50 protein-coding genes and 1 tRNA gene (1 of these 51 cut by a window edge) are annotated in these 56,476 nt (G+C 63.5%); 26 read left to right on the top strand and 25 right to left on the bottom strand.

Annotated elements, in window-relative coordinates; genetic code table 11:
* A partial coding sequence (locus PRZ01_RS18625) for a tyrosine-type recombinase/integrase (protein WP_273598400.1) occupies positions 1-146 on the top strand: 146 nt, incomplete at its 5' end.
* A gap of 190 nt (positions 147-336) precedes the next feature.
* Here PRZ01_RS18625 and PRZ01_RS18630 read toward each other — a convergent pair.
* Positions 337-903, bottom strand: coding sequence for a hypothetical protein (locus tag PRZ01_RS18630; RefSeq protein WP_273598349.1), 567 nt, complete (start codon positions 901-903; stop codon positions 337-339).
* Between the two features lie 263 nt (positions 904-1,166).
* Here PRZ01_RS18630 and PRZ01_RS18635 point away from each other — a divergent pair, with 263 nt between their 5' ends.
* A complete protein-coding gene (locus tag PRZ01_RS18635) occupies positions 1,167-1,907 on the top strand; it encodes an acetoacetate decarboxylase (RefSeq protein ID WP_273598350.1) in 741 nt (246 codons plus the stop codon).
* Positions 1,908-1,949: 42 nt separating this feature from the next.
* Positions 1,950-2,732 carry a 3-hydroxybutyrate dehydrogenase gene (locus PRZ01_RS18640; RefSeq protein ID WP_273598351.1) on the top strand — a complete coding sequence of 261 codons (783 nt, stop codon included), beginning with the start codon at positions 1,950-1,952 and terminating at the stop codon, positions 2,730-2,732.
* Positions 2,733-2,801: 69 nt separating this feature from the next.
* On the opposite strand, the gene PRZ01_RS18645 is transcribed toward PRZ01_RS18640, so the two are convergent.
* From PRZ01_RS18645 to glnE, 4 genes are all read right to left on the bottom strand, one after another.
* Positions 2,802-2,957, bottom strand: a complete 156-nt coding sequence (locus PRZ01_RS18645) for a hypothetical protein (RefSeq protein WP_273598352.1) — start codon at positions 2,955-2,957, stop codon at positions 2,802-2,804.
* 41 nt (positions 2,958-2,998) lie between these two features.
* Positions 2,999-3,676: a glutathione S-transferase family protein gene (locus PRZ01_RS18650; RefSeq protein ID WP_273598353.1), complete on the bottom strand. Its 678-nt coding sequence runs from the start codon at positions 3,674-3,676 to the stop codon at positions 2,999-3,001.
* Positions 3,677-3,775: 99 nt separating this feature from the next.
* Entirely contained in the window at positions 3,776-4,420 is a 645-nt protein-coding gene (gene rrtA, locus PRZ01_RS18655; protein ID WP_273598354.1) for a rhombosortase, read from the bottom strand.
* Positions 4,417-7,167, bottom strand: a complete 2,751-nt coding sequence (gene glnE, locus PRZ01_RS18660) for a bifunctional [glutamate--ammonia ligase]-adenylyl-L-tyrosine phosphorylase/[glutamate--ammonia-ligase] adenylyltransferase (RefSeq protein ID WP_273598355.1) — start codon at positions 7,165-7,167, stop codon at positions 4,417-4,419. The genes rrtA and glnE overlap by 4 nt, the downstream gene beginning before the upstream one ends.
* A gap of 180 nt (positions 7,168-7,347) precedes the next feature.
* Here glnE and PRZ01_RS18665 point away from each other — a divergent pair, with 180 nt between their 5' ends.
* From PRZ01_RS18665 to PRZ01_RS18675, 3 genes are all read left to right on the top strand, one after another.
* Complete coding sequence (locus PRZ01_RS18665; RefSeq protein ID WP_273598356.1) at positions 7,348-11,544, top strand: YhdP family protein; 4,197 nt, start codon at positions 7,348-7,350, stop codon at positions 11,542-11,544.
* Between the two features lie 62 nt (positions 11,545-11,606).
* On the top strand, positions 11,607-12,455 hold the full coding sequence (locus tag PRZ01_RS18670) for a carbon-nitrogen hydrolase family protein (protein ID WP_273598357.1): 849 nt from the start codon (positions 11,607-11,609) through the stop codon (positions 12,453-12,455).
* A 37-nt stretch (positions 12,456-12,492) separates the two neighbouring features.
* Positions 12,493-13,059, top strand: a complete 567-nt coding sequence (locus PRZ01_RS18675; protein WP_273598358.1) for a hypothetical protein — start codon at positions 12,493-12,495, stop codon at positions 13,057-13,059.
* Here PRZ01_RS18675 and PRZ01_RS18680 read toward each other — a convergent pair whose 3' ends face one another.
* Complete coding sequence (locus PRZ01_RS18680; protein WP_273598359.1) at positions 13,060-14,352, bottom strand: Rossmann-fold NAD(P)-binding domain-containing protein; 1,293 nt, start codon at positions 14,350-14,352, stop codon at positions 13,060-13,062.
* 148 nt (positions 14,353-14,500) lie between these two features.
* Between PRZ01_RS18680 and PRZ01_RS18685 the strand changes: the two genes are divergently transcribed.
* A complete protein-coding gene (locus PRZ01_RS18685; protein ID WP_273598360.1) occupies positions 14,501-15,484 on the top strand; it encodes a potassium channel beta subunit family protein in 984 nt (327 codons plus the stop codon).
* A gap of 15 nt (positions 15,485-15,499) precedes the next feature.
* Here PRZ01_RS18685 and PRZ01_RS18690 read toward each other — a convergent pair whose 3' ends face one another.
* A complete protein-coding gene (locus PRZ01_RS18690) occupies positions 15,500-16,210 on the bottom strand; it encodes a nucleotidyltransferase family protein (RefSeq protein WP_273598361.1) in 711 nt (236 codons plus the stop codon).
* Positions 16,211-16,278: 68 nt separating this feature from the next.
* Entirely contained in the window at positions 16,279-16,887 is a 609-nt protein-coding gene (locus PRZ01_RS18695; RefSeq protein WP_273598362.1) for a hemerythrin domain-containing protein, read from the bottom strand.
* Between the two features lie 238 nt (positions 16,888-17,125).
* Between PRZ01_RS18695 and tkt the strand changes: the two genes are divergently transcribed.
* From tkt to PRZ01_RS18710, 3 genes are all read left to right on the top strand, one after another.
* Positions 17,126-19,177: a transketolase gene (gene tkt, locus PRZ01_RS18700; RefSeq protein ID WP_273598363.1), complete on the top strand. Its 2,052-nt coding sequence runs from the start codon at positions 17,126-17,128 to the stop codon at positions 19,175-19,177.
* Positions 19,178-19,282: 105 nt separating this feature from the next.
* Positions 19,283-20,281, top strand: coding sequence for a type I glyceraldehyde-3-phosphate dehydrogenase (gene gap, locus PRZ01_RS18705; RefSeq protein ID WP_273598364.1), 999 nt, complete (start codon positions 19,283-19,285; stop codon positions 20,279-20,281).
* A 317-nt stretch (positions 20,282-20,598) separates the two neighbouring features.
* On the top strand, positions 20,599-22,923 hold the full coding sequence (locus tag PRZ01_RS18710; RefSeq protein WP_273598365.1) for a S8 family serine peptidase: 2,325 nt from the start codon (positions 20,599-20,601) through the stop codon (positions 22,921-22,923).
* A 62-nt stretch (positions 22,924-22,985) separates the two neighbouring features.
* Here PRZ01_RS18710 and PRZ01_RS18715 read toward each other — a convergent pair whose 3' ends face one another.
* From PRZ01_RS18715 to PRZ01_RS18725, 3 genes are all read right to left on the bottom strand, one after another.
* Positions 22,986-23,750, bottom strand: coding sequence for a hypothetical protein (locus PRZ01_RS18715; RefSeq protein ID WP_273598366.1), 765 nt, complete (start codon positions 23,748-23,750; stop codon positions 22,986-22,988).
* An 80-nt stretch (positions 23,751-23,830) separates the two neighbouring features.
* Positions 23,831-24,703 carry a biotin--[acetyl-CoA-carboxylase] ligase gene (locus tag PRZ01_RS18720; protein ID WP_273598367.1) on the bottom strand — a complete coding sequence of 291 codons (873 nt, stop codon included), beginning with the start codon at positions 24,701-24,703 and terminating at the stop codon, positions 23,831-23,833.
* Positions 24,704-24,737: 34 nt separating this feature from the next.
* The gene (locus PRZ01_RS18725) at positions 24,738-25,280 is read right to left on the bottom strand and encodes an SET domain-containing protein (protein WP_273598368.1); all 543 of its coding nucleotides are present in this window, start codon (positions 25,278-25,280) and stop codon (positions 24,738-24,740) included.
* 156 nt (positions 25,281-25,436) lie between these two features.
* On the opposite strand from PRZ01_RS18725, the gene PRZ01_RS18730 reads away from it, so the two are divergent.
* The 5 genes from PRZ01_RS18730 to PRZ01_RS18750 all read left to right on the top strand — a co-directional run bounded on the left by PRZ01_RS18730 (position 25,437) and on the right by PRZ01_RS18750 (position 35,224).
* On the top strand, positions 25,437-28,181 hold the full coding sequence (locus PRZ01_RS18730; RefSeq protein ID WP_273598369.1) for a DNA topoisomerase III: 2,745 nt from the start codon (positions 25,437-25,439) through the stop codon (positions 28,179-28,181).
* Positions 28,182-28,284: 103 nt separating this feature from the next.
* On the top strand, positions 28,285-30,189 hold the full coding sequence (locus PRZ01_RS18735; RefSeq protein ID WP_273598370.1) for an ATP-binding protein: 1,905 nt from the start codon (positions 28,285-28,287) through the stop codon (positions 30,187-30,189).
* Positions 30,190-30,282: 93 nt separating this feature from the next.
* Entirely contained in the window at positions 30,283-33,189 is a 2,907-nt protein-coding gene (locus PRZ01_RS18740) for a M16 family metallopeptidase (protein ID WP_273598371.1), read from the top strand.
* Between the two features lie 139 nt (positions 33,190-33,328).
* A complete protein-coding gene (locus PRZ01_RS18745) occupies positions 33,329-33,781 on the top strand; it encodes a hypothetical protein (RefSeq protein ID WP_273598372.1) in 453 nt (150 codons plus the stop codon).
* Between the two features lie 168 nt (positions 33,782-33,949).
* A complete protein-coding gene (locus PRZ01_RS18750; RefSeq protein WP_273598373.1) occupies positions 33,950-35,224 on the top strand; it encodes a glutamate-5-semialdehyde dehydrogenase in 1,275 nt (424 codons plus the stop codon).
* Between the two features lie 52 nt (positions 35,225-35,276).
* Here the strand turns inward: PRZ01_RS18750 and PRZ01_RS18755 are convergent, their stop codons facing one another.
* On the bottom strand, positions 35,277-35,987 hold the full coding sequence (locus PRZ01_RS18755) for a hypothetical protein (protein ID WP_273598374.1): 711 nt from the start codon (positions 35,985-35,987) through the stop codon (positions 35,277-35,279).
* Positions 35,988-36,297: 310 nt separating this feature from the next.
* Here PRZ01_RS18755 and queC point away from each other — a divergent pair, with 310 nt between their 5' ends.
* Both queC and PRZ01_RS18765 read left to right on the top strand, forming a co-directional pair.
* Positions 36,298-37,029 carry a 7-cyano-7-deazaguanine synthase QueC gene (gene queC, locus PRZ01_RS18760; protein ID WP_273598375.1) on the top strand — a complete coding sequence of 244 codons (732 nt, stop codon included), beginning with the start codon at positions 36,298-36,300 and terminating at the stop codon, positions 37,027-37,029.
* Entirely contained in the window at positions 37,026-37,571 is a 546-nt protein-coding gene (locus PRZ01_RS18765; RefSeq protein WP_273598376.1) for a LemA family protein, read from the top strand. Before queC ends, PRZ01_RS18765 begins: the two co-directional genes overlap by 4 nt.
* A 32-nt stretch (positions 37,572-37,603) precedes the next feature.
* Here PRZ01_RS18765 and PRZ01_RS18770 read toward each other — a convergent pair whose 3' ends face one another.
* Positions 37,604-38,026, bottom strand: a complete 423-nt coding sequence (locus tag PRZ01_RS18770) for a BLUF domain-containing protein (RefSeq protein WP_273598377.1) — start codon at positions 38,024-38,026, stop codon at positions 37,604-37,606.
* Positions 38,027-38,072: 46 nt separating this feature from the next.
* Positions 38,073-38,798 (bottom strand): GTP cyclohydrolase I, encoded by a 726-nt coding sequence (folE, locus tag PRZ01_RS18775; protein ID WP_273598401.1) that lies wholly within the window; start codon positions 38,796-38,798, stop codon positions 38,073-38,075.
* A gap of 115 nt (positions 38,799-38,913) precedes the next feature.
* Here folE and rsmB point away from each other — a divergent pair, with 115 nt between their 5' ends.
* The 7 genes from rsmB (at position 38,914) to PRZ01_RS18810 (ending at position 44,844) form a co-directional block, all read left to right on the top strand.
* Positions 38,914-40,305, top strand: coding sequence for a 16S rRNA (cytosine(967)-C(5))-methyltransferase RsmB (gene rsmB, locus PRZ01_RS18780; RefSeq protein ID WP_273598402.1), 1,392 nt, complete (start codon positions 38,914-38,916; stop codon positions 40,303-40,305).
* 35 nt (positions 40,306-40,340) lie between these two features.
* Positions 40,341-40,973, top strand: coding sequence for a DUF4390 domain-containing protein (locus PRZ01_RS18785; RefSeq protein ID WP_273598378.1), 633 nt, complete (start codon positions 40,341-40,343; stop codon positions 40,971-40,973).
* Positions 40,974-40,976: 3 nt separating this feature from the next.
* A complete protein-coding gene (locus PRZ01_RS18790) occupies positions 40,977-43,247 on the top strand; it encodes a sensor histidine kinase (protein ID WP_273598379.1) in 2,271 nt (756 codons plus the stop codon).
* A gap of 11 nt (positions 43,248-43,258) precedes the next feature.
* Positions 43,259-43,972, top strand: a complete 714-nt coding sequence (locus tag PRZ01_RS18795; RefSeq protein ID WP_273598380.1) for a response regulator — start codon at positions 43,259-43,261, stop codon at positions 43,970-43,972.
* An 81-nt stretch (positions 43,973-44,053) separates the two neighbouring features.
* Positions 44,054-44,129 (top strand) — tRNA-Phe (locus tag PRZ01_RS18800).
* Between the two features lie 201 nt (positions 44,130-44,330).
* Positions 44,331-44,549, top strand: coding sequence for a hypothetical protein (locus PRZ01_RS18805; protein WP_273598381.1), 219 nt, complete (start codon positions 44,331-44,333; stop codon positions 44,547-44,549).
* Positions 44,542-44,844, top strand: a complete 303-nt coding sequence (locus tag PRZ01_RS18810; protein ID WP_273598382.1) for a hypothetical protein — start codon at positions 44,542-44,544, stop codon at positions 44,842-44,844. The genes PRZ01_RS18805 and PRZ01_RS18810 overlap by 8 nt, the downstream gene beginning before the upstream one ends.
* A gap of 29 nt (positions 44,845-44,873) precedes the next feature.
* Here the strand turns inward: PRZ01_RS18810 and PRZ01_RS18815 are convergent, their stop codons facing one another.
* Positions 44,874-45,764, bottom strand: a complete 891-nt coding sequence (locus PRZ01_RS18815; RefSeq protein WP_273598383.1) for a helix-turn-helix domain-containing protein — start codon at positions 45,762-45,764, stop codon at positions 44,874-44,876.
* A 132-nt stretch (positions 45,765-45,896) separates the two neighbouring features.
* Between PRZ01_RS18815 and pobA the strand changes: the two genes are divergently transcribed.
* Entirely contained in the window at positions 45,897-47,063 is a 1,167-nt protein-coding gene (pobA, locus tag PRZ01_RS18820; protein WP_273598384.1) for a 4-hydroxybenzoate 3-monooxygenase, read from the top strand.
* 62 nt (positions 47,064-47,125) lie between these two features.
* On the opposite strand, the gene PRZ01_RS18825 is transcribed toward pobA, so the two are convergent.
* Genes PRZ01_RS18825 through PRZ01_RS18865 form a run of 9 tightly spaced genes read right to left on the bottom strand, consistent with a single transcriptional unit; the run spans position 47,126 to position 55,290 of the window.
* The gene (locus PRZ01_RS18825) at positions 47,126-48,112 is read right to left on the bottom strand and encodes an aldo/keto reductase (protein WP_273598385.1); all 987 of its coding nucleotides are present in this window, start codon (positions 48,110-48,112) and stop codon (positions 47,126-47,128) included.
* Entirely contained in the window at positions 48,109-49,077 is a 969-nt protein-coding gene (locus PRZ01_RS18830) for a Gfo/Idh/MocA family oxidoreductase (protein WP_273598386.1), read from the bottom strand. The genes PRZ01_RS18825 and PRZ01_RS18830 overlap by 4 nt, the downstream gene beginning before the upstream one ends.
* On the bottom strand, positions 49,074-49,928 hold the full coding sequence (locus PRZ01_RS18835) for a class III extradiol dioxygenase subunit beta (RefSeq protein WP_273598387.1): 855 nt from the start codon (positions 49,926-49,928) through the stop codon (positions 49,074-49,076). Before PRZ01_RS18835 ends, PRZ01_RS18830 begins: the two co-directional genes overlap by 4 nt.
* Positions 49,929-49,930: 2 nt before the next feature.
* On the bottom strand, positions 49,931-50,392 hold the full coding sequence (ligA, locus tag PRZ01_RS18840) for a protocatechuate 4,5-dioxygenase subunit alpha (protein WP_273598388.1): 462 nt from the start codon (positions 50,390-50,392) through the stop codon (positions 49,931-49,933).
* 27 nt (positions 50,393-50,419) lie between these two features.
* Complete coding sequence (locus tag PRZ01_RS18845) at positions 50,420-51,334, bottom strand: amidohydrolase family protein (RefSeq protein ID WP_273598389.1); 915 nt, start codon at positions 51,332-51,334, stop codon at positions 50,420-50,422.
* Between the two features lie 31 nt (positions 51,335-51,365).
* Positions 51,366-52,049, bottom strand: coding sequence for a 4-carboxy-4-hydroxy-2-oxoadipate aldolase/oxaloacetate decarboxylase (gene ligK, locus PRZ01_RS18850; protein WP_273598390.1), 684 nt, complete (start codon positions 52,047-52,049; stop codon positions 51,366-51,368).
* 20 nt (positions 52,050-52,069) lie between these two features.
* A complete protein-coding gene (locus PRZ01_RS18855; RefSeq protein ID WP_273598391.1) occupies positions 52,070-53,098 on the bottom strand; it encodes an amidohydrolase family protein in 1,029 nt (342 codons plus the stop codon).
* Between the two features lie 52 nt (positions 53,099-53,150).
* Positions 53,151-54,545 carry an MFS transporter gene (locus tag PRZ01_RS18860; protein WP_273598392.1) on the bottom strand — a complete coding sequence of 465 codons (1,395 nt, stop codon included), beginning with the start codon at positions 54,543-54,545 and terminating at the stop codon, positions 53,151-53,153.
* Between the two features lie 37 nt (positions 54,546-54,582).
* Positions 54,583-55,290: a substrate-binding domain-containing protein gene (locus tag PRZ01_RS18865; RefSeq protein ID WP_273598393.1), complete on the bottom strand. Its 708-nt coding sequence runs from the start codon at positions 55,288-55,290 to the stop codon at positions 54,583-54,585.
* A 114-nt stretch (positions 55,291-55,404) separates the two neighbouring features.
* Between PRZ01_RS18865 and PRZ01_RS18870 the strand changes: the two genes are divergently transcribed.
* Complete coding sequence (locus PRZ01_RS18870; protein WP_273598394.1) at positions 55,405-56,298, top strand: LysR family transcriptional regulator; 894 nt, start codon at positions 55,405-55,407, stop codon at positions 56,296-56,298.
* Positions 56,299-56,327: 29 nt separating this feature from the next.
* On the opposite strand, the gene PRZ01_RS18875 is transcribed toward PRZ01_RS18870, so the two are convergent.
* A protein-coding gene (locus PRZ01_RS18875) for a MarR family winged helix-turn-helix transcriptional regulator (protein ID WP_273598395.1) crosses the window boundary here: on the bottom strand, positions 56,328-56,476 show its end. Its footprint extends 322 nt past the window's final position; 149 of the gene's 471 nt are visible here — the last part of the coding sequence; the start codon falls outside the window, past its right edge; the stop codon is at positions 56,328-56,330.

Genomic DNA, 56,476 nt, shown 5'->3' on the forward strand with positions numbered 1-56,476 from the left:
AGTCGGGCTACGACATCCGGACGGTGCAGGAGTTGTTGGGCCATGCCGACGTCGCTACCACCATGATCTATACCCATGTCCTGAAGGTGGGCGGCGGGGGCGTGCGCAGTCCGATGGATGTGCTGGCTGCCCGATCAAGCGCCTGAACGCTGCTGTACCAGCCCGCCACAGAGTTGCCCCTCGTTGATGTCGGCTTTGGGCACCTTGCAGTCGGACGCCAATGCCCGGATCGTGCCCAAAGCAGTCGTCGGCCCTGCCGAAACAAGTTGCCGGAAAGCTGTCGCACAACGTTGGAATTGAGGTGCCATGCTGCGGTGAGTCAGCTCGAATTACGGGTTAGGCGGCAACTTCCTTGAACCGAGACACAATGTATTTGACGAACGTTTCATTCCCAGCATACGCGACAAGAGGAATCAATTCTGGGCGCACTTGAGGCCAAAGTACCTCACCTTGTGCCAAGGAGTCTGAGTGACCACGGGAGCAAACCCAACCCGCCATTGGAATGCGGCGGTTTGCGCACATAGATGCCACCTTCTCTGCCACGAGGATGCCGCCGCCGCTGCCCTCAAAGGATAATTCCCCTTTACTTGAGACGTACCACTCGCCCGTGACTCTTGATTCCACTACGAGAACTGCGAGGTGGTAGAAGGTTGTAGGCTGGTCTTCAAGGACGATGTGCACTACGGGATCAATGGTCGCGTTGAGTACAGCCTCAAGCCCAGACTTGATGTGAAACGTTTGAAATAGACGCCTAGCCTCAGCCGGGGCCACCTGCTCCCGATGTATTTGCTCCGAATACTCTGGCAGTTGTTGGTCCGGGAGATTCGGCCACAAGGCGTCGATGAGGCGTGTGATGAAGTTGCCTGCAACGCCCTGCGCTGCACCGTAAAGAAAGTCGAGCATGAATGCCTCCGAATCTGTTGTCGCCCGCCGTAACGGGTCAGGTTGACCAAGGGGTTAGGCAACACCGCGGCTCCAGTTAGGACAACTGCTCCAGGTCTTCCAAAGAACGCAGAGTGGCAGCGTCAACTCGCCGAACGAAGTGAAGCGCAATTCACAAGCCCCCACATTTTTGTCTTCACACCATGCTAGTCTGCCCCTGAACTGAGCCGTTGATGTGGCCGCTTTTGCCGCCGCATGTCAGCCCACCCGCCAGGAGCCATGTCATGACAGAAGACGAAGTGCGTGAGCGTGCATTTGCCATGCCCATCCAGAGTCCGGCATACCCGCCCGGCCCTTACCGTTTCGTCAACCGTGAATACCTGATCATCACGTACCGGACCGACCCCGAGGCTTTGCGCCGCTTGATCCCTGCGCCGCTGGAGTTGGCCGAGCCGGTGGTGAAGTTCGAGTTCATCCGCATGCCGGACTCCACGGGTTTTGGTGATTACACCGAGTCCGGCCAGGTCATCCCGGTGACGCTGAACGGCGAACATGGCGGCTTTGTGTTGTCTATGTTTTTGAATGACCACCCGCCCATTGCGGCTGGGCGCGAGTTGTGGGGGTTCCCGAAAAAACTGGGGAATCCCGAACTGCGAGTTCATACGGACACCTTGATGGGCACGCTGGATTACAGCGACTTCCGCGTTGCCACCGGCACCATGGGCTACAAGCACCAGGCCATGGACCCGGCCAAGGCGCATGCTGCTCTGGCGGCGCCGGCATTCCTGCTCAAAATCATCCCTCATGTGGACGGCACCCCGCGCATCTGCGAGTTGGTGCGCTACAACCTGACCGACATCATCGTCAAGGGTGCCTGGAGCGGCCCCGGCGCCCTCGACCTGCGCGACCACGCGCTAGCCCCCGTGGCTGATTTGCCTGTGTTGGAGGTGCTCTCCACCGTCCACATTCTGGCTGACCTGACCCTGCCGCTGGGCACCGTCGCCCACGACTATCTCACCCGCTAACATCCCATTCACTTTCCTCCTCAAGCCAAGGACTCACGCCAAATGCAACTTAAAGACAAAGTCGCCATCATCACCGGCTCGGCCAGCGGCATCGGCCGGGAAATCGCCCTGGAGTACGCCCGCGAGGGTGCCAAGGTTGTCATCGCCGATCTGTCACTGGAGGCCGCTGCGGCCACCGCGAAAGAGATCACCGAAGCGGGCGGCACGGCCATGCCGGTGGCCATGAATGTGACCGACGAAGCCCAGGTCGATGCCGGCGTGGCCGCCGTCGTTGCGGCCTATGGCGGGGTGGATATCCTGATCAGTAACGCGGGGATCCAGATCATCAGCCCCATCGTGGACTTTAAGCTTGACGACTGGAAGAAGCTGCTGGCCATCCATCTGGACGGGGCTTTCCTGACCACCCGCGCCTGTATGCGCGCCATGATTCAGGGCGGCCGTGGCGGCACCGTGCTGTACATGGGCTCGGTGCATTCCCACGAAGCCTCACCTTTGAAAGCGCCCTATGTGGCGGCCAAGCATGGCCTGATCGGCCTTGCCAAGGTGGTGGCCAAGGAAGGTGCCAAAGACAAGATCCGCGCCAACGTCATCTGCCCCGGCTTTGTACGCACACCCCTGGTGGACAAGCAAATCCCCGAGCAGGCCAAGGCATTTGGCATCAGCGAGGCTGAGGTGATCAAGAACGTGATGCTCAAGGACACCGTGGACGGCGAATTCACCACCACGCAAGATGTGGCCCAAACAGCGATCTTCCTGGCCGCCTTCCCCAGCAATGCCTTGACCGGACAGTCCATCACGGTCAGCCATGGTTGGCATATGCAGTGAACTCAGCACCCAGGTCGTTTGTCTGGGTGCGGTGATGCGGCGCTTCCCAGTGCCGCATCACCGCCTGTTTCAAGACGGGTTGACGTGGTCCTTCATCTTGGGCATGGCGATGGCCAAAGCCGCGCCGCCCAAGGTTTTGATCAGGCCTGAATGCTGGGCGTAAAAGCTCGCCAGTTCATCGGCAATGCCGGGCTGTGCCTGGCGCGTTCTGATCGATGAACCCATGGCATGGATATAAATCAAGGCTGATCTCCCAACGTGCGGGTTCAGCGGCTGGCTGCGGCTTGCGCTTTGATGGCCGCGATGCGCTGCTGGTCTGCTTCCCGACTGGCGCTTACTTTTTGCGCGGCGGGGCGGGCACCGATCATTTGCGCATAGGGCTTCCAATCGATGCCGCCAGCGGTGAGCAGGTCTTCGCCGAGCACGGCTTTGCTGGCCATGGCCACCAGGGGCAGGCTGACCCAGGCGGCGCAATCGGCTTGGGTGAAAGTGTCGCCCCCCACATAAGGCGCAAATTTGGCCAGACGTTTGAACCCGGCGATGTTCTTGGTCAGCAGGGCGCGTACCCGGTCTTGCGTGCCTTGGCTGACCGTTGCGCCGAAAAAGGCCTGCGGATACAGCTCGCGCGCCACCAGTTCAAGGTGCAGTTCAATGAAGGTGACGATCTCCTTCAGCTTGGCGGCCTGGAAGGGATCGGCGGGCACCAGGGCCGGTTGGGGGTAGGCGGCCTCCAGATAGTCGGCGATGACTTGGCTTTCACACAACGACCCTGCATCCGTGTGAATGAAGGGCACTTTGCCCAAAGGGCTGGCGTTCAGTACCGCCTCGTCGCTGGACTTGGTCATCACCAGTTCTTCTTCGAAGGGGATGCCTTTTTCCAGCAAGATCAGCTTGACCTTGTTGTAGTAGTTGGAAAGGGCAAAGCCGCAGAGTTTGATCGTCATAAGGGGGCTCCAAGTAGGGTGGGGGAAGTCTAAGCGTGAGTGCTGACGAGGGGGTTCACCAAGGCGACAGTGCCGGGCGCTGGCGTGCTGGTTCGGCCGTCAGCGGGCCGTGCTGCGTCGCTGAAGCATCAGCAGCAGGCCGGCACACAGGCCCCCCGCCACCGCGCCGCTCAGGTGCGCGAAGGGCGCCACCGGAATATCCCAGCCGGCGACGGTGCGCATGGGCGTGCCCAGCGGCACCTCGCTCCACAACTTGATGGCGAGCCCCAGCGTCACTGCGAGGCCAATGCGCCGCTGGCGGGCAGAGTGAGTGGTTTGGACAGCCGGGCCAAACACCAATTCCACCAGCACCACGGCCACGCCAGCATGCAGGTAGCCCGACAGCCCGCCGTAGTGCAGCAGATCGGGTTTGAGCAGCAAGCCCCATTGGGTGAGCGGCCAAGCCAGCAGATAGGCCCCCACGGCGCGCAGCGGCACGCGTGCCGCCCAGCCAAACCAAGCCACTACGGCGCAGGCGCCCAGATTGGCCTGCAGGTGTTGCCGGCTCCAGTGCACGAAGACGGCGCTCCAGGCCCGCCAGGGTTCGGCGCCGGCCAGCGCAGGTTGCCAATCCCAGCGTGAGGAGGGTTGCAGCCACACCAGCAGCGTGCCCGCAATCAGCAGCGCGCCCAGGCCGAGCCAAGCCCATCCGCCATAGGGATGGCCGAGCCGGTGTGCGGGGCGCGGGCGGGCAGCGCCGCTCAAGGAAATACGGCCCGCCACAAGGCCAGCACGGCGTCACGGTGCGGGATCAGCCCAAGCCGGGCAAGCGTCTCGGGGTCGACCGCGGTGGGTTCTTCATTCAAGCGTGCGCGGTGTTGGGCGCGGCGCAACTCGCGGTAGGCATCCGCCGCGTGACGGCCCACCTCAGCGGGCAGCAGGCCCGCCTCTTCAGCGCGTTGTAGCAAGGCGATGACGCCCAAATTTGGCGTTAACGCCGGATGTGCGCCCGCATGTGCCAAGATCAGGTATTGCAGCGCAAATTCGGCGTCCATCATGCCGCCCGGGCTGTGCTTCAGGTCGAACTGGCCGGCCCGTTGCGGATGGGCGCTGCGCACTTTGTCGCGCATGGTCTGCACTTCAAGGCGCAGGGCGGCTTGATCGCGCTCGGCGGTCAGCACTTGCCGGCGTACCTCGTCGAAGCCCGCAATCAACCCGGCGTCGCCTGCGCACCAGCGTGCCCGCGTGATGGCCTGATGCTCCCAGGTCCAGGCGGTGTTGCTGCCCCGGCCGGTCTGGTATTTTTGAAAACTGGCCAGCGAGGTGACCAGCAGGCCGGAGTTGCCATTGGGCCGCAGCGCCGTGTCAATGTCGAAGAGCCCGCCGGCCGAGGTGCGCACCGTCAGCCACATGATCAGTTTGCGCACAAAGGCGCCGTAGATGTCGGGTGCGTTGTCGTCGTCGTCATCGAACAAGAACACCACGTCCAGGTCGCCGCCGTAGCCCAGCTCTTTGCCGCCGAGCTTGCCGTAGGCAATCACTGCAAATCGCGGGCTGGGGCGGTGCGCCTGCTTCAGCCGTGCCCAGGCCCAGCGTATGGTGCATTGCAAGATAGCGTCGGCCAGCGCGGAGAGATCGTCCGCCACCTGCTCCACGGTGATCTTTTGTTCCACATCGCGTACCAGGGTGCGAAAAACTTCGGACTGATGCGCGCGCCGCAGGCTGTCCAGCAGCGCCTCTTCATGGGCCTCGCCACTGCGCTCCCAGGCCTCGAAACGGTCTTGCATGTCCTGCACAAAGGCGGGGCCGTCGAAGCGCTCGTTCAGCAGCCGCGTGTCAGCCAATTCGTCAATCACCCCGGGGTGTTGCATCAGGTAGCGCATGGGCCAGCGCGCCAGGCCCAAGAGGCGCAACAGACGGGTTTGTACGGCGGGCCGCTCCACCAGCAGGGCGAGGTAGCTTTCGCGCCGCAGCAGGGGTTCCACCCAGTCGATGAAGCGCTGGGCTGCGTCCATGGTGCAGGCCTCGTCGCGCACTGCCAGTGCCGCACGGCCTATCAATTTGGCCAAGCGCAGACGCGATTCTTCGCGCAGGTTTTGCACCTTTTCCTGCGCGGCCCAGCGGCGCACCACGCTGGCCAGCTCGGGCTGCAGCTTGGCCAAAAATTCTTCGCTGTCCACGCTCAGGGGTGGGCCACCGCAACCTTTGCAGCCGCCCTTGTTGCCGGGGCTGTTGCCGTCGTGCAGCAGGGCGTCGAACTCGTTGGCGACGATCTCGCGCACTTCGCACAATTTGTCGAGCAGCTCGCAGGCCTCGCGTTGGCAGCGCAGGCCCATGCTGAGGGCGATCCAGCGCAGATCGTCGTCGCCGGCGGGCAGGCAGTGGGTTTGCTGGTCGTCCAGGAACTGGATGCGGTGCTCCACCCGGCGCAAAAAGACATAGGCGTCGGCGAGTTGCGTGGCGGTGTCGCGCTTCATCAGGCCGCCGGTGGCCAGCCGGTCGAGCGCCTTGAGTGTGGAGCGGGTGCGGATCTCTGGAAACTGGCCGCCGCGCACCACTTGCAGCAGTTGTACCGTGAATTCAATTTCGCGGATGCCGCCACGCGAGAGCTTGACGTCGTTAGCGCGCTCGGGCCGGCCGGCGGCGCGGCGCTGGGCTTCGTCGCGAATCTTGCGGTGCAATTGCCGCAGGCCTTCGAACACGCCGTAATCCAGATACTTGCGGTAAACGAACGGTGCCACCAAAGCGCGCAGGGCGAGCGCACGCTGGTTGGTGAGCGTCGGCTGCGGCGCCACTACCCGGCTCTTGAGCCAGGCAAAGCGCTCCCATTCTCGGCCCTGCACCAGAAAATACTCCTCCAGCATGGCCAGGCTGACCGCCGCCGGGCCAGAGTTGCCATTGGGACGTAACGCCAGATCAACACGAAACACTTGGCCGTCGTCCGTGATTTCGCCAATCAACGCATAGAGGCGCTTGGCCACGCTGGCGAAGTACTCGTGCGCGCTCACGGCGTTGCGACCGCCCTCCACGCCGTCGGTCTGGCCTTCATCCTCATAGACATAGATCAGGTCGATGTCAGAGGAGACATTGAGTTCGCGGGCACCCAGCTTGCCCATGCCCAACACCCAGAACTCGATCACCTCGCCCTGCGCATTGCGGGGGGCGCCGTTCACGGCGTCTTGCTCGGCGCGGGCGGCGGCCAGCGCCAAGCAAAGCGTCACTTCGGCCAAATGCGTCATGGCGACGGTGACGTGCTCCATCGGTGCGCCGGCTTCGATGTCGAGCACCGCCAAGCGCTCCAGCACCAGATGGCGGGCAATCCGCATGGCGCAGGCCAAAGGCCGCCCCTGGGCTTGCAGCGCGAGGATCAGCTGCTCAATGCCGGCCCGCTCGGGCAAACCGGCTGCCAGCAGGCCTAACTCGTCGGCATAGCGGCGGCGCACGCGTTGCACAAAGCGGCTGTGCGAGGCCTGGGCAAGGGGGGTGGTGGCGTGGGGCAGGGCGTCTGTCATGATGTGAAGCAGGGTGGCGAGCAGGCAAAGAGTGGGTAAATGTCATGCCCGGTGCAGGTTCGGGCTCCATGGGCTGTGCTAGATTCCCCCCGGCATGGCTTTGGCCTGCGCGCGGCAGCTCCAGCTCAGCGGATTCATGACAATTACGACCCCAGTCTCCACGGTGAGCGCTTCCCTTCGATGTCTCTTCTTGCCAAGCTGAACGCCAGTGCCGCCCGTTGGTGCAGAACACCCATGCGGCTGGCCCTGCGCGTGGCGCGTTGGGCGCTGGGGCTTACCCTGCTGCTTTGGGCCTTGTTGCTGGCGGCTTGGCTGGTCTTGCATTGGGCAATTCTGCCGCACATCGATGATTGGCGCGGCACGCTCGAAAGAAGGGCCTCCGAACGGCTGGGTGTTCAATTGCGCATTGGGCAAATCAGTGTCAGTTCAGGGGGCTGGATTCCCGCCGTCGAGATGCGGCAGGTGGTGTTTCTCGACCCGCAGGGGCGGGAGGCTTTGCGGCTGCCCCGGGTGGCTGCGGCCTTGTCGGCGCGCTCGCTGCTGGCGATGGAGTTGCGCTTTGAGCAATTGCTGATCGATGCGCCGCAGCTGGTGGTGCGCCGCGATGCGCAGGGCCGCATCTTCCTGGCGGGGCTGAGCATGGAGTCGGCCAACACGCCGGAAACCGCCGACCTGGCCGGTGCCTGGGCCGACTGGTTGCTGGTGCAGCATGAATTTGTCATTTTGAATGGCCGGGTCCGCTGGATCGATGAGCGCCGCGCCGCGCCGCCGCTGGAGCTGTCTTCTCTCAATTTGGTGCTGCGCAACAGCCTGCATAGCCATGCCATGCGGCTGGATGCCACCCCGCCTCCCGAGTGGGGGCAACGCTTCTCCTTGCAGGGGCGATTCACGCAGCCCTTGCTAAAAAGGGCGGGCGAGTTCAAGTCTTGGAGCGGCCAGCTTTATATGGATTTGCCCCAGGCCGATTTGCGCCACCTGCGCCGCCATGTCAATCTGCCCTTTGAGTTGAGCGACGGCGACGGCGCGTTGCGCGCCTGGGCCGAGATCAAAAATGGCCGCCCCCAATCGGTGACCGCAGACATCGGCCTGCGCTTGGTCAAACTGCGTCTGGCCGCCAAAGCAGAGATGCTTGAACTGGCGCGTGTGGAAGGGCGGTTGCAACTCCAGCAGCAACACGACGAGCTGGCGCTGACCGCCACCCAGCTGGGTTTTGTCAGCGGCGATGGGGTGGAGTGGCCCCGGTCAGACTGGCGCATCGCCTTGCAACTGCCGGCGCCGGCTCAGGTGCGGGGCGGCGTCGAGCCGGCGGGCAGCAGCCCTTTCAACACCGATCTCAGCGCGCCCCTGGGTGGCAGTTTGCAGGCGCAGCGGTTGGACTTTGCCCTGATGGCGCAACTGGCGCAGCGCTTGCCTGTGGGGGAAGCCGCGCGCGGCTGGTTGCGCTCGGTTGCGCCGCAAGGCGTGTTGCGCGATTTGAATGCCAGTTGGCAGGGGCCGCTGGACGCGCCCACCCGTTATCGCGTCAAGGGTGCGATCGATGGTTTGAGCCTCGCCGCCGGGCCGGTGGCTGAGGGCGCTGCCCCCGGGGTCGGCCGACCCGGGGTTCAAGGTGCCAGCCTGCAGGTGGACGCCAGCGAGCGGGGCGGCCGGGCGAGCCTGAACGTGAGCGACGGCGCCTTGATACTGCCCGGCGTGCTGGAGGAGGCCACCGTACCCTTGAGTCGCCTCAGCACGAACCTGGACTGGCGCATCAACTCGGTGGCCGGCAAGCCGGATCAATTGGAGGTGCATGTCGGTGACTTGAGACTGGCCACGCCCGACGCGCAGGGCGAATTCAATGCTGTCTGGCGCAGTGGTGTGGGCGGCGCCAAGCCGGCGGACGCCCGCTTTCCCGGCAGCCTGGAGCTGAGTGGCTCGGTCGACCGTATGGCGGCCAATCGGGTGCGCGCCTATCTGCCCTTGTCCGTGGGCGAGGCCACGCGCAGTTATTTGCTGAATGCACTGCGCAGCGGCGAGGCGCGCAACACGCAAATACGCTTGCGAGGGGCTTTGCAAGACTTCCCCTTCGATGGCGGGCGTCCGGGCGTATTTCGCATCAGCACGCAGGCACACGACGTCGAGTTTGCCTACGCGTCGCCTGAGCCGGTGGACGAGGGGCAGGCGCCCCCAGCCCATAGTTGGCCAGCCCTGCAGCATACGCACGCAGAGTTGATCTTCGAGCGCAACAGCCTGTTCTTCAAGAACGGCCATGCGCAGGTGCTGGGTTATGAGCTCAGCGGCGTGAATGGCGGCATCAAGGATCTGGCCCACGCACGGGTGCTGGAGCTGGAGGGAAGTGGCCGTGGGCCGACCGCCGAGCTGCTGCGTTACCTCCACATGAGCTCGCTGGAGGAGTGGACGGGCGGCGCGCTCAGCCAGGCGCAGGCCACCGGCCCCTCCACGCTCAAGCTAGCGCTCAAGCTGCCCTTGCTGGCGCTGGAGCGCAATCAGATCAAGGGCACCGTGCAGTTGATGGGTAACGAGCTGCGCATCCGCCCTGAAATCCCGCTCTTGAGCAATACGCGCGGCAAGATCGAATTCGACCAGCAAAGCGTCAAGGTGAGCGGCGGGCAGGCGCGTGCGCTGGGCGGGGATTTGAGTCTTGAAGGTGGGTCTTTGTCGGGCGGTGGCCTGGCCTTCACAGTACAAGGGCAAGCCAGCGCTGAAGGTCTGCGGCGCGCTGCAGAATTGGGGGCTTTGGCCCGCCTGGCGCAGTCCGCCAGCGGACAGGCGACTTACCGCTTGCAATTGGGCGTCAATCAAGGCCGTGCCGACCTCAACCTGAACAGCAATCTGCAGGGCTTGGCGTTGGATCTGCCCGCGCCTTTGCACAAAGACGCAGACATGGTGCTGCCCCTGCATTTGCAACTCACCAATAACGGCCAAGCTTCACGTGATGAATTGCGCCTGGAGTTGGGCGGCACGCTGCAGGCCTACTTCCTGCGCGACACCAGCACGGCGCAGCCGCGCGTTCTGCGTGGCGCCATCGGCGTGCAAGACAAATTGCCGCCCCTGCCCACCAGTGGTGTGCATCTGGCAGCCACCTTTGACGCGCTGAATCTGGATGCCTGGAATGTTGCGGCGCAGAAGCTCTCGAGCGGCGGTGCGGGCCTTGGCGCCCCCACAACCACCGCTGGTGCTGATCCCGGCAGCAGCTACCTGCCGCAGCAAATCAATCTGCGTGCGCTGCACCTGCATCTGGCGGGACGCAGCATGAGCCATGTGGTGGCGAACATCAGCCGCGTGGGCGGCGTGGAGGGGGAGGGCTGGCGCTTCGGCCTGGATGCCGACCAGCTTAGCGGTTTGATTGAGGTGCGCGGTGGTGCTGCGGGGCAAGCAAGTGCGCCGGGCCGGGTGTTTGCTCGATTGAGCCGCCTCTCGTTGCCCAAGCAAGAGGTGGACTCGGTCACTCAGTTGCTGGATCAGGGCAGTGGTGACGTGCACGGCGGCAGGCCGGCAGGCAGCGTGCCGGCCTTGGACGTGGTGATCGACGACTTCGAGTTGCGTGGGAAGCGTCTGGGGCGTTTGGAGGTGCAGGCGCAAGCCAACGGGCCGCAGCGCGATTGGCGCCTGACCAAGCTGCAGATCAAGTCGCCCGACGCGGTGCTGAACGCCACCGGGCATTGGCTGGCTGAGCCCGCGTTCTCGCAGCGGCGAACGCAGCTGGACTGGCAACTCGACGTGCTGGATGCCGGCGCGATGCTCGACCGCATGGGTGAGGGCAAGGTGCTGCGCGGCGGCAAGGGGCAAATGGTGGGGCAATTGGGTTGGCTGGGCTCGCCGCTCTCGCCCGACTTTGCCACCATGAACGGGCAGTTGAAGTTGACCTTGGCTTCAGGCCAATTCCTGAACGCGGAGCCGGGTGTTGGGCGCCTGCTTGGGGTGTTGAGCCTGCAGTCGCTGCCGCGCCGTTTCCTGTTGGATTTCCGCGATGTGTTTTCGGAGGGGTTCACCTTTGACGGCGTGGGCGGCGACGTGACGATTGAGCACGGCGTGGCCAGCAGTAACAATCTGCGCATGCGCGGCTTGCAGGCCACGGTGGCGGTTGAAGGTCAGGCCGATCTGGCGGCGGAAACCCAGAACCTGCACGTGCTGGTGGTGCCCGAGGTCAGCATGGGCGGTGCCTCACTGGCCTATGCTGCCATCAACCCGGCCGTGGGTTTGGGGGCTTTTCTGGCCCAATGGGTGTTGAGCCGCCCCATGGCGGTGGCCGGGACACGGCAATTCCACATCACCGGCAGTTGGGTGGACCCCAAGGTCGAAAAAGTCGAAAAACTTGATGCACCGGACAAGTCTGCCAGCGCACCAGCATTGCCGGAGAGTTCGGGTAAAAATTAAATATCGGGGCGGTTGTGGCCGATTGCGGCGGCAGCTGTTCAAGCTTCAAAGTAGGGGACCTTATGAAAGTTGCAGCCATCCAGATGGTGTCCACGCCAGACCCGGTCCATAACGCTGAGCGCGCACGGTACTGGCTCCATGAGGCCGCGGCGCAAGGCGTTCAATTGGCAGCCTTGCCGGAGTACTTCTGCTTGATGGGGCAGCAAGACAGCGACAAACTCGCGATTGCCGAAACGGCCGCCGACACCACCGCCCCCCTGCAGCGCATGTTGAGCGAGACGGCGGCGGCACTGGGCCTGTGGCTCATTGGCGGCACTCTGCCGCTGCGCGCTGCCACGCCGGAGCGCGTGCGCAATGCGACCTGCGTGTACGCGCCGGATGGCCACCTGGCTGCGCGCTACGACAAGATCCATTTGTTCCGTTTTGACAATGGCCGCGAAAGCTATGACGAAGCACGGGTGCTGGAGGCGGGGGAGCAGCCCTGCACTTTTGTGGCGCCGATCTCCGCCACGGCAGAGCATGCGGCGTTTGATTTGAAAGTGGGTTTGAGCGTGTGCTACGACCTGCGCTTCCCGGAGTTGTACCGCGCCATGAGCTTCTCCGGCGACCAAGTGCCCTGTGATTTGTTCGCGGTACCTGCCGCCTTCACCTACACCACAGGGCAGGCGCACTGGGAGTTGCTATTGCGCGCACGAGCGATCGAAAACCAAGCCTTTGTCATCGCACCGGCGCAGGGCGGCCTGCATCAGAATGGCCGCAGAACCTGGGGGCACAGCATGATTGTCGACCCCTGGGGCGATGTGCTGGCCTGCCTGCCCGAGGGCGAGGGGCTGGCGGTGGCAACCCTGGACATGGCGCGCTTGCGCGCCGTGCGTCAGCAGTTGCCGGCACTCCAGCACCGCCGCCTGTGATCGAGGGCCACGCCCCCCGAACCGAAGGATTGTGGACATGAAAATTGTTGCTAATGCCGCCCCTCTGCTGACCGCTGCCGCGCTGCTGGCCTTGGTGGGCTGCGGCACGCCGGCCGATTCACCCGGCATGCGCTTGAGTGCGGTCGAGTCGCTGCAGATGCGCGCCTGGGTGCCCGAGGCCTTGAAGTACCAGATGGTGTTGGAGTCTGTCACCGGCGGGCAACCGACCGGGCGGTTCTGGGGCGCAAAAATCAGCAATGCCTCGCTGCAGGAGGCTCTCTCGGAGTCCCTGCATTCGCTGGGCCTGCTGTCCAACACACCGGGGGTTGGGCGTTATTTGTTGAGCGTCAATCTGGTGGCGCTGGACCAACCACTGTTCGCCCTCAATATGAAGGTGTCTGTGGTGATGGACTACACGTTGATCGACAAGAACGCTGGCGACAAAGTGGTGTACCAGCGCCGCTTGCGGAGTTTGCACACGGTGCAATTCTTGGACAGCATGGTCGACCCCAATGAGCGCACCCGCCAGGCCAGCGAAGAAGCCGTGCACCAAAACGTGACAACGATGGTGCGCGAGTTGATGGAAATGAACTGGCCCGCTTGATCAGCGGCGCCCGAACATCATCCCCTGGGCCAAGGCCCGCTTGAGGGGCGGCAAGGCCTGCAAGGCGGCCAAGGCCAGGCCGCGTGCAGCCGGCAAGCCGGGCCAGCGCCAGGCGAAGCTGCGCGCCAGAAAATCGGTGGCGGCAATCATGCTCCAGCGGTCGGGTGCGCGGCTCCATTCCACTTGCTTCAATGCCTTCTGAATCAGGTCGGCTTTGGCGGTTTGCCCAGCGCCCTCAGCGGCGGCCTGGACTGTGCGGCGCAGCGCCTCTACCAGTGCAAAGGCGTCGCGCAGGCCGAGGTTGAGGCCTTGGCCGGCCACTGGATGCAAGGTTTGCGCAGCGTTGCCGATGCGCACGGTGCAGGCCTCCACAAGGGTGCGCTCAGCGTTCAAGCCCAGTGCAAAGCATTTCAGCGGGCTGATGCCTTGCAGCGGGCCCACGGTGGCGGGCAAGAGGCTTTGCAGCACGGCCAGGCGCTGCGCATCGCTCAAGTTGGCGATGTCGTCTTCGGCCTGTGGCACACACCAGACCAAGGCGGCCCGGCGCTGCGCGGGCTGACCTTGAATCTGCACGGGGCGCAGCGGCAACAGGGCCAGCGGGCCATTGCGGGTGAAGCGCTCGTAGGCCGTGCTGGCGGGGCTGTCGGCGCTCAGGCTTACGGTGCCGACCCAGGCGTTTTGGGCGTAGTCATGCGCAATCGCTTTGCGGGCCTGGTCTGCAAATACGCCGCCTTCCGCAATGACCGCCAGGTCAAACACCTCGGCAATTTCGGCATCCACTTCGACGCGCGTGCCTTGGTCGACCGGCTTCACGGCCTTCACCGGCGTGCCAAAGCGATGGCTCAGGCGCGCCGGTTCTTGCGCCACACGGGCCTGCCACGCCGCTTGCAAAGGGGCCACCAACTGCCCGTAGCTGAGCACCGCGCCCAGTTGGCTCACGCCTTGCTCGGCCGCGCTGATATGAACCTGCGGCTCCATGCCGGGGCCGAAAACGGGGTGGCTCAAGGTGGGCGGCGCCTGGCTGACATGCACTTGCAAGATGGCCTGGGCCTGCGCGTCGTCCCACACCCGCAGGCGGCGCAGCAATTGCACGCTGCCCAAGGACAAAGCCAAGGTGCGCGGGTCGCCCGAGACATCGTGCGACAAGGGGCGGGCGTCGAACAAGCTGATGTGCGCCTTGGGCAGCCATTGCGCGGCCAGCAAAGCGAGTGTGAGCCCAGCCGGGCCGGCCCCGACGATGGCCAGATAGAGGTCGTCTGCGGTGGTGGCGCTGGAGTCGTGCAAGGAGAACATGGCGGTCGGTGTGCGGCGAGGCAGCGGTGCGGGTTACAGATGAACGGGTGGCAGCAGGATTTTCGCGCATCGATTACGCTTGCCCACTTTATTTGTGGCCGAGCTTTTATCCGGGCTCGGCTATCCACCTTGCTGAAGGACTACTTCCATGCAATACCGTCGTTTGGGTCGCAGCGGCCTGCAAGTCTCTGAACTGTCGTTGGGCTCCTGGATCACGTATCACAACCAGGTCGGTACGTCGGCGGCCATTGAAATGCTGGCTCAGGCGGGCGACGCTGGCGTCAACTTTTTCGACAACGCCGAGGGCTATGCAGCCGGACAAAGTGAAGTGGTGATGGGCGAGGCCTTCAAGGCGCTGAAGTGGCCGCGCCTGAATTACGTGGTCTCGACCAAGTTTTACTGGGGCCTGTCGCGAGAGGGCAATACCGTCAATCGCAAAGACACGTTGAACCGTAAATACCTGATGCAGGCCATCGATGGCTCGCTCCAGCGCATGCAGCTGGATTTCATCGATTTGGTTTACTGCCACCGTCCCGATCCGTTCACGCCCATCGAAGAAACGGTGCGTGCCATGAGTGACATGATCACGCAGGGCAAAGCGCTGTATTGGGGTACCAGCGAGTGGTCGGCCGCTGAAATCCGTGCGGCCTGGGACATTGCTGAGCGCCATCATTTGCACAAGCCGGTGATGGAGCAGCCGCAGTACAACTTGTTCCACCGCCAGCGGGTCGAGCAAGAATATGCGCGCCTTTATGAAGACATCGGCCTGGGCTTGACCACTTGGAGCCCTTTGGCCTCGGGCCTTTTGACCGGCAAGTACAAGAATGGCAGCGCCCCCGCGGGCAGCCGTGGTGCCATGGAGAGCCTGGCCTTTCTGCGCGACGGTTTGCTGGATCCGGCGCGCAACGCGGCGGTTGCGCAGTTGGAAGGTATTGCCGCTGAGTTGGGCGGTAATGTGGCCCAACTGGCCATCGCCTGGGTCAACAAGAATCCTCACGTGTCCACGGTGATCCTGGGTGCCAGCAAGGCGGCGCAGTTGGCCGACAACCTCGGCGCACTGGCCCTGACCCCCAAGCTCACGCCCGAGGTGCTGGCTCGCATCGACGCCATGACCCAAGGACTGGTTCGTTGATTTGACGGCTTCGGCTCAAGCGGCCGGGCCCTGCAGCGCCGCCCAGCGTTCGGGCGTGCCCACATCCACCCAGGTGCCCAGGTACAGCTCGGCACCCAGGGCTTGGCGGGCGATGCTTTGCTCGAGGCTGGGGCGCAGGGCGGCTTTGCGCCCAGGCTCCAGCGACTCGAACATGCGGCGCTTGAACAAGCCTACGCTGGCCCAGGTGTAGCGCGGCTGCGCGCTGGTGCAGGCCAGGCCTTGCGGTGTGATGCCGAAGTCGCCCTGGGGGTGATGCGGGCTGTTCGGGGCCAGCCACAGCTGGGCGTCCAGCGGGCCTTGCGCAAAGGCCTTGGCGCGCGCCGGGTCGAAGCGAAAATCGGGCAGGTATACATCCCCCGACACCACCCAGAAGGCTTCGTCGCCATCGGCACATAACGTTTCCAGCGCACGGCGTATGCCGCCCGCTGTTTCCAGCGCGCCGCCCGGCTCGGCGCTTTCGTCGCTGTAGTGCAGGCGCAGGCCGGGCGTTTGGGTGAAGCGGCTGCCGTCGCCCAACTGCTGGACAAACTGCGGCGCCAGCCAGGCGGTGTTGATGACGATGTCGCGCACGCCGCCGGCAGCCAGCGCCTCGATATGCCATTCGATCAAAGGGCGGCCCCGCACGGGCAGCAGCGGTTTGGGGCAGTGGTCGGTGAGCGGCCGCATGCGCTCGCCGCGCCCGGCCGCGAGAATGATGGCTCGCATGGCTGTCAGTGTAGGCGGGCCGGCGAATTGGCAGGGTAGGTGGCCGGCAGGCTTGTCGCGCTCGGCGCTCAGCTCAGGCTCGGCCCCAGTCCGAGCGGGCTCGGTAGCGCGGCCAGAATTTTTTGCACCAGCGCGGCATAGTCTTCATGCGGCGCGTGGCCGGAGAGCGGGTCTTGATTGGCGGCGAAGGCCTCGTCCATTTCGGCCCAGTCGGCGGGCGACAGCATTTGCAGCGCCAGGGGCAGGATTTCGCGCTCCTCGGTTTCCATGTGCTGCAGATAGCATTTCACATAGTGCCGGGCTTGCGTCTCGAATGCATCACGGCGGGCCTCGCCCATCATCTCAAATGCCAGCAGCGCATGCTCCAACTCGCGCACGGCGTGCTCACCGCGGCGGTGGTCTTCGTCCAGGCGGTCCAGCACGCCGCGGATTTCAGGCGCCCGCGCCCGTAGTTTGGGGAACAACAGCAGGCTCTCCTTGGGGTGGTGGAGCCGCTCGGGAAATTCGTCCACATAGAACAGCATGGCACGCAGCGCCGCAAAGTCTGGCAGAGTTTGATGGCGCCGTTGTTCCGCCAATAACAGCGGAATTGAGCGCAGCATGGCCGCCAAGGCGCTGTGTTCGTCTCGAATGATTTTGAGGGCCAGCGGCGTGGCTTGGGCGGATTCAATGCGCATTTTTTGTCTCCCGGGCGAGGCTAGAGATTGCCAGATTGCTGGCGCGGTGCCTTGTTCCAAATCAAGTCTGCATGCCTGGGGATGAGGCTTGAAAAACAGGCCGCTACGTACCACCCCACAGGTCAAGCAGCGGGCCGATTGAAAGGTCGATTAGCAGGCCGATTAACAGACCAATTGGGTATCGCTCCGCAGCCAAGTAAAATCATGGGTTACTTCTTCACTCAACCTCGTGACGCTCATGGCAACAAACGCTGCAAGCAATTCCACCCTGATGGCTAACGCCATCCGTGCACTGGCCATGGACGCCGTGCAGCAAGCCAACTCCGGGCACCCCGGCGCCCCCATGGGCATGGCCGATATCGCTGTTGCGCTGTGGGGCCGCCACCTGCGCCATAACCCCACCAATCCACAGTGGGCTGACCGCGACCGTTTCGTGCTGAGCAACGGCCACGGCTCGATGCTGATCTATGCGCTGCTGCACCTGAGCGGCTACGACCTGCCTTTGGCTGAGCTGAAGAATTTCCGTCAGCTGCACAGCAAGACCCCGGGCCACCCGGAAGTGGGCATCACCCCCGGCGTTGAAACCACCACCGGTCCGCTGGGCCAGGGCATCACCAATGCCGTGGGCTTGGCGCTGGCCGAGAAGATGCTGGCCAAGGAATTCAATATCGACGCGCACAAGATCGTCGATCACCACACCTACGCCTTCCTGGGTGACGGCTGCCTGATGGAGGGCATCAGCCACGAGGCCTGCTCGCTGGCCGGTGCCTGGAAGCTGAACAAGCTGATCGCCATTTATGACGACAACGGGATCTCCATCGACGGCCAAGTCGCCCCTTGGTTTGCCGACAACACGGCCCAGCGTTTCCAGGCCTACGGCTGGAACGTGATCGGCCCGGTGGACGGCCATGATGTCGACGCTGTTGACGCCGCCATTGCCCAAGCCAAGACGAGCACCGACAAGCCCTCGCTGGTGATCGCTAAGACGCACATCGGCAAAGGTTCGCCCAACCGCGCCAACACGGCCAAGGCCCACGGCGAGCCCCTGGGTAACGACGAAATCAAGCTGACCCGCGAAGCCATCGGCTGGGCGCATGAGCCCTTCGTCATTCCCGCCGAGGTGTACGCCGATTGGGATGCCAAGACGGCCGGCGCTGCGGCTGAAGCCGCCTGGGACGAGCGTTTTGACGCCTACGCCGCTGCGCACCCCGAACTGGCTGCCGAGTTCCAACGCCGCATGGCCGGCGTGCTGCCCGCCAACTTCGCACAAACCGCGGTGGATGCCGTGGTGGCCGCCCACACCAAGGGCGAGACCGTCGCCAGCCGCAAGGCCAGCCAATTGGCGCTGGAAGCTTTCACTGCCGCTGTGCCGGAGTTGCTGGGCGGCTCGGCCGACCTGACCGGCTCCAACCTGACCAACACCAAGTCGACACCGGCCTTCCGCGTTGAGACTGACGGCTCCTCCAACGGTGGCCGCCACATCAACTACGGCGTACGCGAGTTCGGCATGGCCGCCATCATGAACGGCGTGGCCCTGCACGGCGGCTACATCCCCTACGGTGGCACCTTCCTGACCTTCAGCGACTACAGCCGCAACGCCATCCGCATGGCGGCGCTGATGAAGCAGCGCGTGATTCACGTGTTCACGCACGACTCCATCGGCCTGGGTGAAGACGGCCCGACCCACCAATCCATCGAGCACGTGGCCTCGCTGCGCCTGATCCCGGGCCTGGACGTGTGGCGCCCGGCGGACACCACCGAAACCGTGGTCGCCTGGACCATGGCCATCGGCAACGCCACGCGCCCCAGCGTGCTGGCCCTGAGCCGCCAGAACCTGCCCTACGCCCCCAAGAGCGCGGTGGAAGACATCAGCAAGGGCGGCTACATCCTGAGCGAGCCGGCCGAGGTTGGCCTGAAGAAGAAGGCCAAGGGCGTCATCATCGCCACCGGCTCCGAAGTGCAACTGGCCTTGCATGCGCAAGCCTCGCTGGCCGCGCAAGGCATCCCGGTGCGCGTGGTGTCCATGCCTTGCACCAGTGTGTTCGACCGCCAAGACGCCAAGTACAAGAAGTCTGTGCTGCCCGAAGGCCTGCCCCGCGTTGCGGTGGAAATGGGCGTTACGGACGGCTGGTGGAAGTACGGCTGCGCGGCCGTCGTCGGCATCGATACCTACGGCGAATCGGCCCCCGCGCCGGTGCTGTTCAAGCACTTTGGCTTCACGCCCGAGAACGTGGTCGACACTGTCAAGGTGGCATTGGGTGTGGCCAAGCTGAAGAGCAAGAAGCGCTGATCGTCGACGCCTTTTCGCGTCTTACAGAGGGCTGCCTGGAGAGGATTTAAACTCCCAGGTTCCCCGGATTCCCATTGCTTGACTGACCCACAGGAGTATTTGTCCATGACGATCAAAATCGGTATCAACGGCTTCGGCCGCATCGGCCGTATGGTGTTTCGCGCTGCCATCGCCAACTTCAAGGAAATTGAAGTGGTCGGCATCAACGACTTGCTGGAGCCTGATTACCTGGCCTACATGCTCAAGTACGACTCGGTGCATGGCAAGTTCGACGGTGAAGTCTCGGTGGACGGCAACACTTTGGTCGTCAACGGCAAGAAGATCCGCCTGACGCAAGAGCGCGATCCCGCCAACCTGAAGTGGAACGATGTCGGCGCCGACATCGTGATCGAAGCCACTGGCCTGTTCCTGGACAAAGCCAGCGGTGAAAAGCACCTGACGGCTGGCGCCAAGAAGGTGGTGTTCTCCGCGCCTTCCAAGGACGACACACCGATGTTCGTCTTCGGTGTCAATCACCAGACCTACGCCGGCCAAGCCATCATCTCCAACGCTTCGTGTACCACCAACTGCCTGGCCCCGCTGGCCAAGGTGCTGAACGACAAGTGGGGCATCAAGCGCGGCCTGATGACGACGGTGCACGCGGCCACCGCCACGCAAAAAACCGTGGACGGCCCGAGCAACAAAGACTGGCGCGGTGGCCGCGGCATTCTGGAAAACATCATTCCTTCGAGCACGGGCGCAGCCAAGGCCGTGGGCGTGGTGATTCCTGAGTTGAACAAGAAGCTGACGGGCATGAGCTTCCGCGTGCCGACCTCCGACGTGTCGGTGGTTGACCTGACCGTGGAGCTGAACAGCGAAGCCTCGTACAAAGAGATCTGCGCCGAATTCAAGGCCCAGTCTGAGGGCGCGCTGAAGGGCGTGCTGGGCTACACCGAAGAGAAGGTAGTGGCCACCGACTTCCGCGGCGACGCCCGCACCTCCATCTTCGACGCCGACGCCGGCATCGCCCTGGACTCTACCTTCGTCAAGCTGGTCGCCTGGTACGACAACGAGTGGGGTTATTCCAACAAGGTGCTCGAAATGGTGCGCGTGATCGCCAAGTAATCGCGTCAAGACTGACATCCGCGCGGCGGCGGCAATGCGCCGCGTCTATGGCCTCTCCCGCAGGGTGAGGCCATTTTTTTACCCGCATTTTTGGTAAAGGGCGGGGTTGGGCGTTGGTTTTTGCCACGCTGTCACGGTGTTTTCATGGCTTGCTCATGCGCACAGGATTTGAATTTTTTGATTCGCCTTGGCCCGCCTTGTTTATGTGTCGGGTTTGAAAAAAACAGACTTTTGCTTAGCGCTTCTTAACGGACCAACAGCGGGGTGGCCTTCTAAACTGGTGGGGTCCCATGCTCCTTTTTTCGGATTCCGCCGCCATGAAGCATTTATCCCGTCCTTTCAGCCGCCTGTTGGGCTTGTCCGGTCTTGCGGCCTTGCTGCTGGGTGGCGGGCCTTTGCTGCCCCTCCATTCGGCGCAGGCTGCGAGTTCGAATCTCACGGCAAGCACGGCTGTGGACGCGCAAGCGCGTGTCATCGTGCGCTTCAAAAGCACGGCGGCGAGTGTGCGGGCCAAAGCACTGTCGGCCAGCTCAGACACCGCCACTGTGCAATCGGTGGCCCAGACCCGGGTCACGGCGCTGGCGCAGCGCACCGGCTTGAGCAGCGCCTTGGCGGCTGGGCTGACGGCGCGGCGCAGCCTGGACGAGCGCACCCATGTGGTAACCGCCAGCGGCATGAGTTCTGCGGCCCTGGTGGCCAAGCTGGCACTGGACAGTGAGGTGGAATTGGTGGCCGAAGACCATCTGCGCCGCCATACCACGGTGACGCCCAACGACACCCTGTACGCGGGCAATGGCGGCGTGGCGCCGGTCTCGGGCAATGGCTCGGCCAACGGCCAGTGGTACCTCAAGACACCCACCAGCGCGGTGGTGTCCAGCATCGATGCGCCCGCCGCCTGGGGCATCACCACCGGGGTGCCGACCGTGGTGGTGGCGGTGCTTGACACCGGCATCCGCTTCGATCACCCGGATCTGGCTGGGCAGTTCATCAGCAACTCCGCTTTTGCTTCGGGTTATGTCGGAGCAGACATGGTGGGCTGGCAAAGTGGCGACAGCTATGGCTTGGCCATGGCCAACAAGTCGGCCTTTACGCCCACGGATGCCACCGATCCGGGCGACTGGGTCAGCCAGGCGGACATCACCGCCGGTACGTTGGGTTCGGGCTGCACCAGCTCAGACATTGGCGACAGCTCGTGGCATGGCACGCGCACCGCGGGTTTGATCGCGGCGGCCAGTAACAATAGCGCGGGCATTTCGGGCACCGCCTGGGGCGTCAAGCTCGTGCCGGTGCGGGTGCTGGGAAAATGCGGAGGCTATGACTCCGACATCATCGCCGGCATGAAATGGGCGGTGGGTATTGCGGTGTCAGGGCTGCCGACCAACCCCAACCCCGCCAAGGTTTTGAACATGAGCCTGGGCGGCACCGGCACTTGCTCAACCTCCAACTCCACGGGCCAGTTGTACCTGGACGCCATCAGCCAAGTCACCGCGAAGGGTGCCAGCATCGTGGCTGCGGCGGGCAATAGCGAAGGCACGGCGGTGGGCATTCCCGGCAATTGTGCGGGCGTGATTGCGGTGGCAGCCTTGCGCCACGTGGGCACCAAGGTGGGCTTTTCCAGCTTGGGCCCGGAGGTGACGATTGCCGCACCGGGCGGCAACTGCGTCAACTCGACCGGGGCCTGCCTCTACACCATGCTGAGCACCACCAACAGCGGCACCACCACGCCGGTGGCGGCAGACGCGGCCTATACCAACAACACCGACTCGGTGGGCACCAGCTTCTCCGCGCCCATCACGGCCGGCACAGTGGCCTTGATGTTCTCGGCCAATTCAAACCTCACCCCGGCTCAGGTGCAAACCTTGGTGAAAAGTTCGGCGCGCAGCTTTGTGACCAGCGGCGGCACGGCGGGCATCGCCCAGTGCCATGCCCCCACCAGCACCGTACAGGATGAGTGTTATTGCACCACCAGCACTTGCGGTGCGGGCATGCTGGACGCCGGCGCGGCGGTGACGGCAGCACAGAACGCCAACACCGCCACCACGGCCCAGACCATCACCTTTGCGGCCCTGGGCAGCCAGACCTTGAACAACTCGCCGCTGACGCTCAGCGCCACGGCCAGTTCGAGCCTGGCGGTGACGTACACGGCTTCGCCGCCCAGCGTTTGCACGGTCAGCGGCACTTCGCTGACGTTGGTGGCGGTGGGCACTTGCGCGGTCACGGCCCATCAGGCGGGCAACACGGTGTATGTCGCCGCCACCCCGGTGACGCAGAGCTTTGCGGTGAGCCAGGCCACGCAGACCATCACTTTTACCTCGCCGGGTGCGCAAACCTTGGGCACGACACCGGCGGCGCTGGTCGCCAGTGCCAGCTCGGGCTTGGCGGTGAGCCTGAGCTCGTCCACGGCGGCAGTGTGCACGGTCAGCGGCACGACGCTGACGCTGGTGAGCGCGGGTACCTGCACCCTCACCGCCACCCAGGCGGGCAATACCAGCTACGCGGCAGCAACGCCGGTGACTGTGACCGTGACCGTGTCCGCTGCGCCCGCAAGCAGCAAGGGCGGTGGCGCGGCGGGCGGCGTGTGGGTGGCGCTGCTGGGGTTGGCGGCGTTTGTGCTGCGCCGGGGGCGCGGCATGGCCGTTTGATCGAGGCCGGCTGAACCGGCTGTTTAACTGAACCGTGTCGCCACCCGGTTCTGTGGCCTGGTTCAGCGGCCAGAGGCGGCACTTGATGGCGTCGGCGCTGCGGCAGAGGCGGCGGATGCCGCGCCGCTGGCAGCCGTCTCGGTTTGGGCCGGGTTGTTGTTCGGCACCGCCAGGCAGGCTTTGAAGCCGGGCGCCAGGGCCGGGTCCTTGCTGAGCTCGGCCAGCTTGGCGCGCAGTGCTTCATCGGCCTGGGGCACCAGCAGGCTGTGGCGGATCATCGGGGCTTGCAACTGCAGGACGCGCAGGCCTTTGAGTGAGCGGCGATCCAAGGCAGCGAGTTGGGCGTTAGCGGCCTTTTCGCTGTCATGGCGGCTCAGGATCAGGCTGGGCATTTCCGTCGGCATGTCTTGCAGGTACTCGAAATTGATTTTCATTTTTCGGTACGTGTCTTCTTTGCGCTGCTGAAACTCCTTGGCGCTCAGCTTGATGGTGGCCACTGCCCAAACGCCGGGCTGGTTGCTGTGCTGCGGCTGAAATTCGGTGGGCGTGACACCGGCACGGGCCAGCGCACTCTGCGCCGTTTGCAGGGCGGCGTCGCCGAGCAAGGGGCCTAGTTCCAGGCACACGCGGGGCTCCTGGGCGCGGGCGGCGGCCAGTGCCTGGGGGCTCAGCACCTGCACGCGCTCCGGGTAGAGCTGGCGGGCGGCGCGCTCGGGCTCGTGGTCGCCTCGGGCTTTGATGCCCACTACGTCGTCCAGCCACCCTCGCGTCCAGGCAAAGAACAGGGCGTTCAACAGCAGCAGGATCAGCAGCAAGGCTCTGAGCATCGTGGATTTACTCCCGGTGGGGGTTGGTCATGCGTTTTGTCAGGGCAGCACGTGCGCTCGGCCTTCGGGCGCCGTGCACCTCAGGCGGGATCGTGGGTCAGGCGCAGGCTGACTTCGCCGCCGTTGACGGCTTGCAGGCCCTGGTCTGGTGTTTCGATCATCAACTCACCGCTGGCGCTGATGCCGCGTGACACGCCACTCAGCGCGCCGGCGCTCACGTGGCGGCCCAGCGTCAAGTCGCGCCGGGCGTAGTCGGCACGCCAGGGGGCAAATCCCCGGGCCTGAAAATCGAGCAGCGCGCGCGCCATGGCCGGTGCAATCAAGGCGAGCACATCGGGGCCAGTCCAGCCGCCAGCCCCCAGGGGCGGTAGTTCACTCAAGGCGGCAAAACCGGTGTTGTACTGGCTGGGCGACAGCTCTTCACCGCCGCTGGGCTCGCTGATGTTGAGCCCCACACCAATGATGACCATGCGGGTGTTGCCAGCGGGCACGGTCTCGATCAGGATGCCGCCCAGTTTGCGTTCATCCAGCCAGATGTCGTTGGGCCACTTGAGCATCAGCCGCGGCGCCGTGGCTTCGGGCTCCAGCGCTTCGGCGATGGCGCAACCCAGCACCAGTGATAGGCCGGACCAGTCGGCCACTGCCATTGGCAAGGCGAGCGAGAAGGTGAGCGAGCGGCCGCTGGTACCCGACAACCAGGCCCGACCCATTCGGCCGCGTCCGTGGGTCTGGTGCTCGGCCACCAGCAGGCAGGGCAGCATGTCGTGGGAGCGGCGGCCGTAGGGCAGGGGATGGCCACTGGTGGCCTCGCTGCGCACGCGCTCCAGCAGGGCGCTGTTGGTGGATTCGCAGCGCGCCAGTATTTCAACGCTGATGCCGGGGAGCAGGGGCGTGAGCGACTCCCAAAGCGCTTCGGCGCGCCAGTCCTGGTGGGCTTTTTCGGTACCTGGCATGGTGTGTGGGTGGCAGTGGCTGAGGCTTTGGGGGCTACTTCCGGGGCTGGCGGAGCTGGCGCTTGGGCGTCAACATCGTGCCACGGCAGTGCGGGCTGCCGCAGTGGCAGGCGAATTCTTTTTTCAGCTTGGGTGTATAGCGCTCGTCGATGGTGAGGCCGTAGTCGTAGAACAGTTCTTCCCCCGGGCTGATGTCCACCAGGGCCTTGATGTAGACGCGCCCGTCCACCTCGTCGGCCTCGCAATTGGGCTCGCAGGCGTGGTTGATCCAGCGTGAACTGTTGCCGCCGTGCAGGGCGTCGATGACGCGGCCGTCGTCAATATGGAAGTAAAAGGTGTGGTTGGGCTGGCGGGGGTCGTGCGGGTGACGGTCCATGGCCTCGTCCCAGCTGATGCGCTCGCCGGTGTACTCGATGATGATGTCGTCGGCCGCGATCGGTGCGACGGCGTAGACGCCGCGCCCATGCACGCCGGAGTTGCGCACCTGGATGCGTCGACCCTTGGGTTTAGCATCCCGGGGTTCGTCGGTCTGGGCTGCTGGGGCGGCGGCGGACTTTTTTCGAGCGGCTTGCGTCATCGAGTTTGTGGTTACATTGAATTCATGGGTGTGCGCGTGCCTGCGTGCGTACCTGTGTGCGTGCACACGTACGTATGCGCATGCGCGAGGCCGGATTGTAGGCAGGCTGGCTGCGGCTGCGTCTGAAGTAGAGAAGAAATCATCATTAGCGAGACTATGAGCAAAACACTGATCATTGCCGAGAAGCCTTCTGTGGCCCAGGACATCGTGCGAGCGCTCACGCCACAGGCGGGCAAGTTCGAGAAACATGACGAGTACTTCGAGAGCGAAGGCTATGTGGTCAGCTCTGCCGTGGGCCACCTCGTGGAGATCAAGGCGCCGGAGGAGTTTGACGTCAAGCGCGGCAAATGGAGCTTCGCCAATTTGCCGGTGATTCCGCCGCACTTTGATTTGAACCCCATCGACAAGGTCAAGGGCCGCCTGAACGCGCTGGTCAAGCTGATCCGCCGCAAGGACGTGACGGCCCTGATCAACGCCTGCGACGCGGGCCGCGAAGGGGAATTGATCTTCCGTCTGATCTTGCAATACGCTCAGCCCGCCAAGGCCAAGCTGGACAAGCCGGTGCAGCGCCTGTGGCTGCAATCGATGACGCCGCAGGCGATTCGTGAAGGCTTCGAGAAGCTGCGCAGCGATGCGCAGATGCTGCCGCTGGCCGACGCGGCGCGCTGCCGCTCCGAGGCCGATTGGCTGGTGGGCATCAACGGCACACGTGCGATGACGGCGTTCAACTCACGCGATGGTGGCTTTTTCCTGACCACCGTGGGCCGGGTGCAGACGCCCACGCTGTCCATCGTGGTGGAACGTGAAGAAAAAATCCGCAAGCACGTGGCCCGCGACTACTGGGAGGTGCGCGCTGATTTCGACGCCCAGGCCGGCCAGTACGAAGGCAAGTGGTTCGACCCCGCCTGGAAGAAGGGCGAGGACGCCGAGTCCCGCGCCGACCGCTTGTGGAATCGCGCGGATGCCGACGCCATCTCCGCCGCCGTGCTGGGCCAGCCCGCCACGGTCAGCGAAGAATCCAAGCCCAGCACCAGCAGCTGCGGCGGGCTCTACGACCTGACCACGCTGCAGCGCGAGGCCAACTCGCGTTTTGGCTTCTCCGCTAAAACCACTTTGTCGCTGGCGCAGGCCTTGTATGAAAAGCACAAGGTGCTGACCTACCCGCGTACCGACTCACGCTTTCTGCCCGAAGACTACCTCGCAGTGGCCAAGCAAACGGCCGAGATGATCGCCAGCGAAGACCTGCCGGGCCCGCTGCGCGAGCTGGCTGGCCACGCGCGTACCGCTTTGAAGAATGGTTATATCAAGCCGACCAAGAAGGTGTTCGACAACACCAAGGTGTCGGATCACTTTGCCATCATCCCCACCCTGCAGGCGCCCAAGAGCCTGACGGACATCGAAGCCAAGCTCTACGACATGGTCGTCAAGCGCTTCCTGGCGGTGTTCTTCCCGCCGGCTGAATTTATGGTCACCACGCGCATCTCCACGGTGAAGGCGCAGCTGGGCGGCGCCGCGCGGGAGTTGAACTTCCAGACCAACGGCAAGGTGTTGGTCAAGCCGGGCTGGTTGGCCGTTTACGGCAAAGAGGCGCAAGAAGACGACGCCAATCTGGTGGCCGTGGCCGCTGGCGAAGTGGTGCGTACCGAGAGCGTGGATGTGAAGTCGCTGGCCACCAAACCGCCCGCCCGCTACACGGAGGCCACGCTGCTCTCCGCCATGGAAGGTGCAGGCAAGCTGATCGATGATGAGGAACTGCGCGCCGCCATGACCGAAAAAGGCCTGGGCACGCCAGCCACACGCGCCGCCACCATTGAAGGCTTGTTGACCGAGAAGTACATGTTGCGCGACGGCCGTGAGTTGATCCCCACCGCCAAGGCCTTCCAGCTGATGACGCTGCTGCGCGGCTTGCAGGTGGATAACCTGACCAATCCCCAGCTCACCGGCGAATGGGAGTTCAAGCTCGCCGAGATGGAAAAAGGCCGGCTGGACCGCGATGCCTTCATGGCCGAGATTGCCGCCATGACCGAGCGCGTGGTGCAAAAGGCCAAGGAATACGACCGTGACACCATTCCCGGCGACTACGCCACGCTGAAGGCACCATGCCCCAAATGCGGCGGGGTGGTGAAGGAGAACTACCGCCGCTTCACTTGCACTGGAAAAGATGCCACCAGCGAAGGCTGTGGCTTCTCCATCGGCAAGATTCCTGGCGGGCGCAGCTTCGAGTTGCATGAGGTCGAGCAGTTTCTGCGCGACAAGAAGATCGGCCCGTTGGAAGGCTTCCGCTCCAAGGCGGGGTGGCCGTTCACCGCCGAGTTGGCGCTGGTGTTCGACGATGAAACCCAGAACTGGAAGCTTGAATTCGACTTCGGCGAAGACGCCAAGAAGGCCGAGGCCGACGGCGAGCCCGTGGACTTCAGCGCGCAAACCACCTTGGGCACCTGCCCCAAGTGCGGTGGCGGCGTGTTCGAGCACGGCAGCAATTATGTGTGCCAGCACGCAGTGGGCGCCGGTTCCACCTGCGACTTCAAGAGCGGCAAGATCATCTTGCAGCAGCCTATTGAGGGGGCTCAGATGCAAAAGTTGCTGAGCACCGGCAAGACCGATTTGCTCGAAAACTTTGTCTCCAACAAAACCCGCCGCAAGTTCAAAGCCTTCCTGGCCTTTGACAAGAAGGAGGGCAAGGTGATGTTCGAGTTCGAGCCGCGTGCCGGGAAACCAGGTGCAAAACCCGCGGCAAAGGCGGTGGCAAAGACGGCTGCAAAAACCGCTGATGCGACGGAGACCACGACAGCGGCCAAGGCAGCAACGAAAACGGCTGCGAAAACGGCAGCGAAAACAGCTGCGAAAACAGCTTCCAAAAAGACCGTTGCGAAAAAGGCTGCCGCGAAAAAGAGTGCCTAGCCCGTCAACATCCGCTCAAGGAGCCTCCCGGGCTGACAGAGCGGAAAATACCGCCAAAATAGGTCGTTAGTCGAACGGGCTTTGATTCCTGGGGAGGGATTGCATGGCAATCAGGAAGGTGACACTGGGCTTGCAAGCGCGCTTGATGCTTGGTATTGCGGGCCTTGCCACGACTTTGGTCGCCGGGGTGGGTTGGGCTTGGACGCAGCAGGTGGAGCGCAGCTTGAGCGAGGCCTTGCAGCAGCGGGCCAATCGCATGGCGCACCTCGTCCAAAGCAATTTGGCGGGCCCCATCTGGAAGGTTGACCAAGGCTCGATCGACAGCTTGCTGGACGCGGCGATGACCGACCCCGAGGTGGCCATCATCGAATTGCACAGCGATTTGTCCGCAGGAGCGCCCTTGATGCGCCAGCGCACACGCCCACCGGTGAACCCCCTGCGCCTTGTCTATGACGTACCTGCACCCACCGCCTTGCGACCGGAGGGTGGCATGCTTGGCACGGTGGCCCTGACGTTCTCGCGCGAGTTGGTGCAACAGCAAGTGGGTGAGCTGCACCGCTTTGTCTTGACCCTGATGCTGGGGGTGCTGGCGGCGGTGATGCTCAGTTCCTACTTTCTGGTGCGGCGCTTTGTCAAACAGCCTGTGCGACGTTTGGGTGAGTTGGCGCAGCGGGTGGCGGCGGGTGATCTGGGGGCGCAGATGCCCGTGGCCTATCCCGATGAAATTGGCCAGCTGACGGCACAGTTCAACCACATGAGCGCGCAGTTGCTGGCCTCCAGCCACGGTTTGAAGCTCAGCGAGGAGCGTTACCGCAGCTTGTATGAAAACGCACCGGAAGGCATTTTTCAAGCCGACGGGCGCGGGCGCCTGCTGGACCTGAATGTGGCCCTTGCGCGCATGCTCGGGTTCAGCCACCCCGCGCAGGCGCTTGCAGCCTACCGCCGCTTGCGCCAATTGGTGACCTTGGAGGCGCGTGACTACCGGCGCTTGCGGCGTGCGCTGGTGCGCGACGGACGCCTGCAGCAAGTGCAGTTGCTCATGGCCACGCCCGGCCTGGGCCCGGCCCCTGACCACGCGCCCACGCGCATCACCCATGCCGGGCGTGAAATTTGGGTGGAGCTGAGTGCCTACACCGTGGCCAGCGCGGACGGTTCGCAGGTTCGCGTTGAAGGCATGGTGAGCAACATCACCCAGCGCCGCCGGGCTGAACTGGCTTTGATGCACCACCGCGATCACCTGGAGGACGTGGTGGCCGAGCGGACCCAGGCTTTGCGCCAAGCCATCACGCGTGCCGAAGAATCGGGGCAAGCCAAGAGCCGTTTCCTGGCCACCATGAGCCATGAATTCCGCACCCCGTTGAACGCGATTTTGGGCTTTGCGCAGCTGCTGCAAATGGACGATCTCCTGCGGACCGACCAACGTGCACGTGTCGACTCCATTCGCAATTCGGGTGAGCATCTGCTGTACCTGATCTCCGACATGCTCGACATGGCCAGCATCGAAGCGGGCAAGGTGCGCCTGAATCCCAGTGCTGTCGATCTGCGGGCCTTGCTGGAAATGGTGGCAGACAGCATTCGGCTGCGTGCCCAGGAAAAGGGCCTGCGCTTCGACGTGGTGTTGGCGCCCCAATTGCCGCAACGCCTGATGGTTGACGGCCAGCGCTTGCGCCAGGTGTTGTTGAACCTGCTCTCCAACGCAGTCAAGTTCACCGACCACGGCGGGGTGCATCTGGAGGTCAGCGTGGTGGCGCAGGGCGAGGCCATGACCCAGCTGCGATTCAGCGTGCGAGACAGCGGCATCGGCATCGCGCCGGAGGATGCTGCGCAACTCTTCCAGCCCTTTGCGCAAGTGGCCGACGCGGCCCGTTGCCTCGGTGGCACGGGCTTGGGGCTATCCATCAGCCAGCAACTGGTGCACCAGATGGACAGCGAAATCCGCCTGATCAGCACGCCCGCCATGGGCAGCGAATTTGTCTTTGAGCTGGCCCTGCCCAATGTGCCCCGGTGACCTTCGTCACTTGTTGAATGGAGCGCCAGCCGTTAGTGTTGCGGCCTACGCCTTTTTCATCCCGATTTCTTCTTCATTCATCAGGACGCGTTTATGAAATTGCAGCCGCAAATCACCCACCTGACTGCGATTGCCGCTGTTTGCGCGGCCTTGGGATTGAGCCCTCTGGGCGCGCTGGCGGCGGGGGCGTCAGCGACGACTTCTGCGCTTGCATTTGCGGCGGCCCCGGGCGCGGTGGAGTCGGCGAACGGCCAATTGGCGGTCAGGCACGAAAAGTTTCGCCTGGCCAATGGCTTCGAGGTGATTTTGGTGGAAGACCACCGGCTGCCGCTGATCGCCTTCAATCTCTGGGTCCACGCCGGGCCGCGCAACGAGGCTCCGGGGCAGACCGGGTTTGCCCACCTTTTCGAGCACCTGATGTTCGCCGGCACCCGGCACATTCCGCGTGGGGCGGCGGACAAGATTGTGGAAGCTGCGGGCGGCACCGATGCGAACGGCAGCACTGATTTCGACCGCACCAACTACTACTTCACCTTGCCCTCCAACCAGCTGGAACTGGGCCTGTGGATCAAGGCCGATATGCTGGGCTATATGCTTGATGAGGTCGATGCCGTCGCCTTGGCCAATCAGCAAGACGTGGTGCGCAACGAGCGCCGGCAATCCGTCGAGAATCGGCCTTATGGCATTGTGGAAGAGGCCACGTTTCAAGCCTTGTTTCCTGAAGGCCATCCATATCGCGCCTCGGTGATCGGCTCGCATGCAGACATCCAGTCCATCAAGCTGGAAGACGTCAAAGCCTTTTCGCGCACCTACTACCGACCCAACAATGCCACCTTGGTGCTGGCTGGCGACTTCAAACCAGCTGAGGCCAAGCGTTTGCTGCAGAAGTACTTCGGTACGCTCAAGGCCGGTGAGGCCGTGCCTGATGTGAAGGTGGCGCAGCCGGTGATCACCCATGAGCGCCGGGTGGCGGTGACCGACCAGATCGAGCTGTCGCGCCTCAGCCTGAATTGGCACACCCCCGCCATGTACCAGGCGGGCGATGCCGATCTGGACCTGGCCGGCATCATTTTGGGCGGTGGTAAGTCCAGCCGGCTCTACAAAACCCTGGTCTACGAGCGTCAGCTGGCGCAAAGCGTGCAGGCCAGCCAGGAGTCGATGGCCCTGGGCTCGGTGTTTGCCGTTGAGTTGGTGGCACGCCCCGGCAAATCGCTCGATGAAATCGAATCGCTGGTGGACACCGAGCTGGCCGCGCTGGCCCAGACCCCGCCCTCCACCGAGGAAGTGCAGCGGGCGCTGGCCAGCATCGAAACTCAGTTGCTCTCCCGCCTGGAAAAAATGGGTAGCCTGGCCGACCTGATGAACCACTACAACCAGACGGCGGGCGACCCTGACTTCGTGGGCAAGGACCTCAGCCGCTATCGCAGCGTCACACCCGCTTCGGTGCAGGCGGCGGTGGCCCGCTTCCTGCGCAAGGACGCTCGTGTGGTCGTGCAGGCCACGCCGGGCGAGAAGGTGCTGGCCGCCGAGGTGTCCACGCCGCCCATGCCCACGGGCAAGCCGGCCGCACCCAGTGCTGCTGAGCGCGCGCAGCTGAATGCGCCCGAAGTTTGGCGCATGAAGCAGCCCAAGGCAGGCAAGGCTTTGGCCTTGAGTCTGCCCGCTGGCCAACGATTCACCCTGCCCAACGGTTTGACGGTGGTGCACGTGCCCAAACCCGGCCTGCCGCTGGCCAGCGCCACCTTGGTGCTGCGCGCTGGCCAGATCAACAATCCGGCCGCGCTGCCGGGCTTGGCGAGCTTCACGGCGAGCATGTTGCAAGAGGGTACGCAGACGCGCAGTGCACAGCAGGTGGCCGATGAAATCGCCAATCTGGGCGCGGTGCTGAGCGCCAGCGCTTCGGCGGAAGAGTCCCGCATTGAGCTGAACAGCTTGAAGTCGCGTTTCAAACCCGGGCTGGCCTTGCTGGCGGATCTGGCCTTGAACCCGGCATTCAGTGACGCCGAGGTTCAGCGCAAGCAGGCGGCCCGCCTGGCGGCGCTGGCCCAGCAGCGCGACGATGCCGCGACTGTGGCAAGCGTGGTGGCGGCCCGGGCGGTGTATGGCGAGGGCCACCCGCTGTCGGTCAGTTCGCTGGGCGATGAGGCGTCCATTCGCGCCACGCACGGCGCGAATTTGCGCGAGTTCTGGCAGCAGCAATACCGGCCCGATCACGCGGCCCTGGTGATTGCGGGAGATGTCAGTGCTGACGAGGCCCGTGCCTTGGCTGCGTCCTTGTTCGGGGGCTGGAAGGCGGCTGTGTCGGCATCTCCATCGGTACCCACCTCGGCTGAGTCAGTCGGGTTCCATCCGACGAATTCGACGAAGGCCCGCATGATTCTGGTGGACAAACCAGGCGCACCACAGACCGCGCTGGCCGTCGTCTGTGCGGGCCCGCGTGCGACGGTCCCCGACGCCGCCGCCATCAAGGTCATGAACAATGCCTTGGGCGGCAGCTTCACCTCGCGCATCAATCAACAGTTGCGCGAGGTCAAGGGCTACACCTACGGCATTTACTCGCACTTCAATATGGGTCGCGAGCAGGGGCAATTCGGCATACGAGGCAGTGTGCGCACGGATGTGACGGGTGCGGCGCTGCAGGATATGTTCACCGAGATTCGAGCCGTCCGCGCCAAGCCCCTGCCTGCTGAAGAAGTGGCCCGTGCTCGCAACGCGCAGCTGCTGTCCTTGCCGGGCATGCTGGACACCAATCAGGTGGTGGCGGCCAGTTTTGCCGGGCTCTGGGCCTTGGGCCTGCCGGAGGACTATCTGGTCAAGTTGCCCGCCAAGCTAGGCGCCGTCACGCCGGCCAGCGCTTACCGTGCGGCGCTGCGTTATGTCGATGCCGACGGCTTGATCGTTGTGGCAGTGGGCGACCAGGGCAAGGTCTTGCCGCAGTTGCAAAGTTTCGGCCGCAAGCCGCTGGAGTTGCGCGACGCGAATGGTCAGGTCTTGAAATAACCCGTTAGATCAAAGGGGCTGTGGCTTGTGCGCGGCCCGCCCGCCGCCCTATAGTCCGCGGCGATGGTGCAAGCGCGCCGAGATTGCCCATTCGATGGTGCTGATGTGATTCACTCGGCTCAACCCTCAGGGAGATTTCATGAAGCTTGTTCGACTCCTGGGCGCCAGTATGGGCGCCGCCTTGGTCATTTTTGCGCAGACCTACGCCGCGCCAGCCTTGGCCGATAGCTCCTATACCCCTGGTTCAGTCTGGTCGTTTTCCAATATCCATGTGGAGCCCGGTCAGTTCGAGAACTATATGGACTACCTGGCCGGCAACTACAAGAAGCAAAACGAGTTCCTGAAAAAGGAGGGCGTGGTGCTGTCCTACCATGTGCTGCAGGTCAATGCGCCGCGCAGCGGCGAGCCAGATCTGGTGCTGGCCATCGAATACAAGGACTACGCCAGCAATGCCGAGCGGCTTGCCATCCAGAAAAAGATGGAAGCCATGATGGCCATGGACGCTCACAAGATGGACAGCGCCAGCGGTGAGCGCAAGGTCATGCGCAAGCTGGGCGGCAACATGGAGTTGCAGGAGTTGAAGCTCAAGTAACAGCCCAAGTAACGTGGCATTTACTTGCCACGTTACAAGCGCCGTGCAGTGGATAAAGGGCTTGGCTGTGCTCACACGCCGGGCTTTTTTCCGCCTGAGTGGGCGGGGTCGGGCGCAGCTTATGTGCACGACTGCGGCGTGCCGATGCACTTCGGTCAAAATATCGGCATGAGCGCTTCTGACCTGACCTCCTATATGGACTCCGTGGGCCTTGCTGCCCGCCAAGCTTCGGCCTTGATGGCCGCGGCGCCCACTGCGGCCAAGAACAAGGCCTTGCTGGCTCTGGCCCGCCGCCTGCGCGAGGCCGGCCCAGCGCTGGCGCAAGCCAATGCCAAGGATCTGGCGGCCGCCAGCGACTTGGACGAACCCATGCGCGATCGCCTCAAGCTGAAGCCCGAGGTGATTGAAACCGTGGCGCAGGGCTGTGAGCAAATCGCCGCCATGCCGGACCCGGTGGGCGAGATCACCAGCCTCAAGCGCCGCCCGAGCGGCATCAGCGTGGGCCAAATGCGCGTGCCGCTGGGCGTGTTCGGCATGATTTATGAGAGCCGCCCGAACGTGACCATCGAGGCCGCGTCGTTGGCCATCAAGAGTGGTAACGCCTGTATTCTGCGGGGTGGATCGGAGGCCATTCACTCCAATCTGGCCCTGGCGAATCTGGTGGCTGCTGCCTTGAAAGAGGCCGGCCTGCCTGAAGCGGCGGTGCAGTTAATCAACACCACCGACCGCGCGGCGGTGGGCTTGTTGATTGCCGCTCCGCAGCATGTGGACGTCATCATTCCGCGTGGCGGCAAGGGTTTGATCGAGCGCATCACCGCCGAAGCCAAGGTGCCGGTCATCAAACACCTGGACGGCAACTGCCATTGCTATGTGGACGCCGAAGTGGAATTTGGCCTGGCGCTGACCGTGGTGATGAATGCCAAGACGCAAAAGTACAGCCCCTGCAACGCCACCGAGTCTTTGCTGGTGCATGCCGAAAGCGCGTCGGACTTTCTGCCGCACATCGGCGCGCTGCTGAGCGAGAAGGGCGTGGAGATGCGTGGTTGCCCGCGCACCCTGGCCCTGCTGGGCCCGATCCCGGGCGCCAAAATCAAGGCGGCGACCGAGGCCGATTGGAGCGAGGAGTACCTGGCGCCCGTGTTGAGCATCAAGGTGGTGGACAGCCTGACCGAGGCCATTGCGCACATCAACCGCTACGGCTCGCACCACACCGATGCGATCCTTACCACCCATCACGCCAATGCCATGCGCTTTTTGCGTGAGGTGGATTCCGCCAGTGTGATGGTCAATGCCAGCACCCGGTTTGCCGATGGCTTTGAGTACGGCCTGGGCGCCGAGATCGGCATCTCAACCGACAAACTGCATGCACGCGGGCCGGTGGGGCTTGAAGGGCTGACGTCGTTGAAGTGGGTGGTACTGGGGCAGGGCGAAATTCGCGTCTGAACCCGGGGCCTATGGCCGGTGATCCGTCACGTTGAACGCATCCATGCGTGCATTAATGGTGCGTCAGCGTGATCGTCGTGCCGCGCAGATCGATATTGCTCAACTGGATGCTGCCGAAGGTCGGGCCGGAGGTGTCGCCCTTTACGCGGATGTTGTTGAAGTTCAACTCACCAATCGTGCTGGGCAGACTCAGGGTGACCGAGCCATCTTTGTTGATCTTGGTCTTGGCATTTTCCGGGTCGTAGACTACGTTTTTCATGGATGTGTCGGATTCGAACATCTGCAGCACCGGGTTCATCAACAGCACCAGCTCCTGCAGGGAGGAGCCATCTTTCGAGTTCTTGGCCAGCGCGAGCAGGCTGTCGTGCGTGATGCCCTGGGCGGACACGCTGCCCATTTCGTCGTCGCTCAAGGGCTGCAAGCCGCCCGCACTGTTGGATGACGAATTGCGGTTTGACGGCGTGTTGCCGGCGCTGATCTGCGTCAGGGGCACGGGCGCGGCGGCCGATGCAAACGCCTGCATGGGGCCGAGCAGCGAGGTGACGACCGCGGCAGCCAGGCGCAGGTGTTTTTGCCGCCGCAACACGCCATTGATCTGACGCTGAGTGGCCAGGTTGAGTTCAGTCAGGATTTCACCCAGCCGTTTGCCGGAGTCTTTCTGCCGGTCAATCGCCTGGTTCAGCTGAGCCTTGGAGATAACGCCCTTCTCGACCAGCAACTGGCCCAGGCGGGAGCGTTCCCGTACGGTGTGAATGGAGCTCATGGCGTGTGTCGTGAAGAGGTGGGAGGAGCCGTTCGCCTAACGCATTAGTTGCATTGAGCCAGCGGCCAAGCTTACTCCGCCACCCCTGGGGCGGGAAGATGGCATGCCCGGGACCGGGGCCTATCTTTTGGTCAGGTGCGCAAAAAAATCACGCTCGGCGGCCTTGCTGCGGGTCCTCCAAAACTCGGGATGCGCGGGCTGGGTTTGGCGGCTGACGGCCAACGCTGGCACACTGAGGGCTGGGCGGCGGTGGCCCTCGCCAACCGCTATAGCTTGTTGTTCACCGTTCTTGTATCCCCCTTCACGCATCATGACACCCCCTCCCCAAGCCAACTCCCAACGCAAGGCCCTGGTACTGTTCTCTGGTGGGCAGGACTCCACCGCCTGTTTGGCCTGGGCACTTGACCGCTTTGCCCAGGTGGAGACGCTGGGTTTCGACTATGGTCAGCGGCATCGGGTGGAGCTTGACTGCCGCTTGCAAGTGCGGGCGGCCATGCGAGCGCAGTTCCCTCATTGGGCGGCCAAGCTGGGTGACGATCACCTGCTGGATCTGAGCCTGCTGGGGCAAATTTCAGACACCGCCTTGACCGAGGCGCGGGCGATTGAAATGCAGGCCAACGGTTTGCCCAATACCTTTGTGCCGGGGCGCAATCTGCTGTTTCTGAGTTTTGCCGCCACGCTGGCTTACCGGCGCGGCGCCTCGGTGCTGGTGGGCGGCATGTGTGAGACCGACTACTCCGGCTACCCCGATTGCCGCGACAACACCCTCAAGAGCTTGCAAGTGGCGCTCAGCCTGGGGCTGGACACGCCGATGACGGTGGAGACCCCGCTGATGTTTCTGACCAAGGCGCAAACCTGGGCCTTGAGTGCGCAGTTGGGGGGCGCCGCCCTGAATGACTTGATCGTCGAGCACACGCACACTTGCTACCTGGGCGATCGCAGCCATCGCCATGCCTGGGGTTATGGGTGTGGCACTTGCCCGGCCTGCGAGTTGCGGGCGCGGGGGCATGACGAGTTTCTTGCCTCGGGGTCGGCGGCATGAGTTCGTTGGCCTGGCTGGGTTGGGGGTTGGCGGCCCTTGTCCTGTTTTGGGGTATTGGCGCTTACAACCGCGTGATGAGCCTGCGCAACGGCATTGCCAGCGCGTTTGCGCAGTTGGACCTGCATTTGACGGAGCGTGCCCGCCTTTGCGCGAAGTTATTGGAACTGTTGCGTCCGCTGCTGCCGAACGAGCAAGCCACTTTCGCCGCGCTGGAGAACGCGCAGGCTGAAACGCAGACTCTGGCCCTGGCCGTGCGTGCCAAGCCCTATGCCAGTGATCCGGTGGCCAGCTTGGCCGTGGCCAATGCGGTGCATGCGGCTGCGCTGACCCGTTTGATGTCTTTGCTTGATCATCATGCAGAGTTGCGTGAGCACATCGAGTTGTATGAGTTGATGGATGAGCTCAAGTTGGTGGAGCGTCAGCGCAGCTTTGCGCGGCAACTCTTCAATCAGGCGGTGGGTCTGTACAACCAGGCGGTCACGCAATTTCCGACGCGCATCTTGGCCAGCTTGTATGGCTTTGGCGACGCCCGCTCGCTTTGATGTCGAGTTGATATCGAACTGCGGCCGAACGCTCAGGCGCAGACGATGGCGCCCGAGCTGACAAGCTCATGAAACAGCGCCAGCATGGAGGTGCCGCTCATACGGTAGGGGTCGAGGCGCCCGGACTCTGAGTACTTCAGCACCAAACCAGGATTGAGCCGCTGCAGATTCACCTGGCCCATGGACCAGCCACCAAACTGCCGCTCAGTCACTTCCTCGTAACTGAGTAGCACGACGTCACGATGACGGGCGTCACCGACGATCTGCTTGTAGCGCGCGTTGACCGCGTCACGCCCGCCTTCCAGCAGTTGGATGAAGGTGCCGTCTGCGTGGCACAGCAGCCCGGTGATACCTTCTGCGGGATTGTGCTCACGCGATTGCTTGAGGATGGTGGCCAGCGCGCTGTCGTCAATGGGTTGGCTGGCGCGGCTGGCGTAGAGAAGGCGAACGAGCATGGGGTCGGCTCCGGTGGATGCTGAGGGCGGGGCGGGCGCGTGCGTTTTATCGCTTTACCAGCGAAAGGAATTCACGGCGCAGATTGGCATCTTTGAGAAAGGCGCCCCGCATCACACTGTTGATCATTTTGGTTTCGGTGTCTTTGACGCCACGCCAATGCATGCAGAAATGATCGGCTTCCATCACCACGCCCAAGCCGTCGGGCTGTACCCGCTCTTGCAGTTCATTGGCCAGCATGGTCACGGCTTCTTCCTGGATCTGCGGGCGGCTCATGATCCAGTCGCAGAGGCGGGTGTATTTCGACAGCCCAATCAGGTTGGAGTGCTCGTTGGGCAGCAGCCCGATCCAGACCCGACCCATGATGGGGCAGAGATGGTGCGAGCAGGCGCTGCGCACGGTGATCGGGCCGACGATCATCAGCTCATTCAAGCGGGTGACGTTGGGAAACTCCGTCACCGGCGGGCTTTGCACAAAGCGTCCGGCAAAGATTTCACGCACATACATCTTGGCGACGCGCTTGGCGGTTTCTTGAGTGTTGTGGTCGCTTTCGGTGTCAATCACCAGGGCGCGCAGCACCTCTTGCATGCGGGCCTGCACCTCGGCCTGCAATTCTTCCAACTCACCCTCGTGGATGAAGTCGGCAATATTGTCATTGGCATGGTGGCGGCACCCGGCAGCAACCAGCCGATAGCGCACGCGTTCAGACGCGGGCAGGGCGGCCAACTGAGCTTCGCTGAGTGGGGGCGGAGTGGAGGAGGTGACGCCGGTCATGTGCAGTTCAAGTTGATCCAATGCCGGCATTGTGTCCGGAATGCAAAGCCCGTGCAGGACTGCGGTGCAGCGACTGGCGCGCGCGGCTCTGACCTACACTGAGCCCGTGTCTTCAATTTCTACCCCCCCTACCTCGCTGCCCTCGTCCGCGTCCTCTGCGTCGCAGTCGGTGCCCCTGCAGCGACTGATCGCGCAAGTGGCGGACGCGGTGCAGGCCGTGCGGGCCGGGCGCTCACTCACCGAGGTGCTGGCGCGTGGCGCACCTGAGTTGCGGCCCGGCACCCAGGCCTTGAGTTTTTATGTGCTGCGTTTGTTGGCCAGCGCCGAAGGCGCCCGCGCCTTGCTGGCGCCTAAAGCCCCGCCGCCCAAGGTCGAGGGCTTGTTGCTGTGTGCCCTGGCGCTGCTGTGGCCGACGGATGAGCCGCCCTACGACGCGCACACGGTGGTCGATCAAACCGTCAGCGCCGCGCGCCGCCGACTGCCCGCCAGTGCGGGCTTTGTCAACGCGGTGCTGCGCCGATTTTTGCGGGAACGGGAGACGCTTGTTGCAGCCGTGACCGCCGATCCGGTGGCGGCCTTCAATCACCCGTCTTGGTGGATTGCACGGCTGCAGCAAGATTGGCCCGGGCATTGGCAGGCGATTCTGGCCGCCAACAATCTACATCCGCCAATGACGCTGCGTGTGAATGCGCAGCACGGTGATGCGGCGACTTATGTACAGCGGCTTGCCGGCGCGGGCATTGCGGCACAGGCCGTCGGGCCCCGGGCACCGCAGGCGGTGGTGTTGGCGCGAGCGGTGCCGGTCACCGCTTTGCCGGGTTTTGCGGCGGGTGAGGTGTCGGTGCAGGACGCAGCAGCCCAGTTGGCGGCGGATCTGCTGGTAAATCCGCACGCGGGTTTGCCCAAGCTTGCCGAGCATTCGCGGGTGCTAGACGCCTGTTCAGCCCCGGGTGGCAAGACCGCCCATGTGCTGGAGTTGGGTGACTTCGATATGTTGGCGCTGGACAGCGACGCCAAGCGCCTGCAGCGTGTGCAAGACACCTTGCAGCGCCTGCGTTTACGGGCCACCTTGAAGGCTGCTGACGGGCGCCAGCCCAAATCGTGGTGGCACGGCCAAGCCTTTGACGCGATTTTGCTGGACGCGCCCTGCAGTGCCTCGGGCATTGTGCGGCGCCATCCTGACGTGCGGTGGTTGCGCCGGGAGAGCGATATTGCGCAGCTGACGGCCATTCAAGCCGAGTTGCTGGAGGCCTTGTGGCCCTTGTTGCGCCCGGGTGGGCGGATGGTTTACGCGACTTGTTCTATCTTCAAAGCCGAAGGCCAAGACCAGATCGATGCATTTTTGCAACGCCATGGTGACGCGAAGGCCCATGATGTGACGGGTGTTACGGGGCATTTGCTGCCCCTCACGGACAATGCAAGGCAGGCCGAAGCCGGGTCGGCGCTTTCGTCAAATGACGAGGGCCGCTTCGATGGTTTTTACTATGCCCTGCTGAGCAAGTCCTGAGCTTTCCTTATCCACCCGTCGCGACACTGTCACTTTTGACCTCGTTCAACCTGCCTTTCTCTGTTGCTGCACCCCACTGGCCTGCTTTGCGGCGGCTGGTGACTGGCGGCATGGCCATGGTGCTGTGCCTCCTGCTGGGGCTGGGCAGCCCTGCGGTGCAGGCGCAAGGCGTTGAGCTGGCGCAAATCAGTGCGGCCAAGGCGGACGATGGCTTGGAGTTGAGCTTCAGTACCCGCTTCAATTTGTCATCCGCAGTGGAAGATGCCCTGATGAAGGGTGTTCCGGTGTATTTCGTCGCAGATGTCACCATTTTGCGCAGTCGTTGGTATTGGCGCGATGTGCGCGCCGCGCGGGCCTCGCGCAGTTGGCGGCTTGAGTGGAAATCGCTGACCCGGCAGTTCCGCGTCAGCACCGAGGGTTTGAACCGCAACTACAGCACACTCAGCGAAGCCCTTAGCTCCTTGCGGGGGGCGTCGAGCTGGCACGTGGCCGAGCTCAAGGACATCGATGATGATGGCCGTTACTACCTTGAATTCAGTTACCGGCTGGACACCAGCCAATTGCCCAAACCCATGCAGATCGGTCTGGGCTCACCCCAAGGCTGGGGCTTGAATGTGGAGCGCACCTTCACCCTCAACTCCGACTTCAGCCTGCGCAGCGGTTCTTGACGCATGAGTAAAGCGGCTCGGTGGGCCTGGGTGGTCTCGATGGTGGCCGTGATGGGCGTTTGTGGCGTCCTGGCCTTTTTGCTGTCCATCGGCGCCACCTCGCAGCGCGGGTTTCTGGAGCGTCACTCGGTATGGCTGTTCTGGGTCAATGCCCTGGTGGCCGGGCTGCTTGCGCTGGTGATCGGCACTGCCGTTGTGCGCCTGCTGCTGCGGGTGCGCAGCGGTAAATTCGGCAGCCGCTTGCTCATCAAGCTCGCCGGCATCTTCGCCTTGGTGGGCGTGGTGCCGGGCTTGTTGATTTATGGCGTCTCGTATCAGTTTGTCAATCGCAGCATCGACAGCTGGTTTGACGTGCGCTTGGCCACCGCGCTGGATGCCGGCCTCAATCTGGGCCGCGGTACCTTGGATGATATGGTCAGTGACCTTGCCAAAAAAGTGCGCGAATCCGCCGAGCATCTGGCCGAAGGTGACACCACCTTGCCGCAGCCATTGGCACTGGACCGACTGCGCGAGCAATTGGGGCTGCGTACCGTTGCGCTGGTGGGCGGCAAGGGGCAAATCTTGTTGTCGGCGGGTGGTGACGCCGGCGTTCTGAGCCCTGAGCGACCCACCGAGACCCTGCTGCGGCAAGCCCGCAATGGCCGGCCTGTCAGCCAATTGGAGGGACTGGAGGACGAGGCCCTGGCCTTGCAAGGCCAGGCGCAGATCCGCGCCCTGGTGCTGCTGCCCAATGCTGACCTGCGGCTGGGCGTCAGCAGCGGCAACGAGCGCTACTTGATGATGGTGCGGCGCATCCCCTCCAACGTCTTGCGTAACGCCCTGGCTGTGCAGACCGCCAGCAGTGAATACCAGCAGCGCGCGCTGGAGCGAGATGGCTTGCGGCGCATGTATCTCGGCACGCTGACCCTGGCACTGGTGCTGGCGGTGTTTGCCGCGCTGTTGCTGGCGATGACCCTTGGCAATCAGCTGGCGCGGCCCCTGTTGCTGTTGGCTGAGGGCGTGCGCCAGGTTGCGCAGGGCGACCTCAGCCGCAAGCCGGTGATGCGCTCACGCGACGAGCTCAGCGGGCTTACACGCTCTTTCGCCGACATGACGGAGCAGCTGTCAGATGCCCGCGCCCTGGTGGAGCGCAGCGTGGCTCAGGTTGAAAACGCCCGTACCCATCTGCAAACCATTCTGGACAACCTCACGGCCGGCGTCATCGTGTTCGACGCGCAGCAGCGCATCGACACCGTCAACCCCGGCGCCACACGCATCCTGCGCCTGCCGCTGTCGGCCTACCAGGGGCGGCGCCTTGACGAAGTGCCGCAGCTGCAAGCCTTTGCCCAAGCCGTCTGGCAGCGTTTTGAGCAATACAAGCCCGATGCCGGTGAGCGCGGCGACCATTGGCAAGACGCCTTCGAATTGCAGATCGAAGCCGGCCAAGATGTGCTGACACTGCTGGTGCGCGGCGCTCCGTTGCCGCATGATTCACGCCTGATGGTGTTCGACGATATTTCAGAAGTGGTGTCGGCGCAGCGCTCCGCCGCCTGGAGCGAAGTGGCCCGGCGCTTGGCCCACGAAATCAAGAACCCGCTCACCCCCATCCAACTTTCGGCCGAGCGCCTTCAACACAAGCTCGAATCGAAGTTGGAAGGCGCCGACCAAGCCATGCTCGTGCGCTCGGTGGCCACCATCGTCAATCAGGTTCAGTCGATGAAGCAGTTGGTCAACGAGTTTCGGGACTATGCCCGCCTGCCTTCTGCCAACTTGAGCCCGCTGGATTTGAATGCCCTGGTCAGCGAGGTGCTAACGCTTTATGCCCCGGCACAAGAAGCCGGCCGATTGCGCGCTGAATTGGCCCCCACGCCGGCCCAGATCAAGGGCGACGCCAGCCAGTTGCGGCAGGTGATTCACAACTTGGTACAGAATGCGCTTGATGCCGTGCAAGATCGACCCGATGGGCAGGTGTTGGTACGCACCCAACAAGGCTACACGGAGACCGGCGAACCGCGGGTCTTGCGCCTGCTGATCAGCGACAACGGCGCCGGCTTTGCTGAAAAAGTATTGAAACGTGCGTTTGAACCCTATGTCACGACCAAAACAAAAGGCACTGGACTGGGGCTCGCTGTGGTGAAAAAAATTGCCGATGAACACGGTGCGCGGGTGCGCTTGACCAACCTCCATTCGGGGGGGGATGACAGCCCTGTGACGATAGGTGCTCAAGTTTCGTTATCATTTTCAAAACTCGCGACTGCGGCGGTCGAGCTGAACACCGCCCCGAAACAAGAGTGAACTAGGACTCCATGGCAACAATTCTTGTAGTCGACGACGAACTGGGCATTCGAGCCCTCTTGTCTGAAATCCTCACCGATGAGGGTCATACGATCGAACTGGCTGAAAACGCGGCCCAGGCGCGCGCGGCGCGTGAGCGCATGCGCCCCGATTTGGTTCTGCTGGACATCTGGATGCCCGACGTCGACGGCGTCACCTTGCTGAAGGAATGGGGCGGCGCCGGGCTGCTGACCATGCCCGTCATCATGATGAGCGGCCACGGCACCATTGACACCGCGGTAGAAGCCACCAAGGTCGGCGCAATCGCCTTTCTTGAAAAGCCCATCACATTGCAAAAGCTGTTGCGCGCAGTCGAGCAGGCCTTGGTCAAGGTGGCGCCGCGCCCCGCGCCGCCTCCCTTGGGTGCGCCACTGGGCTACACCCGCAGCGACCTCGGCAGCCTGAGCTACCCCACCGCCGCACCCTCCCATGGCTTGGTCAGCAGCCCAATGCCCATGGTTGCGCAGATGGGCCTGGCCTCCGAACAAAGCTTCGAACTCGACCGTCCCCTGCGCGAAGCCCGCGACGCGTTCGAGAAGAGCTACTTCGAATTCCATCTCGCCAAAGAAAACGGCTCCATGACCCGTGTCGCCGAAAAAACTGGCCTGGAGCGCACCCATCTGTACCGCAAGCTCAAACAGCTGGGTGTCGATTTGAGCCGAAATAAACGCGGAACTGGTGTTTGACTAGAAATTCATGCTATAGTCACTGTCTTCGCAGGTTTGAAGCGAAGCAGTCTTGAAAAAGACTGCTGAATACAAACAGTTGGCCTGGTAGCTCAGTTGGTAGAGCAGCGGATTGAAAATCCGCGTGTCGGTGGTTCGATTCCGCCCCAGGCCACCAAATAAAATCAAGCACTTAGCCCGCCCTAGTAGGTGGGCTTTTTGCTTTTCTGACGGTGTTTCTGACACTTTCACTGGTGGGCTGCTGCGGGCAGTTGCGCTTTGATGCGCAAGTGCTCGAAAAAAGGTGGTCGAAAATCACTGTCATGCCGGCTCGGCAAACCTATACGCAAGACCTTCAACTCTCTTTAGGAGATTGACCTTGCGTCTTACGAACCCGGGCCCGCACTCGACGGCCCACCTCGCTGTTCTCACTCCGTCTGGGCAGGCTTGCGCCTTCCAGATGCCCATAGCGGGCTTCCAGGCCGGCCGACTCGGCCGGGCGTTCGAGGCTTGCGGCACCTCGCCTCAGCTGAGCGTGCACCACCCCCATCCCTGGACCGCTACGCCGCTTGCGTCGCTGGAGGTGCCCCATGGCTAAGGCCTACGAGGACGGCTCGGGCTGGGCGTTTCGGCTGCGGGTGCAGGGCCAGGACATTGACCGTGGCGGTTTCAAGAGCCAGAAGGTCGCCCAGGAGGAGGCCGATGGGCATGCTCGCGACCTGCGTAAGTCCGACAAACAAGCGCTTCTCGATCTGCAGCGGACATCCGTCGCGCAGGCACTGAGCGACTACGCCCGCGAGGTTCTGCCACATTACAAGGGCGCTCCTCAAGAAGCTCGTCGCATCAACCGCTATACGCCGATCACGGAGTGGCTCCAATATGCCGGTCGGTGACACTTGACTTCGTGAGAGCAGCCATTGCCTTATCTTTGCGCCGCTTTCTCACTGCGCCAAGCGCTCGGCGTGGCGCCGGCTTTTCTCTGAAAGAAACGGGTGAAGTAGGCCGAGTCGGAGAAGCCCAGGCCGAGGGCGATTTGCTTGATGCTCATGCTTGTGTAGGTCAACTCGCGCTGCGCTTCGAGCAGAGTTCGGGCGTGCATCACGTCCAGGGCGGTGCACTGCAGGGCGGCTTGGCAGATGCGGTTCAGCTGCGTACCGGTGACGCCCAGTTGGCGTGCGAGTTCTGCCAGGCTGGGTTGCTGCCGGTAGGCGTCTTCGATCAGCGCAATGTAGCGTTGGAGGTGCCGATGGGCGCTGTCGCCACGTCGTGGTGCTTCTTGCGGGTCTGATGGCAGGCTGCGCCCCAGTTTGACCAGCAATTGGGTCAGCGCGCTGTCAAGCGCGATGGCACGCCAGGCCTGCACATTGGCAAACTCCTGCTGCAGCACCGCCATGGCTGCAGCAATGATGCGCGCTGTGGGGCGGTCCACCGGCAGGGCCGCCGCTTGCGCGAGCCGGGCGTTCAGCGCAGGCTGCGTGGCCAGCAACTGGCGCGCGTGTTGGGCCAGTACCGTGATGACGGTGCCTGAAATGTGCGGATGGAAATGAAAGCCATGCATGCAGCGCGGTGGGATCAGCAGCAGGCACGGGCCCTGTACGGTGTGCACGGCCATGTCCAGGCTGACGGTGCAACGTCCCCGTGCAATCCAGAAGATCTGCAGCAAGAGATCGTGTTGGTGCGGGCTGATTTCCCAGTCGTGCAGGTGGGCGCGCTCGGCGATGGATTCGCAATGCAGCCAGTCGAGCACCTGAGCCTGAGTTTGATCACGCACCCGCTCGCCGTAGATCGAAAAGACGGGTAGTGGGGATTTCATGGGCTTGAATGGTGGATGTCTGAAAAGTACAAGTCTATGCCTGTTCAGTGCATTGAGGCCGGGGTCTTGAAGTTTTACGCTTCAGGCTTGAGGAAAGACAAGACAAACCCAGCCAACCCACGGAGACATCCCATGAAAACTCAAGTTGCTATCGTCGGCGCAGGCCCGGCAGGCTTGCTGTTAGGCCAGTTGTTGAGCGCATCTGGCATCGACAACATCATTGTGGAGCAGCGCAGCCCTGACTATGTACTCGGCCGGATTCGCGCGGGGGTCTTGGAGCCCACGGCCGTGCGCTTGCTGGAGGCTTGTGGGGCGGCAACCCGCATGCATCGTGAAGGCTTGCCGCACAGCGGGGTGGAGATTGCCATCAACGGGGTCAGTCAGCGTATCGATCTATTGGCACTGACCGGGCAGCAAGTCATGGTCTACGGTCAGACAGAGGTGACGCGGGATTTGATGGACGCAAGAGCCGCCAGCGGTGCGCAGTCGATCTACGAAGCCGATCAGGTGCAACTGCATGATCTTGAAACCGCCGCACCATGGCTGAGCCTCAACGTCAATGGACAAGCGCAGCGGATTGATTGCGACTTCATTGCCGGTTGTGATGGCTTTCACGGCGTTAGCCGCGCCAGCATCCCGGCAGACAAGATTCAGACCTTCGAGCGTATCTATCCCTTCGGTTGGTTAGGGGTGCTGGCGGACGTGCCGCCGGTTGCCGATGAATTGATTTACGCGCGCCATGAGCGCGGCTTCGCCCTGTGCAGCCAGCGCAGCAAGACGCGCAGCCGCTATTACATTCAATGCGATAGCGGTGACCAGGTCGCCGACTGGTCGGACGACGCATTTTGGGCCGAACTCAAGCGCCGCGTTCCTGAAGACGTGGCGGCGCGCCTGGTGACGGGGCCTTCGATTGAAAAGAGCATCGCACCCCTGCGCAGCTTTGTGGCAGAGCCGTTGCGATTCGGCCGCTTGTTCCTGGCCGGAGACGCCGCGCACATCGTGCCGCCTACGGGCGCCAAAGGGCTCAACTTGGCCGCCTCTGATGTGGGCTACCTCTGGCAGGCGATGTGCGATTTTTACAAAGGCGATGCCCTTGGGCTTGACCGTTATTCGCAGCAATGCCTGGCGCGAATCTGGAAGGCCGAGCGCTTCTCCTGGTGGATGACGGGCTTGCTGCACCGCTTTCCGGCGCACACGCCGTTTGAGCAGCGCATGCAGGACGCGGAGCTGGACTATTACCTAGGCTCCGAAGCCGGTCGCAAGGTCATCGCTGAGAATTACGTGGGCCTGCCGGCCTGAATTTGGCGCGGTTTGAATGCGTCGGCGCGCTGATATTGGGCGCCGGCGCGCCAGAACCCTGTTCAGAATTCTTCGGTATCAATCTCCGCCTGGGTGGCCGCGTTGTAACGCGGTCCCGCCACGGTGTTGGGGTGCATCAGGGCGTTCAGGCGGGCCAGCGTCGGGGCGCTCAGCACCAGAGTGTCGGCGCCAAAGAATTCCATCAAATGGTCTTCTCGCGTGGTGCCCGGGATGGGGATGATGTGCTCGCCTTGGCTCAGCAACCACGCCAACGCCAAGCGGGCCGGTGGGCAGTCCAGCGCAGCGGCTTCAAGCTCGAAGGCCTGCAGCAATTGCAGGTTATGGGCGTAGTTCTCGGGGCTGAAGCGCGGCATGTTGCGGCGGATGTCTTTGGCCTCCAGGTTTGAGACGTCCCGCAAGGCGCCACCCAAGAAACCTCGTGCCAGCGGGCTGAAAGCCACAAAGGCGGTGCCCAGTTCGCGGCAGGTTTGCAAGACGGCAATCTCGGGGTTGCGTGTCCATAGCGAGTACTCGGTCTGCAGTGCCGCAATCGGATGCACGGCGTGGGCGCGGCGCAGCGTGGCGGCCGACACTTCGCTGAGCCCAAGGGCGCGCACCTTGCCGGCCAGCACCAGATCGGCCATGGCGCCGACGCTGTCTTCAATCGGCACGGCCGGATCCATGCGGTGCAGGTAGAGCAGGTCGATGACGTCGGTGCGCAGCCGTTGCAAGCTTGCTTCGCAACTGGCGCGCAGCGTGGCGGGCCGGCCGTCGATGACGCGCTGGCCGTTGACGCCCTGCATGCCGCATTTGCTGGCCAGAACGAAACGTTGGCGGTGCGGCGCCAGCACCCGGCCCACCAGGGTTTCATTGGTGCCGAAGCCGTAAAGCGCCGCGGTGTCGAACAGCGTGATGCCCTGGTCCAGCGCACTCAGCAGCAGCCGCTCCGCCTGATCGGCGGGCGGCGGCAGGCCATAGGCGTGGCTGAGGTTCATGCAGCCCAAGCCGATGGCCGAGGCGCTGAAGGGGCCGAGACGGCGGGTCTTCATGAGGCCATCAGCTGCTGTTCCAACTGATGCAGCACGCGGTAGCAGGGCAGCACTTGCGCCACGCTGCCGTTGGGTTCGCGCCCCTCGCGGATGGCGGCGAAGAACTCACGGTCTTGCAACTCGATGCCGTTCATGGACACGTCGACTTGTGAGACATCGATCTTCTCCTCCTTGCCGTTGAACAGGTCGTCGTAGCGGGCGAGGTAGGTGCCGCTGTCGCCGATGTAGCGGAAGAAGGTGCCCAGCGGGCCGTCATTGTTGAAGGACAGGCTCAGCGTGCAGATGGCACCATTGGCGGCCTGCAGTTGGATCGACATGTCCATGGCAATGCCCAGCTGAGGGTGGATGGGCCCTTGCAGCGCGTGGGCCTTCACGACCCGGCTGCCGGTTTGGTAAGCAAACAGGTCGACGGTGTGTGCGGCGTGGTGCCACAGCAGGTGGTCGGTCCAGCTGCGCGCCTGGCCCAGGGCATTCATGTTGGTGCGGCGGAAGAAATAGGTCTGCACATCCATCTGCTGGATGTTGAATTCACCGGCCTGCACGCGCTGGTGAACCCATTGGTGGCTGGGGTTGAAGCGGCGGGTGTGGCCGCACATGGCGACCAAGCCACGGGTCTGCGCCACTTGGACCACCTCTTCGCCGTCAGCCAGCACATCGCATAACGGGATTTCTACTTGCACATGCTTGCCCGCCTTCAGGCAGGCCAGGGTTTGGCTGGCGTGCATCTGGGTGGGCGTACAGAGGATGACGGCATCCACCTCGGGGAGGGCCAGGGCGTCATCCAGCTCGGTGCTGACGTGGGGGATGCCGTATTTGTCGGCAATCTCGCGCGTCTTGGTCAGCTCGCGGCTGATCAGCGAGACGACTTCAACGCCCTCGATGTTCTTGATGCCGTCCAGGTGCTTGATGCCGAAGGCGCCAGCGCCGGCCAGCGCCACGCGGATGGGTTGCTTGTGCGTGCTCATGGGTTCTCCAGGATCAGATGGCCGACAGCGGTGTTCGAGGCCGGCACATGGTAGAAGCGGTGGGTGACCTTGGGCGGCGGGCCGCCGGCGATGTCCGCCATGGCGCCGCGGGCGATCAGCCACATGACCAGCTCGATACCTTCGGAGCCGGCTTCACGCACATAGTCGACATGCGGCAATTTGGAGAGCGCTTCGGGCTCGCTGATGAGCCGATCAAGAAACTCGTTATCCCATTCGCGGTTGATCAAACCCGCTCGTGCGCCTTGCAGCTGGTGGCTCATGCCGCCGGTGCCCCAGATCTGCACATTCAAGTCTTCATCGAAGGACTCGACCGCCTTGCGGATGGCCCGGCCCAGCTCGAAGCAGCGGCGGCCCGAAGGCACGGGGTACTGCACCACGTTCACGGCGAAGGGGATCACCCGGCAAGGCCAGGCCTCGGGCTGGCCGCACATCAGTGAGAGCGGCACGGTCAGGCCGTGGTCTACCGTCATGCGGTTGACGAGGGTGAGGTCGAAGTCGTCCTGAATCACGCTGTGAGCGATGTGCGAGGCCAGCTCGGGGTGGCCGATCACGGTCGGCACCGGGCGCGGACCCCAGCCTTCATCGGCGGGCGCGAATTGCGCGGCGGTACCCAGCGCAAAGGTGGGGATCATGTCCAGGCTGAAGGCCGTGGCATGGTCGTTGTAAACCAGAAAAATCACGTCAGGCCGGTTCTCCTTGAGCCACTGCTTGGAGAAGTCGTAGCCCTGGAAAACCGGTTGCCAATAGGGCTCGGCGGTTTTGCCCTGGTCGATGGCCACGCCAATGGCAGGCACATGCGAGGTGTAGACCGATGCGGTGATGCGTGCCACGATTACTTGCTTTCCGGGCGCTGCTGGTCGCCCTGTTGGTGAGTTTGGCCCTGCGGTTGATGTGAGGCTTGCGCGTCGCCATCTTCCCCGACGAAGCGGTTGCCCTCGATCGAGCGGCCGCCCTTGACCATCATGTCCCGGTACTCGGCCTCGCTCATGCCGGTCATGCTGCCCGCCATTTGCTGGAAGCTCAGGCCGTCGGTGGCGCCGATCTTGGCCAAAAAGTAGATGTTGCCACCCAGGCGCATGCATTCGTTCAGGTCACGCTGCATGACGGCGTCTTTCTGGGCCTCGGTCATGGCCCAGTCGTCGAGATAGGCGCGCTCGTCCGCTTTGAAGCGGCGGCGATTTTCTTCGGTCATCAGCGACATGCAAAACTGGTTGAGCCAGTAGCCCCGGCGCGATTGCTCGGCGTCGAAGATGATGGTCCCGGGGATGTCTTGGTACGGTTTTTCGAGTGCCATTGCGGGCTCCAAGGTCTTCGGAAAAGGTCAGGAAAGTTCGGGCCAGTACAGGCGCAGCGGGTTGTCGACCAGCAGTTGGTGCTGTTGCTCGGCGGTCGGCGCGATGTGCGGGATGAAGTCCACCAGCAAGCCGTCGTCGGGCATATGGTCCTTCAAATTGGGGTGCGGCCAATCGGTGCCCCACAGCACGCGGTCCGGGAATTCTTCCATCACCCGGCGGGCGAAGGGCACGACATCGCGGTAGGCGGCCTGCTCGCCCTGCAGCGCCGGCGGGCCGCTGACCGACAAGCGCTCGGGGCAGCTGAGCTTGCTCCACACATTGGGGTGCTCGCGCATGAACCTCAGGAACAGGGCGAATTCGGGTCCGTCCACGGGCTGCGTTACGTCGGGGCGGCCCATGTGGTCCACCACCACGGTGGTGGGGATGGCGGTGAAGAAGTCCCACAGCTCCGGCAGGTCAACGGCTTCGAAGTAGATCACCACATGCCAACCCAGCTTGGCAACGCGCCCGGCGATTTCCAGCAACTCGTCCTTGGGTGTGAAGTCCACCAGACGTTTGACGAAGTTGAAGCGCACGCCGCGCACGCCCGCTTCATGCATGGCTTGCAGCTCGGCATCGCTGACTGTGCGGCGTACCGTGGCCACGCCGCGGGCCCGGCCGTCGGCATGCTGCAGGGCATCGATCAGGGCGCTGTTGTCAGCGCCGTGGCAGGTGGCTTGAACAATCACATTGCGGGCGAAGCCCAACTGGTCGCGCAGCGCAAAAAGCTGTGCCTGGCTGGCATCGCAAGGCGTGTACTTGCGCTCGGGCGCGAAGGGAAATTGTGCGCCCGGCCCGAAGACATGGCAATGCGCATCCACAGCGCCCGCGGGCAGTTTGAAGCGAGGCTGGCTGGGGCCGGCGTACCAGTCAAGCCAGCCGGGGGTTTTGGTAAATTCCAAGGGGGCTCCTTCAGTGCGGGTGCAGCGCGGCTCAGTCGATGTAGCGCAGGCCGGCTTGTGCCAGCGGTTCGCGCATCTTGTACATATCCAGGCCCAGGATGCCGCTGGCCAGCTTGGCGCGCTTTTCGCCTTCGAAGCTTTCACGCTTTTGCGCGGCGGCCAGGGTTTCAACGGCGCGCGCGGCGGGCACGCAGACCACGCCATCGTCGTCCGCCACGATCACATCGCCCGGCGTCACCCACATGCCGGCGCAAACCACCGGGATGTTGACAGAGCCGAGCGTGGCCTTGATCGTGCCCTTGCTGCTGATGTGGCGGCTCCACACGGGGAAGTTCATTTCCTGCAGGGTTTTGACATCCCGCACGCCGGCGTCAATCACCAAGGCGCGCGCGCCACGGGCCTGGAACGAGGTGGCCAGCAGGTCGCCGAAATAGCCGTCTGAGCACTCGGCGGTCACGGCGGCCACGACGATGTCGCCCGGCTGAATCTGCTCGGCCGCGACGTGCATCATCCAGTTGTCGCCGGGTTGCAGCAGCACGGTCACTGCCGTACCCGACACCTGCACGCCCGGGTAGATGGGGCGCATATAGGGCTTGAGCAGGCCCACGCGGCCCATGGCCTCGTGCACCGTGGCTGAGCCCAGTGCGGCCAGGCCGTCGGCGGCGGCGCGCTCGGCGCGATTGATGTTGCGATGGACTACGCCCAGTTCATACATGGTTCAAATCTCCGGTGGATTCAGCGGCCTTTGGCCTTGAGTGCGGCGTCGAGCCGTGGGAACACGCGGCGTGCATTGCCTTCGTACACCATGAAGCGCTCTTCTTCGCTGAGGTTGGCCGTGGCTTCGACATAACGCTTGGTGTCGTCGTAGTAGTGGCCGGTCTCGGGGTCGATGCCGCGCACAGCGCCGATCATTTCGCTGGCGAACAAGATGTTCTTGACCGGGATTACCTTGGTCAGCAGATCAATGCCGGGCTGGTGGTAGACGCAGGTGTCGAAGAAGATGTTGTTCAGCAGGTGCTCGCTCAGCAGCGGCTTCTTCAGCTCTTGCGCCAGGCCGCGAAAGCGCCCCCAGTGATAAGGTACCGCGCCGCCGCCGTGCGGAATCAAGAACTTCAGCGTCGGGAAGTCTTTGAACAAGTCGCTGGTGAGGCATTGCATGAAGGCCGTGGTGTCGGCGTTCAAGTAATGCGCCCCGGTGGTGTGGAAGCAGTGGTTGCAGCTGGTGGAGACGTGGATCATCGCGGGGATGTCGTACTCCACCATCTTTTCGTAGATGGGGTACCAATGGCGATCAGACAGCGGTGGGCTGGTCCAGTGGCCGCCCGACGGGTCGGGGTTCAGGTTGATGCCCACGTTGCCAAATTGCTCCACGCACTTCACCAGTTCGGGGATGCAGGTGGCCGGATCAACGCCGGGCGACTGCGGCAACATGGCGGCGGGCACGAAGTGATCGGGAAACAGCTCGGCCACGCGGAAACACAGCTCGTTGCAGATCGCCGCCCAGGTGCTGGAGGTGTTGAAGTCGCCGACATGGTGGGCCATGAAGCTGGCGCGCGGGCTGAAGATGGTCAGGTCGCTGCCGCGCTGCTTCATCAGCTTGAGCTGATTGGTCTCGATGGACTCGCGCAGTTCGTCGTCGCTGATTTTCAGGTCCGAGGCTTTGGGGGCCTGGCTGGGGTTTTTCAAGGCGGCGATTTGCAAATCGCGCCAGGCGCCTAGCGCTGCGGGGGCGGTGGTGTAGTGGCCGTGAACGTCAATGATCATGATGGTGTGAGAGTTCGTGGGTTCGAAAAAATGTAGCGGTGCTTGCGCCGGCTCAGTGCGCCAGCACCTCATCGCGGGAGTGGCCCGCTGCAGCCTGCAGGCCACCGGCGGCATCGGCGCGCCGCTTTACCAGCAGCGCAGCGGCGGCTACCAGGCCGGGCACTGCGACGACGGCAAACACCGATTCCAGGCTCATGTGGGCGGCGCTGAGTTGCGCCACCAGGAAGGAGCCCGCAATGCCGCCGAAGCGGCCCACGCCCAGCATCCAGGCGACGCCGGTTGCACGGCCGTTGGTGGGGTAGAAGGCCGCGGCCAGCGCCGGCAAGGACGATTGCGAGGTATTCATCAGCGCACCAGCGGTGAAGACCACCACCACCAGCACACTCACCTGGCTGACCACCTGGCCGATGCACCAGATGGCCACGGAGGTCAGGGCAAAGCCGATGGCCAAAATCTTGTTGGCCTCATAGCGGTCCATGAGCCAGCCGAACAGCACCGCGCCCACGCCGCCCAGCGGAAACAGCGCCGAGATCAAGGTGGCTGTCTTGGGGTCCATGCCGGCTTCTTTGAACAAGAGCGGCATCCAGTTGATCAAGGCGTAGAAGATCACCAGGCCCATGAAATAGGCCGTCCACAGCATCAACGAACCGAGCCGGTAGGGGCGCGCCAGCACCTGGGCGAGGCCGCCGCGCTCGTTGGTCACCACGCGGGTTTCGCTCAGGATGAAGCGCTCGAACTGGAAGACCTTTTGACCCGCCACCTTCGCCAAGGTGGTTTGAATCTTGCGCAACTCGGCGCGGCGCGCCACCATGAAGCGCACCGACTCCGGCAACACGAACAGCAGCAGCACGGTCAGCAACAAGGGAATCACGCCGCCCAGCACCAACACACTGCGCCAGCCCCATTGCGGAATCATCCATGCTGCGAGAAAACCCCCGAAGGCGGCCCCCAGCGGAAAGCCGCAGAACATCAGGTTGGTGAGCATCGAACGCTTGTGCGTCGGGCTGTACTCGCTCATCAAGGTCACCGCATTGGGCATCGCCGCACCCAGGCCGAGGCCGGTGATGAAGCGTAGCGTGCTCAGTTGGCTCAGGTCCATCGCAAAGGATGAAGCGAGCGACGCCAGCCCAAACACCAGCACCGCGCCCATCAGCACCAGCCTGCGGCCCACTCGGTCCGCCAGCGGGCCGGCCGACAAGGCACCTGCCGCCAAGCCGAACAAGGCGGCGCTCAGTACCGGCCCCAGCATCGGCTTGGTCACGCCCCAGTCTTTGATCAGCGAGGGGGCGATGTAGCCGATGGCGGCGGTGTCAAAACCGTCCAGCAGAACCACCACAAAACACATGGCGAAGACCAGCCATTGCCACGGTGAAAAGGGTGCGCCGTCAATGAGCGTCTGCACATCGGCCACGCGCGCTGGGGCTGGATTTTGGGAGGGTTGGTTCACGCTTGTCTCCGTGGGTTGTTGGGCCGGAAGCGGCACCTCAATCGGGTGTCTTGGGGGCTTCCATGCCATGGCGCCGTTTGGCGCCCTTCGTTTCTTCTGCACACATGAAATTCAAAAAAGCCTGCGCCTGAGCTTGTGCCGGTACTTGGGATTTGATGCCCACCGCCCCCACAAAGCGGCTGACGATCTCCAGCCCCGGCGGCATGCCGGCGAGCACCGTGATGCCGTCCAGATTCATTAACTCGCTGAGCTGTTGAAAGCCAATGGTGGCCACCCCTTCGGCCACCAAGCTGCCCACGGGCACGCCGGGCCGGGCCTGGACCAATTGCGGCTGCAACTGCTCCGCCAGCCCCCAGCGCGCGAACAGCTTGAGCAAGGCGGTGCCGCTGGGGCCGGTGGAATAGGCAATGCCCTGGGCTTGTAGCAAGGTGGTGCGCAGGGCGTCCTCGGTGCTGATGTCAGGGGCGGCAGTACCGCTACGAACGGCAATGGCCACGCTGGAGTCAACAATGGCGCGGCGGCTGCCTTCCAGCAAGCAGCCCTCTGCCGCCAATTTGTCCATGGCGTCGCTGGCCAGCACCACCAGATCAAAGGCTTCGCCGGCCTGCACGCGCCGGGCGGCATCGACGCCGCCGACCGACTCCACGGTGACCGTCACCCCGCTGGCTTGCTGATAGCTTTGCGCCAATTCGGTCAGCAACTGCCGCGTGGCCATGGAAGAGATGAGGGTGAGGCTGGCAGTCATTGGGGTGGCCTTGAAGGGATGCACCCATTTTGTGCAGCTTTGTTCTATTAATCCAGTTCTAGCTTTGACTAGCAGCTATGCCGGATCGGCATGACTTGTGCCAAGATACCCGGTATGAATTTGAACCAGATCGAGACCTTCATCCAAGTGGCCGAGCACGGCAGTTTCAGCAAAGCGGCGCTGGTGCTGGGCGTGGCGCAGCCGGCATTGAGCCGGCAGGTGCGTGCGCTAGAGATCGACCTGCGGGAGACTTTGCTGCTGCGCAATGGCCGAGGGGTTGAGCTGACCGAGGCTGGCCGGCGCCTGTTGGAGCACGGCCAGGGCATTCTGCATTTGGTGGCGCAGGCGCGGGAAGACCTGAGCTCGCGCCGCAACGAGCCGGTGGGCGAGATCGTGGTGGCGATGCCGCCGACCCAGGCTCGCCTGCTCACCCTGCCGCTGATCGAGGGCTTTCGCGCTGCCTGCCCGCGTGCGCGGCTGGTGATCGTGGAGGGTTTCTCGGCGCATCTGACCGAGTGGATGGCCTCCGGGCGGGCCGATCTGGGCCTGGTCTACAACCCGGAGCCGCTACCCGCACTTGAAATCCTGCCCTTGCGGGAGGAGCGTCTGTGCCTGCTGAGCCCGGCGAATGCGGCACCGGCTGGGCCTTTAACCCTCGCGGCGCTGTCTCACATCCCCTTGATCATGCCGCAGCGCGGCCAGGTGTTTCGCAAGCTGATGGAAACGGCCGCCGCCATGGCGGGCGTGCAGCTGCGGGTCGAGTGGGAGGTCTCCAGCGTACCCACCATTCTTGATCTGGTGGCGGCGGGCCTGGGCCATGCCGCTTTGGGCGAAGACACGCTGCGTACCTTCGAGCACCCGGAGCGACTGGCGCTCACGCCCTTCAAGGCAGGCGATATCAAGACCACGCTGTGCCTGGTGACCCCGGCGCTCAAGCGCTCGACGCCGCTGGCCCAGCGCACCGCCGCCTTGCTGATGCGCCTGGTGCGCAAGCCGGCCGTGGGTTGATGGTCGGCGCGGCCCTTGTTTCTACGAGGTTAGATCGCGCGTTCCAGATTGTCTTTAATTTGCTTCATCAGGCCTAGCAGCCGTTCGCAATCGTCCTCGCTCAGGCCTGCAACGGCTTGGGCAGAAAGCTGGCGGCCCTCTGCGCGCACGGCTTTGTGCGCCTCCTGGCCGGCGGGCG

The sequence above is a fragment of the Roseateles koreensis genome (assembly GCF_028595305.1).
Classification (GTDB): Bacteria; Pseudomonadota; Gammaproteobacteria; order Burkholderiales; family Burkholderiaceae_C; genus Paucibacter_A; species Paucibacter_A koreensis.

Excerpts from the sequence above, each read along its gene's own strand:
- PRZ01_RS18855 (WP_273598391.1), bottom strand. The coding sequence starts at position 53,098 with ATGATCATTGACGTTCACGGCCACTACACCACCGCCCCCGCAGCGCTA.
- PRZ01_RS18735 (WP_273598370.1), top strand. The coding sequence starts at position 28,285 with ATGGCAATCAGGAAGGTGACACTGGGCTTGCAAGCGCGCTTGATGCTT.
- PRZ01_RS18690 (WP_273598361.1), bottom strand. The coding sequence starts at position 16,210 with ATGCGAGCCATCATTCTCGCGGCCGGGCGCGGCGAGCGCATGCGGCCG.
- PRZ01_RS18720 (WP_273598367.1), bottom strand. The coding sequence starts at position 24,703 with ATGCCAGGTACCGAAAAAGCCCACCAGGACTGGCGCGCCGAAGCGCTT.
- PRZ01_RS18730 (WP_273598369.1), top strand. The coding sequence starts at position 25,437 with ATGAGCAAAACACTGATCATTGCCGAGAAGCCTTCTGTGGCCCAGGAC.
- PRZ01_RS18685 (WP_273598360.1), top strand. The coding sequence starts at position 14,501 with ATGCAATACCGTCGTTTGGGTCGCAGCGGCCTGCAAGTCTCTGAACTG.
- PRZ01_RS18865 (WP_273598393.1), bottom strand. The coding sequence starts at position 55,290 with ATGACTGCCAGCCTCACCCTCATCTCTTCCATGGCCACGCGGCAGTTG.
- PRZ01_RS18755 (WP_273598374.1), bottom strand. The coding sequence starts at position 35,987 with ATGAGCTCCATTCACACCGTACGGGAACGCTCCCGCCTGGGCCAGTTG.
- PRZ01_RS18790 (WP_273598379.1), top strand. The coding sequence starts at position 40,977 with ATGAGTAAAGCGGCTCGGTGGGCCTGGGTGGTCTCGATGGTGGCCGTG.
- ligK (WP_273598390.1), bottom strand. The coding sequence starts at position 52,049 with ATGTATGAACTGGGCGTAGTCCATCGCAACATCAATCGCGCCGAGCGC.
- PRZ01_RS18665 (WP_273598356.1), top strand. The coding sequence starts at position 7,348 with ATGTCTCTTCTTGCCAAGCTGAACGCCAGTGCCGCCCGTTGGTGCAGA.
- gap (WP_273598364.1), top strand. The coding sequence starts at position 19,283 with ATGACGATCAAAATCGGTATCAACGGCTTCGGCCGCATCGGCCGTATG.
- PRZ01_RS18680 (WP_273598359.1), bottom strand. The coding sequence starts at position 14,352 with ATGTTCTCCTTGCACGACTCCAGCGCCACCACCGCAGACGACCTCTAT.
- PRZ01_RS18810 (WP_273598382.1), top strand. The coding sequence starts at position 44,542 with ATGGCTAAGGCCTACGAGGACGGCTCGGGCTGGGCGTTTCGGCTGCGG.
- PRZ01_RS18740 (WP_273598371.1), top strand. The coding sequence starts at position 30,283 with ATGAAATTGCAGCCGCAAATCACCCACCTGACTGCGATTGCCGCTGTT.
- PRZ01_RS18830 (WP_273598386.1), bottom strand. The coding sequence starts at position 49,077 with ATGAGCACGCACAAGCAACCCATCCGCGTGGCGCTGGCCGGCGCTGGC.
- PRZ01_RS18630 (WP_273598349.1), bottom strand. The coding sequence starts at position 903 with ATGCTCGACTTTCTTTACGGTGCAGCGCAGGGCGTTGCAGGCAACTTC.
- ligA (WP_273598388.1), bottom strand. The coding sequence starts at position 50,392 with ATGGCACTCGAAAAACCGTACCAAGACATCCCCGGGACCATCATCTTC.
- queC (WP_273598375.1), top strand. The coding sequence starts at position 36,298 with ATGACACCCCCTCCCCAAGCCAACTCCCAACGCAAGGCCCTGGTACTG.
- PRZ01_RS18675 (WP_273598358.1), top strand. The coding sequence starts at position 12,493 with ATGAAAATTGTTGCTAATGCCGCCCCTCTGCTGACCGCTGCCGCGCTG.
- PRZ01_RS18725 (WP_273598368.1), bottom strand. The coding sequence starts at position 25,280 with ATGACGCAAGCCGCTCGAAAAAAGTCCGCCGCCGCCCCAGCAGCCCAG.
- folE (WP_273598401.1), bottom strand. The coding sequence starts at position 38,798 with ATGACCGGCGTCACCTCCTCCACTCCGCCCCCACTCAGCGAAGCTCAG.
- pobA (WP_273598384.1), top strand. The coding sequence starts at position 45,897 with ATGAAAACTCAAGTTGCTATCGTCGGCGCAGGCCCGGCAGGCTTGCTG.
- PRZ01_RS18695 (WP_273598362.1), bottom strand. The coding sequence starts at position 16,887 with ATGCGCATTGAATCCGCCCAAGCCACGCCGCTGGCCCTCAAAATCATT.
- PRZ01_RS18670 (WP_273598357.1), top strand. The coding sequence starts at position 11,607 with ATGAAAGTTGCAGCCATCCAGATGGTGTCCACGCCAGACCCGGTCCAT.
- PRZ01_RS18750 (WP_273598373.1), top strand. The coding sequence starts at position 33,950 with ATGAGCGCTTCTGACCTGACCTCCTATATGGACTCCGTGGGCCTTGCT.
- PRZ01_RS18825 (WP_273598385.1), bottom strand. The coding sequence starts at position 48,112 with ATGAAGACCCGCCGTCTCGGCCCCTTCAGCGCCTCGGCCATCGGCTTG.
- tkt (WP_273598363.1), top strand. The coding sequence starts at position 17,126 with ATGGCAACAAACGCTGCAAGCAATTCCACCCTGATGGCTAACGCCATC.
- PRZ01_RS18635 (WP_273598350.1), top strand. The coding sequence starts at position 1,167 with ATGACAGAAGACGAAGTGCGTGAGCGTGCATTTGCCATGCCCATCCAG.
- PRZ01_RS18870 (WP_273598394.1), top strand. The coding sequence starts at position 55,405 with ATGAATTTGAACCAGATCGAGACCTTCATCCAAGTGGCCGAGCACGGC.
- PRZ01_RS18715 (WP_273598366.1), bottom strand. The coding sequence starts at position 23,750 with ATGCTCAGAGCCTTGCTGCTGATCCTGCTGCTGTTGAACGCCCTGTTC.
- PRZ01_RS18745 (WP_273598372.1), top strand. The coding sequence starts at position 33,329 with ATGAAGCTTGTTCGACTCCTGGGCGCCAGTATGGGCGCCGCCTTGGTC.
- PRZ01_RS18815 (WP_273598383.1), bottom strand. The coding sequence starts at position 45,764 with ATGAAATCCCCACTACCCGTCTTTTCGATCTACGGCGAGCGGGTGCGT.
- PRZ01_RS18765 (WP_273598376.1), top strand. The coding sequence starts at position 37,026 with ATGAGTTCGTTGGCCTGGCTGGGTTGGGGGTTGGCGGCCCTTGTCCTG.
- PRZ01_RS18795 (WP_273598380.1), top strand. The coding sequence starts at position 43,259 with ATGGCAACAATTCTTGTAGTCGACGACGAACTGGGCATTCGAGCCCTC.
- PRZ01_RS18650 (WP_273598353.1), bottom strand. The coding sequence starts at position 3,676 with ATGACGATCAAACTCTGCGGCTTTGCCCTTTCCAACTACTACAACAAG.
- PRZ01_RS18770 (WP_273598377.1), bottom strand. The coding sequence starts at position 38,026 with ATGCTCGTTCGCCTTCTCTACGCCAGCCGCGCCAGCCAACCCATTGAC.
- PRZ01_RS18640 (WP_273598351.1), top strand. The coding sequence starts at position 1,950 with ATGCAACTTAAAGACAAAGTCGCCATCATCACCGGCTCGGCCAGCGGC.
- PRZ01_RS18645 (WP_273598352.1), bottom strand. The coding sequence starts at position 2,957 with ATGGGTTCATCGATCAGAACGCGCCAGGCACAGCCCGGCATTGCCGAT.
- glnE (WP_273598355.1), bottom strand. The coding sequence starts at position 7,167 with ATGACAGACGCCCTGCCCCACGCCACCACCCCCCTTGCCCAGGCCTCG.
- PRZ01_RS18710 (WP_273598365.1), top strand. The coding sequence starts at position 20,599 with ATGAAGCATTTATCCCGTCCTTTCAGCCGCCTGTTGGGCTTGTCCGGT.